55 protein-coding genes and 2 pseudogenes (1 of these 57 only partly in view) are annotated in these 54075 nt (G+C 71.4%); 26 read left to right on the plus strand and 31 right to left on the minus strand.

The window, feature by feature from the left end:
- Positions 1-221: 221 nt before the first annotated feature.
- Positions 222-806 carry a GNAT family N-acetyltransferase gene (locus ABZ567_RS26345; protein WP_360794120.1) on the plus strand — a complete coding sequence of 195 codons (585 nt, stop codon included), beginning with the start codon at positions 222-224 and terminating at the stop codon, positions 804-806.
- Here the strand turns inward: ABZ567_RS26345 and ABZ567_RS26350 are convergent.
- The 6 genes from ABZ567_RS26350 to ABZ567_RS26375 form a co-directional block, all read right to left on the minus strand.
- Positions 796-2322, minus strand: a complete 1527-nt coding sequence (locus ABZ567_RS26350) for a type VI secretion protein (protein WP_360794122.1) — start codon at positions 2320-2322, stop codon at positions 796-798. The genes ABZ567_RS26345 and ABZ567_RS26350 overlap by 11 nt on opposite strands.
- Entirely contained in the window at positions 2323-3717 is a 1395-nt protein-coding gene (locus ABZ567_RS26355; RefSeq protein WP_360794124.1) for an ATP-binding protein, read from the minus strand. It lies immediately after the preceding gene.
- 20 nt (positions 3718-3737) lie between these two features.
- On the minus strand, positions 3738-5291 hold the full coding sequence (locus ABZ567_RS26360) for an SCO6880 family protein (protein ID WP_360794126.1): 1554 nt from the start codon (positions 5289-5291) through the stop codon (positions 3738-3740).
- Positions 5288-6595 (minus strand): hypothetical protein, encoded by a 1308-nt coding sequence (locus ABZ567_RS26365; protein WP_360794127.1) that lies wholly within the window; start codon positions 6593-6595, stop codon positions 5288-5290. Before ABZ567_RS26365 ends, ABZ567_RS26360 begins: the two co-directional genes overlap by 4 nt.
- A complete protein-coding gene (locus ABZ567_RS26370; protein ID WP_360794129.1) occupies positions 6585-7424 on the minus strand; it encodes a hypothetical protein in 840 nt (279 codons plus the stop codon). Before ABZ567_RS26370 ends, ABZ567_RS26365 begins: the two co-directional genes overlap by 11 nt.
- A 98-nt stretch (positions 7425-7522) precedes the next feature.
- Positions 7523-7831, minus strand: a complete 309-nt coding sequence (locus ABZ567_RS26375) for a hypothetical protein (protein ID WP_017242359.1) — start codon at positions 7829-7831, stop codon at positions 7523-7525.
- Between the two features lie 368 nt (positions 7832-8199).
- On the opposite strand from ABZ567_RS26375, the gene ABZ567_RS26380 reads away from it, so the two are divergent.
- A complete protein-coding gene (locus ABZ567_RS26380) occupies positions 8200-9204 on the plus strand; it encodes a bifunctional lytic transglycosylase/C40 family peptidase (protein WP_360794358.1) in 1005 nt (334 codons plus the stop codon).
- 215 nt (positions 9205-9419) lie between these two features.
- Entirely contained in the window at positions 9420-10142 is a 723-nt protein-coding gene (locus tag ABZ567_RS26385) for a phosphatase PAP2 family protein (protein WP_360794131.1), read from the plus strand.
- Positions 10143-10233: 91 nt separating this feature from the next.
- Here the strand turns inward: ABZ567_RS26385 and ABZ567_RS26390 are convergent, their stop codons facing one another.
- Positions 10234-10398 carry a hypothetical protein gene (locus tag ABZ567_RS26390; protein ID WP_360794133.1) on the minus strand — a complete coding sequence of 55 codons (165 nt, stop codon included), beginning with the start codon at positions 10396-10398 and terminating at the stop codon, positions 10234-10236.
- 130 nt (positions 10399-10528) lie between these two features.
- Here ABZ567_RS26390 and ABZ567_RS26395 point away from each other — a divergent pair, with 130 nt between their 5' ends.
- Both ABZ567_RS26395 and ABZ567_RS26400 read left to right on the plus strand, forming a co-directional pair.
- Positions 10529-11371 (plus strand): hypothetical protein, encoded by an 843-nt coding sequence (locus tag ABZ567_RS26395; protein ID WP_360794135.1) that lies wholly within the window; start codon positions 10529-10531, stop codon positions 11369-11371.
- Between the two features lie 117 nt (positions 11372-11488).
- Positions 11489-11674, plus strand: a complete 186-nt coding sequence (locus ABZ567_RS26400) for a hypothetical protein (protein WP_360794137.1) — start codon at positions 11489-11491, stop codon at positions 11672-11674.
- A 41-nt stretch (positions 11675-11715) separates the two neighbouring features.
- Here ABZ567_RS26400 and ABZ567_RS26405 read toward each other — a convergent pair whose 3' ends face one another.
- Positions 11716-12069 (minus strand): metal-sensitive transcriptional regulator, encoded by a 354-nt coding sequence (locus tag ABZ567_RS26405; protein WP_360794139.1) that lies wholly within the window; start codon positions 12067-12069, stop codon positions 11716-11718.
- A gap of 193 nt (positions 12070-12262) precedes the next feature.
- On the opposite strand from ABZ567_RS26405, the gene ABZ567_RS26410 reads away from it, so the two are divergent.
- Entirely contained in the window at positions 12263-12883 is a 621-nt protein-coding gene (locus ABZ567_RS26410) for a DUF47 family protein (protein WP_360794141.1), read from the plus strand.
- Positions 12884-12888: 5 nt separating this feature from the next.
- Positions 12889-13887 (plus strand): inorganic phosphate transporter, encoded by a 999-nt coding sequence (locus ABZ567_RS26415; RefSeq protein ID WP_360794143.1) that lies wholly within the window; start codon positions 12889-12891, stop codon positions 13885-13887.
- A gap of 291 nt (positions 13888-14178) precedes the next feature.
- On the opposite strand, the gene pstB is transcribed toward ABZ567_RS26415, so the two are convergent.
- The 11 genes from pstB to mshD all read right to left on the minus strand — a co-directional run bounded on the left by pstB (position 14179) and on the right by mshD (position 25594).
- The gene (pstB, locus tag ABZ567_RS26420; RefSeq protein WP_360794145.1) at positions 14179-14955 is read right to left on the minus strand and encodes a phosphate ABC transporter ATP-binding protein PstB; all 777 of its coding nucleotides are present in this window, start codon (positions 14953-14955) and stop codon (positions 14179-14181) included.
- A gap of 24 nt (positions 14956-14979) precedes the next feature.
- Positions 14980-16053, minus strand: a complete 1074-nt coding sequence (gene pstA / locus ABZ567_RS26425; RefSeq protein WP_360794147.1) for a phosphate ABC transporter permease PstA — start codon at positions 16051-16053, stop codon at positions 14980-14982.
- Positions 16050-17024 (minus strand): phosphate ABC transporter permease subunit PstC, encoded by a 975-nt coding sequence (gene pstC / locus ABZ567_RS26430; protein WP_360794149.1) that lies wholly within the window; start codon positions 17022-17024, stop codon positions 16050-16052. The genes pstA and pstC overlap by 4 nt, the downstream gene beginning before the upstream one ends.
- A gap of 104 nt (positions 17025-17128) precedes the next feature.
- Positions 17129-18271: a phosphate ABC transporter substrate-binding protein PstS gene (gene pstS / locus ABZ567_RS26435; RefSeq protein WP_360794151.1), complete on the minus strand. Its 1143-nt coding sequence runs from the start codon at positions 18269-18271 to the stop codon at positions 17129-17131.
- 235 nt (positions 18272-18506) lie between these two features.
- Positions 18507-18920: an NUDIX hydrolase gene (locus ABZ567_RS26440; RefSeq protein ID WP_360794153.1), complete on the minus strand. Its 414-nt coding sequence runs from the start codon at positions 18918-18920 to the stop codon at positions 18507-18509.
- Positions 18917-19921 (minus strand): CHAD domain-containing protein, encoded by a 1005-nt coding sequence (locus ABZ567_RS26445; RefSeq protein WP_360794155.1) that lies wholly within the window; start codon positions 19919-19921, stop codon positions 18917-18919. Before ABZ567_RS26445 ends, ABZ567_RS26440 begins: the two co-directional genes overlap by 4 nt.
- Positions 19908-22175, minus strand: coding sequence for an RNA degradosome polyphosphate kinase (locus ABZ567_RS26450; protein ID WP_360794157.1), 2268 nt, complete (start codon positions 22173-22175; stop codon positions 19908-19910). The genes ABZ567_RS26445 and ABZ567_RS26450 overlap by 14 nt, the downstream gene beginning before the upstream one ends.
- A gap of 226 nt (positions 22176-22401) precedes the next feature.
- On the minus strand, positions 22402-23349 hold the full coding sequence (locus ABZ567_RS26455) for an ABC transporter permease (protein WP_360794159.1): 948 nt from the start codon (positions 23347-23349) through the stop codon (positions 22402-22404).
- The gene (locus ABZ567_RS26460; protein ID WP_360794161.1) at positions 23346-24194 is read right to left on the minus strand and encodes an ABC transporter ATP-binding protein; all 849 of its coding nucleotides are present in this window, start codon (positions 24192-24194) and stop codon (positions 23346-23348) included. The genes ABZ567_RS26455 and ABZ567_RS26460 overlap by 4 nt, the downstream gene beginning before the upstream one ends.
- Entirely contained in the window at positions 24191-24577 is a 387-nt protein-coding gene (locus ABZ567_RS26465; RefSeq protein ID WP_360794360.1) for a GntR family transcriptional regulator, read from the minus strand. Before ABZ567_RS26465 ends, ABZ567_RS26460 begins: the two co-directional genes overlap by 4 nt.
- Before the next feature lie 90 nt (positions 24578-24667).
- Positions 24668-25594 (minus strand): mycothiol synthase, encoded by a 927-nt coding sequence (mshD, locus tag ABZ567_RS26470; RefSeq protein WP_360794163.1) that lies wholly within the window; start codon positions 25592-25594, stop codon positions 24668-24670.
- A 152-nt stretch (positions 25595-25746) separates the two neighbouring features.
- On the opposite strand from mshD, the gene ABZ567_RS26475 reads away from it, so the two are divergent.
- Positions 25747-27579: a bifunctional metallophosphatase/5'-nucleotidase gene (locus ABZ567_RS26475; RefSeq protein WP_360794165.1), complete on the plus strand. Its 1833-nt coding sequence runs from the start codon at positions 25747-25749 to the stop codon at positions 27577-27579.
- Between the two features lie 117 nt (positions 27580-27696).
- Positions 27697-28551 carry a phosphatidylinositol-specific phospholipase C domain-containing protein gene (locus tag ABZ567_RS26480; RefSeq protein WP_360794167.1) on the plus strand — a complete coding sequence of 285 codons (855 nt, stop codon included), beginning with the start codon at positions 27697-27699 and terminating at the stop codon, positions 28549-28551.
- On the opposite strand, the gene ABZ567_RS26485 is transcribed toward ABZ567_RS26480, so the two are convergent.
- From ABZ567_RS26485 to ABZ567_RS26505, 5 genes are all read right to left on the minus strand, one after another.
- Entirely contained in the window at positions 28516-29940 is a 1425-nt protein-coding gene (locus ABZ567_RS26485) for a HAMP domain-containing sensor histidine kinase (protein WP_360794169.1), read from the minus strand. The genes ABZ567_RS26480 and ABZ567_RS26485 overlap by 36 nt on opposite strands.
- A gap of 44 nt (positions 29941-29984) precedes the next feature.
- Complete coding sequence (locus ABZ567_RS26490) at positions 29985-30713, minus strand: response regulator transcription factor (protein WP_360794171.1); 729 nt, start codon at positions 30711-30713, stop codon at positions 29985-29987.
- A 32-nt stretch (positions 30714-30745) separates the two neighbouring features.
- Entirely contained in the window at positions 30746-31861 is a 1116-nt protein-coding gene (locus tag ABZ567_RS26495; protein ID WP_360794173.1) for a trypsin-like peptidase domain-containing protein, read from the minus strand.
- Positions 31862-32002: 141 nt separating this feature from the next.
- Positions 32003-33028 carry a LacI family DNA-binding transcriptional regulator gene (locus ABZ567_RS26500; RefSeq protein ID WP_360794175.1) on the minus strand — a complete coding sequence of 342 codons (1026 nt, stop codon included), beginning with the start codon at positions 33026-33028 and terminating at the stop codon, positions 32003-32005.
- A 24-nt stretch (positions 33029-33052) separates the two neighbouring features.
- A complete protein-coding gene (locus tag ABZ567_RS26505) occupies positions 33053-33877 on the minus strand; it encodes a response regulator transcription factor (RefSeq protein ID WP_360794177.1) in 825 nt (274 codons plus the stop codon).
- Between the two features lie 452 nt (positions 33878-34329).
- On the opposite strand from ABZ567_RS26505, the gene ABZ567_RS26510 reads away from it, so the two are divergent.
- From ABZ567_RS26510 to ABZ567_RS26540, 7 genes and pseudogenes are all read left to right on the plus strand, one after another.
- Positions 34330-34584, plus strand: a complete 255-nt coding sequence (locus tag ABZ567_RS26510; protein WP_189834445.1) for a MoaD/ThiS family protein — start codon at positions 34330-34332, stop codon at positions 34582-34584.
- Between the two features lie 11 nt (positions 34585-34595).
- Positions 34596-35888, plus strand: coding sequence for a hypothetical protein (locus ABZ567_RS26515; RefSeq protein ID WP_360794180.1), 1293 nt, complete (start codon positions 34596-34598; stop codon positions 35886-35888).
- A 148-nt stretch (positions 35889-36036) separates the two neighbouring features.
- Positions 36037-36723 carry a DUF2993 domain-containing protein gene (locus tag ABZ567_RS26520; protein ID WP_360794181.1) on the plus strand — a complete coding sequence of 229 codons (687 nt, stop codon included), beginning with the start codon at positions 36037-36039 and terminating at the stop codon, positions 36721-36723.
- Between the two features lie 228 nt (positions 36724-36951).
- On the plus strand, positions 36952-37032 hold the full coding sequence (locus ABZ567_RS26525) for a putative leader peptide (RefSeq protein ID WP_350497993.1): 81 nt from the start codon (positions 36952-36954) through the stop codon (positions 37030-37032).
- A gap of 156 nt (positions 37033-37188) precedes the next feature.
- On the plus strand, positions 37189-38028 hold the full coding sequence (locus ABZ567_RS26530; protein WP_360794183.1) for a sulfurtransferase: 840 nt from the start codon (positions 37189-37191) through the stop codon (positions 38026-38028).
- Positions 38029-38081: 53 nt separating this feature from the next.
- The gene (locus ABZ567_RS26535) at positions 38082-38369 is read left to right on the plus strand and encodes a DUF1416 domain-containing protein (RefSeq protein WP_046908577.1); all 288 of its coding nucleotides are present in this window, start codon (positions 38082-38084) and stop codon (positions 38367-38369) included.
- A gap of 129 nt (positions 38370-38498) precedes the next feature.
- Positions 38499-38786, plus strand: a pseudogene (locus tag ABZ567_RS26540) (DUF3099 domain-containing protein); the annotation flags it as partial.
- 29 nt (positions 38787-38815) lie between these two features.
- On the opposite strand, the gene ABZ567_RS26545 reads toward ABZ567_RS26540, so the two are convergent.
- Positions 38816-39178 (minus strand): DsrE family protein, encoded by a 363-nt coding sequence (locus tag ABZ567_RS26545; RefSeq protein WP_360794186.1) that lies wholly within the window; start codon positions 39176-39178, stop codon positions 38816-38818.
- 274 nt (positions 39179-39452) lie between these two features.
- On the opposite strand from ABZ567_RS26545, the gene ABZ567_RS26550 reads away from it, so the two are divergent.
- The 6 genes from ABZ567_RS26550 to ABZ567_RS26575 all read left to right on the plus strand — a co-directional run bounded on the left by ABZ567_RS26550 (position 39453) and on the right by ABZ567_RS26575 (position 44320).
- Positions 39453-40142: a hypothetical protein gene (locus ABZ567_RS26550; RefSeq protein ID WP_360794188.1), complete on the plus strand. Its 690-nt coding sequence runs from the start codon at positions 39453-39455 to the stop codon at positions 40140-40142.
- Positions 40143-40159: 17 nt separating this feature from the next.
- Positions 40160-40987, plus strand: a complete 828-nt coding sequence (locus ABZ567_RS26555; RefSeq protein ID WP_360794189.1) for a hypothetical protein — start codon at positions 40160-40162, stop codon at positions 40985-40987.
- On the plus strand, positions 40984-42006 hold the full coding sequence (locus ABZ567_RS26560) for a hypothetical protein (RefSeq protein WP_360794191.1): 1023 nt from the start codon (positions 40984-40986) through the stop codon (positions 42004-42006). Before ABZ567_RS26555 ends, ABZ567_RS26560 begins: the two co-directional genes overlap by 4 nt.
- Before the next feature lie 228 nt (positions 42007-42234).
- Entirely contained in the window at positions 42235-42807 is a 573-nt protein-coding gene (locus ABZ567_RS26565; protein WP_360794193.1) for an FABP family protein, read from the plus strand.
- Between the two features lie 85 nt (positions 42808-42892).
- On the plus strand, positions 42893-43330 hold the full coding sequence (locus tag ABZ567_RS26570; RefSeq protein WP_360794195.1) for a transcriptional repressor: 438 nt from the start codon (positions 42893-42895) through the stop codon (positions 43328-43330).
- Between the two features lie 9 nt (positions 43331-43339).
- Positions 43340-44320, plus strand: coding sequence for a glycine cleavage T C-terminal barrel domain-containing protein (locus tag ABZ567_RS26575; protein ID WP_360794197.1), 981 nt, complete (start codon positions 43340-43342; stop codon positions 44318-44320).
- Between the two features lie 12 nt (positions 44321-44332).
- Here the strand turns inward: ABZ567_RS26575 and dtd are convergent, their stop codons facing one another.
- Positions 44333-44758 carry a D-aminoacyl-tRNA deacylase gene (gene dtd, locus ABZ567_RS26580; protein ID WP_360794199.1) on the minus strand — a complete coding sequence of 142 codons (426 nt, stop codon included), beginning with the start codon at positions 44756-44758 and terminating at the stop codon, positions 44333-44335.
- A gap of 139 nt (positions 44759-44897) precedes the next feature.
- Here dtd and ABZ567_RS26585 point away from each other — a divergent pair, with 139 nt between their 5' ends.
- Entirely contained in the window at positions 44898-45518 is a 621-nt protein-coding gene (locus ABZ567_RS26585) for an ABC transporter substrate-binding protein (RefSeq protein ID WP_360794201.1), read from the plus strand.
- A gap of 155 nt (positions 45519-45673) precedes the next feature.
- Entirely contained in the window at positions 45674-46918 is a 1245-nt protein-coding gene (locus ABZ567_RS26590; protein WP_360794203.1) for a GNAT family N-acetyltransferase, read from the plus strand.
- A 19-nt stretch (positions 46919-46937) separates the two neighbouring features.
- Here ABZ567_RS26590 and ABZ567_RS26595 read toward each other — a convergent pair whose 3' ends face one another.
- Positions 46938-47741, minus strand: coding sequence for an ABC transporter permease (locus tag ABZ567_RS26595; protein WP_360794362.1), 804 nt, complete (start codon positions 47739-47741; stop codon positions 46938-46940).
- A gap of 7 nt (positions 47742-47748) precedes the next feature.
- On the minus strand, positions 47749-48705 hold the full coding sequence (locus tag ABZ567_RS26600) for an ATP-binding cassette domain-containing protein (protein WP_360794204.1): 957 nt from the start codon (positions 48703-48705) through the stop codon (positions 47749-47751).
- A 260-nt stretch (positions 48706-48965) separates the two neighbouring features.
- On the opposite strand from ABZ567_RS26600, the gene ABZ567_RS26605 reads away from it, so the two are divergent.
- Positions 48966-49700, plus strand: coding sequence for a TetR/AcrR family transcriptional regulator C-terminal domain-containing protein (locus ABZ567_RS26605; RefSeq protein WP_360794206.1), 735 nt, complete (start codon positions 48966-48968; stop codon positions 49698-49700).
- A 177-nt stretch (positions 49701-49877) separates the two neighbouring features.
- Here the strand turns inward: ABZ567_RS26605 and ABZ567_RS26610 are convergent, their stop codons facing one another.
- On the minus strand, positions 49878-51356 hold the full coding sequence (locus ABZ567_RS26610) for an MFS transporter (protein WP_360794208.1): 1479 nt from the start codon (positions 51354-51356) through the stop codon (positions 49878-49880).
- Between the two features lie 275 nt (positions 51357-51631).
- Between ABZ567_RS26610 and ABZ567_RS26615 the strand changes: the two are divergent.
- A pseudogene (locus ABZ567_RS26615) lies at positions 51632-52348 on the plus strand (serine/threonine-protein kinase); the annotation flags it as partial.
- Positions 52349-53199: 851 nt separating this feature from the next.
- Here the strand turns inward: ABZ567_RS26615 and ABZ567_RS26620 are convergent.
- Together ABZ567_RS26620 and ABZ567_RS26625 are read right to left on the minus strand one after the other, a co-directional pair.
- Positions 53200-53685: a MarR family winged helix-turn-helix transcriptional regulator gene (locus ABZ567_RS26620; RefSeq protein WP_360794210.1), complete on the minus strand. Its 486-nt coding sequence runs from the start codon at positions 53683-53685 to the stop codon at positions 53200-53202.
- Between the two features lie 153 nt (positions 53686-53838).
- Positions 53839-54075: the 3' portion of a DinB family protein gene (locus tag ABZ567_RS26625; protein WP_360794212.1), read on the minus strand. It continues 129 nt past the right edge of the window; the window shows 237 of its 366 coding nt (coding positions 130-366); its start codon lies beyond the right edge, outside the window; the stop codon is at positions 53839-53841.

A 54075-nucleotide genomic window follows, 5' to 3' on the forward strand; every position in this document is an offset into this window, starting at 1 on the left:
GAAGCTAAGCCTTTCAGCGCCGATGGTACTGCAGGGGGGACCCTGTGGGAGAGTAGGACGCCGCCGAACAATCATTGTGGGAAAGCCCCGCACCTCATGGTGCGGGGCTTTTCTGCGTTCACAGCGCTTTTGGGGAGCGGGTTGGGGTCGGTTGTCCGACCGGGGTGCGACGGAGGAAAACGCCTTGTCAGGGGCGCGGGGACGTCGTCAGGATCGGCGGTATGGACTATGCGATTCGGACCATCCGTGCCCACGAGTGGGAGAAGGCCCGGGAGATCCGGTTGACGGCGCTGCGGGACCCCATCGCGCACCTCGCGTTCCTCGACACCTACGAGGCGGCGGTCGAACGGCCGGAGTCCTTCTGGCGGGAGCGGGCGGAGGGTGCGTCCGACGACGGGCCCGGCGGGATGCGCCAGTTCGTCGCCGAGGCGCCGGACGGGCGGTGGGCCGGCACGCTGACGGTGCTGGTGGAGCGGGCAGCCGTCGAGACGCTGCTGGGGGATGTGCCCGTGGCCGAGCAGACGCATGTCGTCGGGGTGTTCGTACGGGAGGAGGCGCGCGGCTCAGGGGTCATCGACGCGTTGTTCGAGGCGGCGGCGGAGTGGTCCTGGTCGCTGGTGGAGCCCCGGATCGAGCGGGCGCGGCTCTACGTGCACGCGGAGAACGTGCGGGCGCAGGCGGTGTACCGGCGGCTCGGGTACGCGGCGACCGGCGTGCGGGTCGCGCCGCATGAGGGTGAGGACGCGGTCGAGTGGGAGCACGAGCTGCTGCGGCCGGCCTCGGCCGCGGGTTCCGTCAGCGGCTGAGCGAAGTCTCCGGCCAGCGGGATCTGGCCTGTTCGGCCGAGCGCATCAGGGCCAGGGTCGGCATGCCCTGGTCGTGGCCGGTGGCGAGGAGCTGCGGGAGCTGGGGCAGCGGGGCCACGGCGGCGACGTCGTCGAGAACGAGCGTCAGTGGTGGGTCGAGCCGACCGTCGGATGACCGTGCGGCCATGCGGCGGCCGTGCTCGACCACGCTTGCGGCGAGCGCCGTCAGGAGCGGCATCGCGCCGGGGTGGGTGCGGGGATCCTCGATCGGTTCCCCCACCAGGTAGAGGCTGCCCCCTTCGGGGAGGAAAGATGCCAGCGCCAGCGAATCCGTTCGATTCGGTGTACAGGCCTCGCGGATGTGGATCGAGGACAGCGAGGCGAGGGTACGGGCCGTCAGTTCCTGTGCCAGGCGACGGCTTTCCGGGTGCGCCGTGAGTGCCGCTTCGAGGAGTCCCGCGTGGCCTGAGGCGGCCTTGGGGTGGCTGCGGAGGATCCGTACCGGTTCGTGGGCGCCACCGCCCTGGGCCCAGCGGTGGACCTGGCGGAAGGGGCGGCCGTCGACGGCGGCGGCGTGCAGCCAGCAGCGCAGGAGGGTTTCCGCGGTGTCGGCGGTGGCCGCGTCGAGGCGGGAGTGCGGGCGTACGGGGGCGAGCAGGGCGACGGCCCGTTCCGCGGCCACTGACGGGTCCTCGCAGTGCTCGGACGGTGACCAGTGGAGCCGGGCCGGGGTGTCGCAGAGGTGGCCGGGGTCGTGGACGAGGACCGGGCCGAGCTTGCCGCGCGCGTCCTTGGTGGCCGACCAGACGGCGGGGTCGGAGGTGACGACCAGGACGGGGCCCTCGGCGTCCTGGATCGCCTGGACGGCGGCGGGGTGGCGCGCGTCGGGGGGGCCGTAGAAGGTGCGGGTCGGCGCCGGGGCGGGGACCGGGATGGGGGCGGCGGTGGGGGCGGGGATGGTGGGGGGTGCGGCTGGGGTTGGTGTGGCGGGGGTGGTTGGTGTGGCCGGGGTCGGTGGGGTGGCCGGGGCGGGTACGACCGGGGCGGCCGGTGCGGGTGCTGCTGCCGGCGTGGGTTCGGTCGGTGCGGCGGGTGCCGGAGCTGTGGTCGCGGCCGGTTCCTGGCGGGCCGGAGCGGTGGGGAGGTGACCGTACGCTCCCGTCTTCCGGTTCGCCCTGACCGCTCGCCAGCGGGCCAGTGTGCCGAGTGCGAAGACAGCGAGGACGAGCAGGATCATCGCCTCGCCGATCAGCAGCCCCCAGAAGAGGCCGTACCCCGAGAGCTGGGCGGCCGGGGTGGTGGGCCAGGCCGCCGGGAGGTCGGTGGGGGCGGTCACCAGGGAGCGCAGGGCGGACGGCGTGCCCGTGAGGGTGATGCCGTCCGGCCAGGCGCCGTGGGAGAGGAGGGCGGCCAGGCCGGTCGCCGTCCACACCAGGACCGTGAGACAGAGGAGGAGGCCGAACAGGCTGAGCAGCAGCCCGTCGGAGACTCCCCCTCCCTTGTGTGCCGGCTGCATCTACGCCACCGTCGACTGGGACGTGCCGTTCAGCTGCTGCTCCACGAGGATCGCCCGCTGTTCCGTCTCCCACTCCAGTTCCGGGTCGACGGCCGAGGACTCGGTCATGGCGCGGTCCGTGTAGACCAGCGGGCGTTCCTTCTCGGTGATGAGGTGCTTGACCACCTGCACGTTGCCGTTGACGTCCCAGACCGCGATGCCGGGGGTGAGGGTCGGGATGATCTCGACCGCCCAGCGGGGCAGGCCGAGGACCCGGCCCGTATTGCGTGCCTCGTCGGCCTTCTGGGCGTAGATGGTCCGGGTGGAGGCCATCTTGAGGATCGCCGCGGCCTCCTTGGCGGCGGCTCCGTCGACGACGTCGGAGAGGTGGTGGACGACGGCGACGAAGGACAGGCCGAGGCGTCGGCCGAACTTGAGCAGCCGCTGGAACAGCTGCGCCACGAACGGGCTGTTGATGATGTGCCAGGCCTCCTCGACGAGGAAGATGCGCTTCTTCCGGTCGGGCCGGATCCAGGTGTGTTCCAGCCAGACGCCGACGATCGCCATGAGGATCGGCATGGCGATGGAGTTGCGGTCGATGTGGGAGAGGTCGAAGACGATCAGGGGCGCGTCGAGGTCGATGCCGACGGTCGTCGGGCCGTCGAACATGCCCCGCAGGTCGCCGTCGACGAGCCGGTCGAGGACGAGGGCGACGTCCAGGCCCCAGGCCCGTACATCGTCTATGTCGACGTTCATCGCCTCGGCCGAGCCGGCCTCCGGGTGGCGCAGGCGCTCGACGATGTCGGTGAGGATCGGCTGGCGGTCGGTGGTGTGCTCGATGACGTGGGCGTGGGCGACCTTGAGCGCGAAGCCGGCGCGCTCGTCGAGGCCGTGGCCCATCGCCACCTCGATGATCGTACGGAGCAGGGCGAGCTGCCCGGTCGTGGTGATCGACGGGTCGAGCGGGTTGAGGCGGATCCCCGAGTCGTTGGCGACCATCGGGTCCAGGCGGATGGGGGTTATCCCCAGCTCCTGGGCGATGAGGTTCCATTCGCCGACGCCGTCCTCGCCCTGGGCGTCGAGGACGACGACCTGCCGGTCGCGGAAGCGGAGCTGGCGGAGCACGTACGTCTTCTCCAGGGCCGACTTGCCGTTGCCGGACTCGCCGAGGACCAGCCAGTGCGGGGCGGGGAGCTGCTGCCCGTACAGCTGGAAGGGGTCGTAGATGTACCCCTTGCCGCTGTAGACCTCGCGGCCGATGATGACGCCGGAGTCGCCGAGGCCGGGGGCGGCGGTCGGCAGGTAGACGGCCTGGGCCTGTCCGGTGGAGGTGCGGACGGGCAGACGGGTCGTCTCCACCTTCCCGAAGAGGAAGGAGGTGAAGGCTTCGGTGAGGACGGACAGCGGATCTCGCATGGCTCTGTGCCCCTTCGGCCCTAGCGGCGGATGCCGGTCGCGAACGGCAGGGTGTTCACGAAGGCCCGGTGGTGCTCGCGGTCGCACCACTCCAACTTGAGGTAGGACTTGCCGGCGGAGGCCCGGATCGTGCGCTTGTCCCTGGCCAGGGCCTCGGGCGAGCGCGACGACACCGTGATGTACCCGACGAGGTTCACTCCGGCCGCTCCGCTGGCGAGGTCTTCACCCCGCTGGTCGAGCCGGCCGTGGGCGGCGATGTCGCGCGGGTCGACCGTGCGGTTCATCTTCGCGGCGCGGCTGGCGTCCGCCTCGTCATTGGTCTTCTCGGTGAGCATCCGCTCGATGGCGACCTCGGTCGGCTCCAGGTCCATGGTCACGGCGACCGTACGGATGACGTCGGGGGTGTGGACGAGGAGAGGGGCGAGGAAGTTGACGCCGACGGGGGTCATCGGCCACTCCTTCACCCAGGCCGTCGCGTGGCACCAGGGGGCGCGGGTGGAGGACTCCCGGGTCTTGGCCTGGAGGTACGTCGGTTCCATCGCGTCGAGTTCGGCGGGCCAAGCGTTTCGTTTCGTCATGGCCTGGATGTGGTCGATGGGGTGGTCCGGGTCGTACATGGAGTGCACGAGGGAGGCGAGCCGGGACTGGCCGAGGGGCTGGCGGACGCGGATGTCGGCCTCGGCGAGACGGGCGCAGATGTCGGTGAGCTCGCGGGCCATGACGACGGCGAGGCCGGCGTCCCGGTCGAGCTTGCGGGCGCCGGAGGTGTGCTTGGCGGCGTGGGCCATGGCGTTGGCCTCGGCGGCGAGTTCGCGCGTGTAGTGCATGCAGGCGACGAGGTAGGCGCGGTGCTGCTCGCTGGAGGTGGAGACCATCGACTGGAGCTGGTCGTACGACTCCATGAGCCACGTGGGCGCGTGCGGGTCGCCGCGCTGGCCGACGTCCTTGGCGTGGGCGTCGGGGTCGGCGGGGAGGGTACGGGCCAGCATCTGGAGGCGGGTGACGAAGCCGTCGCCGTTGGCCACGTGCTTCAGGAGGGTGCCGAAGCGGTCGACCAGGGCCTCCTGGTCCTCGCTGTCGCGCAGGCCGACGCCGGGGCCCTCGATCTCGATGGCGGCGGTGACCGTACGGCGGTCGGCGTGGAGGAGGACGGCGATCTCGTCGGGGCCGAAGGGGGCGGCGAGCCAGCCGACGCGGCCGATGCCGGGCGGTGGGCCGACCTCGACCTCGCGGCCGTCGAGGCGGGTGCCGGCCTCGGTGACGACGGAACGGTAGGCCGTGCCGCGCTTGAGCATCCGCTTGTAGCTGCGGTTGATCTCGTACCACTTGTAGAAGGTGCGGTGCCTGTACGGGAGGTAGACGGCGGCGATCGCGAGCATCGGCAGGCCGGCGAGGAGCGCGATCCGCAGGGGGAGGAGGGGGACGAGGAGTCCGCTCATCATGCCGAGGAAGGCGCCGACGATGATCAGGGCGATCTCGCCGGTCTCGCGGTTCTTGCCGACGATCGCGTTCGGCCGGGCACGGCCGACGAGATACGTACGGCGGGGCGCGACCGGCTGGGACTGGGTCGTCAACGCCCTGCACCTCCAGAGTTCTTGCGGTTGCTGTGCGGGGTGCCCGCGGTGGGGCTGCTGCTACGGGGCGGGGGCGGGGGAGTCGCGCCGCCTCCGCTGCCGCCGCGGCTGCTGTGGGCGGCCATGCCGCCGGACACCGGGTTGGCGGGGCGGGGGCCGGAGCCTTGGGAGGACTGGCCGCCGTCGCCGCGGGAGCTGTGTGTCTTGATGCCCTGGGAGACGAGGGAGGCGGGGGAGGAGATGACGGCGGCGGCCGCGTTCTCGCCGGCTCGGTGGAGGCGGTTGTTGCGTGAGGCGGCGATCTCGTCGCCGAAGCCGGGGACGAAGCGGTAGATCATCGCGGAGGCGAAGATCGCGAGCAGGATGATCGCGAGGCCGGAGACGACGGCGGAGAACGAGTCGGGGCCGGTGCCGGAGGAGAGGGCGCCCGCCAGGCCCAGGACGATCACGATGACCGGCTTGACCAGGATGATCGCGATCATGATGCCGGCCCAGCGGCGGACGTGGCCCCACATGTTCTTGTCGACGAGCCCGGAGTAGACGACGACACCGAGGAGGGCGCCGACGTACAGCATGACGGCGCGGAGGAACAGCTCCAGGTACAGGACGCCCGCGGCGAGGACCGTCACCAGGGACACGATGATCAGCATGATGGGGCCGCCACCGATGCTGTCGCCCTTCTGCAGGGCCTCCTTGAAGCTGCCGAAGAAGATGTCGGTCTGCTGGCCGGTGCCGGAGGCGATGACCTCGGTGACGGCGTCGGTGGCGTTGACGACGGTGTAGAGGATCAGGGGCGTGAAGGCGGAGGCGAGGACCGTCAGCCAGAGGAAACCGATGGCTTCGGAGAGCGCGGTGGTGAGGGGGACGCCGCGGATGGCGCGCTTGGCGACGGCGAGGAGCCAGAGGAGGAGGGTGAGGAAGGTGGAGGCGGCGAAGACGATCGCGTACCGGCCGAGGAACTCCATGTTCGTGAAGTCGACGTCGGCGGTCTCCTTGACGGCCTTGGAGAGGTAGTCGATGGTGGCGACGGCGGCGTCGGCGCATCCGCGGGAGAGGGCGGCGAGGGGGTCCAGGGCGGTGGTGGGGTCGTCGAGCCCGGGGCTCCCACCGGTGCGGCCGGGTTCGCCCTCGGAGCAGTACTCCTTGGCAGGGCCGATGAGCAGATCGCACGGATCGTTGCTCGCGCTCGGCGACGGAGTAGGGGTGGGTGCGGCGACGGCCCGGGATGCGAAAAGGAAGCCGGCTGTCTGCAGGACTGCGAGCGCCGCGACGAGTGATCGGGCGGGGCGAGGGCTACCGGGCATAGGTGAAGCCTCCGAACTCCTCTACGGCCTTGCTGATCTCGTCCGCGCTGGACGCGGCGATGTCGCCCGGGACGGGCGCCGGGCCGTCCTTCTGGCTGTCGTCGATGACCTTCCAGTCGTTGTCCGTCCACCGCAGGTCGAACGTCCACGTCTTCCACGTGGTGCTGACCGGGTCGGTGGAACCGGGCCCGGACATGCCGATCAGGCCCGTGTACCAGACGGAGACCTTGGCGGTATCGCCGCTGAAGCTCTCGACCTTGGTGCCGACAGGAATCGTGCGGGAGATGAAGGTGTTGCCCACAGGTGCTTCGCCGTTGGCGTCGAGGCCCATCTTCTTCAGGAACTCTGCCGAGTAGGCGGCGTCCTGGGGACCTCTCAGCTTTGCTGCGGCGTCCGGTGTGTAGACGGTGTCCACGATGCGGTGACGGCTTTCGAGCTTGAACATGCCGTCGGAGCCCAGTGCCACCGCGTAGTTCGACGCCGCGCTCTGTGCGCCCTGTTCGTCGTGGGCGTAGCCCGTGGGGATCGCGCCGAGCTTTCCCGTCACCGGTCTGACGCCCGTCGCCGCCGTGGGGTCGGCCGCCGTCGCGCCCTTGCGGGGTGAGTCGCCCGTCGTGTCCGTCGGGGCGCCGCCGCCCCTGTTGGCGAAGGCGATGGCCGCGAGGAGGAGGACCACCACGCCGACGACCGTGATGAGGGAGCGGGAGCTGCGGACGGGGCGCCGGGCGCCGCCGTAGACGTCGCCGCTGTTGCCTTCGGGCAGGCGGGTCCGGGTCTGGCCCGAGCCGCCCACGCCGCCGAAGCTGTCGTGCTCGTCACCGGGACTCATGCCGGTTACGCCCCCTCACTGGTTCGCGGTACGGGCAGTGCTGCAACGTGACTGGACATCAGGGAAAGCAATCTCGGGGTACGGAGTCCGACGGGAGGTCAGACGGCCATCCCGTACACGATCGTGAACAGCGTTCCCAGTGATCCGATGATGAAGACGCCGGTCAGACCGGCCACGATCAGACCCTTGCCCTGTTCCGCGCTGAACGTGTCGCGAAGGGCGGTCGCTCCGATGCGCTGCTTGGCCGCGCCCCAGATGGCGATGCCGAGGCAGAGCAGGATGGCCACGGCCATCACGACCTCGATCATGATCTTGGCTTCGGCGCCCAGGCTGCCGAAAGGCCCCCAGTTCGGGGCGATTCCACCGATGATGGTGGTGATGTCGCCCTTCTCTGCCGCCAGGTACATGTAACTCACCGCCCCTGTTGGGTAGTTAGTTGCCCCTGCCGGACGGCATGGGTCATCACCCTATCTTCGCTGATGAAACCGCCCGCGTGTGACGGCTTGACGGCTCTCTTTACCCGATCCCCGCACACTTGACCGATCTGACCGTCTTGACCTGCGGTGGTGTGGCCGGTTTCCCTGCAAAGAAGCGTATGGTCACTCTGTGTATCACGGAGAGTGACTCCGGGCAATGATTGTCGTTGTTGCACTCTTGGGGCCGCGTCGAGCCGGTGACGCCCCCACGGGGGTCCCCGCCGCCTAGACTGGTCGGCGGGGACGTACTGCCATGGGCCGAGGGGTGGTTGACGGTGCGTAGGGCTGGCAAGGCGTGGCTGGTGGCCGGGGGGGCTCTCGGGGTCTGCCTCGGCTTCGTCGCACTGCTCGTCGTCGGCACGTTCTCCGCCGCGGCCGGTCTGGTCGGCGGCGCCGGGGGCTCCAAGAACGGCACCGTGGCGTTGGCCAAGGGTTCGGTTCCCGCGCTCTACCAGGGACTTGTGCAGCGGTGGGGGAACCTCTGCCCGGCGATCAACCCGGCGCTGCTCGCCGCCCAGCTGTACCAGGAGAGCGGTTGGAACCCGCGGGCCGTGTCCCCGGCCGACGCCCGGGGCATCGCCCAGTTCATCCCCGGTACCTGGGCCGGTCACGGCGTCGACGGCGACGGGGACGGGGACCGGGACATCTGGGACCCCGCGGACGCGATCCCCTCGGCCGCCTCGTACGACTGCGAACTCGCCGGCTACGTGAGGAACGTGCCCGGCGACCCGACGAACAACATGCTGGCCGCGTACAACGCGGGCGCGTACCGGGTGATCAAGCACAGTGGCGTCCCGCCGTTCACCGAGACCCGGAACTACGTGCGCATCATCCGGTCCCTGGAGAAGAGCTTCGCGCGGCCGCAGGGCCGCGTCGAGCCGTCCCGGCAGGCGGCGGGTGCGATCCACTACGCGCAGCAGAAGCTCGGCACCCCGTACCTCTGGGGCGGTACGGGCACGGCGGCGCAGAATGGCCGGTTCGACTGCTCCGGGCTGACGCAGGCCGCGTACGAGAGCGTCGGCATCGACCTGCCGCGCGTGGCCAACGACCAGTACAACGCGGGGCCGCACCCGAGCAGGGACGAGCTGCTCCCGGGCGACCTCGTCTTCTTCTCCGACGACCTGACCAACTCCCGGGCCATCCGGCACGTCGGCATCTACGTCGGCGGGGGGTACATGATCGACGCGCCGCGCACCGGGGCGGTGATCCGCTTCGACCGGATCGACACCCCGGACTACTTCGGCGCGACCCGGGTCACCGCGGAGGGGGCGGCGGCGCTGCCGACCCATCTCCCGGGGGCCTGAGCGGACCAGACGGACCGTCGGGTCGTACCGGACATGGCTGGAACTCTCCGTCATGCGAGGGCCCTGAGCTGCGGTGCGTCGTCACTCTTCGATAACGTCATCATGATCCACCGGAGAGAGCGGAACGTGCGCCTCAGGCGGTTCGTTCCCCGATCCGACCGCTCATGACCACGGGGGTTGGAAACACCAGACACGAGAGCAAGGGGCCGCAGCAGATGGCTGTACTCGCATCGGACGGCTCGAACCCCGATGTCAGCCTGCTCTACGACATCAACGGGCTGGCCAAGGCCGCCCCGCCGTGGTTCGACCGCGTCATGGAGTTCGTCGGCGAGTACGGGATCATGCTCGCGATGGCCCTCGTCTGCCTGTGGTGCTGGTGGAGCGTCCGCCGCCGCGGCACCCTCGCCGACTCCGTCTCGGCCGTCGCCGGTCTCGTCTGGGCCCCGCTGGCCGCCGGCGTCGCCCTCCTGGTGAACATCCCCATCCGGGGCTTCGTCGAGCGCCCCCGCCCGTTCAAGGACCACCGGGGGCTCGACGTCCTCGTCGAGGGGAAGACCGACTTCTCCTTCGTCAGCGACCACGCGACGCTGGCGATGGCCCTCGCCGTCGGGGTCTTCGTCGCCCACCGCAGGTTCGGGTTCGCCGCCCTCGGCCTCGCGCTCGCCGAAGGCTTCGCACGGGTCTACATGGGCGTCCACTACCCGACCGACGTCATCGGCGGCTTCGCCCTCGGTACGGCGGCGGCACTGCTCCTCGCCCCGCTCGCCCTGGCCCTGCTCACCCCGCTGGTCTCGGCGGTCGCCCGCTCGGGCGTCGGCGCCCGGCTCGTCCGCTCCCGCCGGGCCGAGGGGCCGCGGCGCCCGGAGGCGGTCGGTGTCCCCGAGTCCCGGGTCGGCGGCCCGGCCCCCGAATCCGGCCGGAACGACCTCGCGGCCTGAGCCCGCGCAGCGAACCCCCGGACCGTCCCCGGGCCTGTCCGGAAAGACCCGCATGGCCGGCGGGCAGACGGCGCCGGTTCCCCGACCGTCCCTACGCCTCCGTGGCGGCTGTCGTACGGACGTGGTCCGCCGCGTCCGTACGGGCGCGGTCCCGGGACCGGCGAGCCGGGCCCGTCCAGCCGCAGCTGCACCGTGCCAGCGCGAACGAGCCGCGCTCCGTCGTCGTGGCGGTGTGGGGAGTGGCCTGCGCGTGCACACCACCACGGTACTGCGCGTGACGGCACGCGCTGACCGTCGTTATGCGGATCGGGTGCCCCGGGCCCGCGGGTGCCGGGAAGGGGCGGGACCCGGGCGGACAGCGGTGAGGCGTTGGGGGTTGGCAGGCGATGGTGGCGCAGCGGTACGGACGTCCGCACGGTCGCGCGAGCGGGGCGCTCGCCGTCACCGCCCTCCTGGTCGGCTCCCTCCTCACGACCGCGGGGGCCACGGGGTGCGCGGCCCCCGGGGACCCGAAGCCCGGGGTCGATCCGGCGCTCGCCGTACGGAACGCCGCCGACGTGCTGACGAAGGCCGGCACCGCGAAGGCGAGCACCTCCCTGGAGATGGCCACGGGCGGCACCCGGGTCACCATCAGGGGCGAGGGCGGCTACGACTTCCGGCGCCGCACCGGGCGGCTCCAGGTGGTGCTGCCGAAGGACCCGGCGGGAACGGGAGGGCACCAGCCGATCACCGAACTCCTCACCCCCGGCACCCTCCACATGAAGAACCGGGGCGCGGGGGTGCCCGCCGACAAGTGGGTCCGTGTCGACACCACCACCCTCGACGACGGCAACCTCGTCACGGGCGGGGCCACCGACCCCGGTGCCGCGGCGGAGCTGCTCCGGGGCGCCCTGAAGGTCACCTACCTCGGCGAGATCGAACTTGCAGGGGTGAAAGTCAGCCACTACCGGGGCGTCGCCGACCTGGCGCGGGCCGCCCGGGCCGCTTCGCCGCAGCTGCGCGGGGCGCTCACCGCGGCGGCGAAGGGCTTCGCCACGGACACGGTGCCCTTCGACGCGTACCTCGACGGGGAGGGGCGGCTGCGGAAGGTCCGCCACCAGTTCAGCTTCAGCAACCAGGGGCGGACGGTCGCGGTCGCGTCGACGACCCTGCTGTACGGCTTCGGTGTCCGCGTGGAGGTGACGCTGCCGGACCGGCGGGACATCTACGCCGGGAAGATCAAGGTCTGACCCGGCCAGGTGCCGGGCGGACCATCGGCAAATGGTCCGGACGTGTCATGCGCGGTCCGTCGCGCCGTCCCTACGCTGGGAGACCGCTGGGAGACCGACGCCGGCAGGAAGAGGTGGATGCGCGTGGCCCCGCCCGGTACAGCAATCGTGCCCGCAGACCCGGACTGCGTCGCCCTCGCCGAGATCGAACTGTGCGGCGAACTGATCATCGCCGCCTCGACCGCCGACGGGGAGCGGCTCAGCGCCGACCGGATCGACGAGGTGCTGCGGGTGGCGGCGGAGCGGGCCGTGAAGGCCCACTGACGGGACGGCCCGGCTCCCCCCTCCGTACGGCGGGCGTGGCGTCAGGTGCGGAGCATGCGGGCGATGGCCTTCGTGGCCTCCTCGACCTTGGCGTCGATGCCCTCGCCGGTCGCCGCCGCGTCGGCGACGCAGTGCCGCAGGTGCTCCTCCAGGAGCTGGAGCGCGAAGGACTGGAGCGCCTTCGTGGAGGCGGAGACCTGCGTGAGTATGTCGATGCAGTAGACGTCCTCGTCGACCATCCGCTGGAGGCCGCGGATCTGGCCCTCGATCCGGCGGAGCCGCTTGAGGTGCTCGTCCTTCTGCTTGTGGTAGCCGTGCACGCCGTGCTCGTGGTCGGCCGGCCCGACGGCCCCGACGGCCTCGGGGGTGACCTGGTCCGTCTCGGTGGTCGTCATCGCGTCCTCCCGTTGTCCATTAAAGGGGTGTATACCCCTCGTGGGTATATGGTACCGATCCTCGCCGGTCCGGGCGGGGGTCCGTGCAGTTCACTGTGCCCGATGGGCGACACTGAGAGGACGCCGGTTAGCCGTGGCCGGATGATGCGCCTAGCATCAGCCTGACCGAAACCCAGCACCCCGAGGACCTCACGTGCGATTTCGTCTGACCCCCAGGGAGACGAGCTTCTACGACATGTTCGCCGCCTCCGCGGACAACATCGTCACGGGCTCCAAGCTCCTGATGGAACTGCTCGGAGCGGAGCCTTCCGCCCGGGCCGAGATCGCGGAGCGGATGCGAGCAGCGGAGCACGCCGGCGACGACGCGACGCACGCGATCTTCCACCAGCTGAACTCCTCCTTCATCACACCCTTCGACCGCGAGGACATCTACAACCTCGCGTCGTCCCTCGACGACATCATGGACTTCATGGAGGAGGCCGTCGACCTGGTCGTCCTCTACAACGTCGAGGAACTCCCCCAGGGTGTCGAGCAGCAGATCGAGGTGCTGGCGCGGGCAGCGGAGCTGACCGCCGAGGCGATGCCGAACCTGCGGACGATGTCCAACCTCACCGAGTACTGGATCGAGGTCAACCGGCTGGAGAACCAGGCGGACCAGATCCACCGGAAGCTGCTCGCCCAGCTCTTCAACGGCAAGTACGACGCCATGGAGGTGCTCAAGCTCAAGCAGATCGTCGACGTGCTGGAAGAGGCGGCCGACGCGTTCGAGCACGTGGCCAACACGGTGGAGACCATCGCGGTCAAGGAGTCCTGAACTTCGTGGACACCTTCGCTCTGATCGTGACCATCGGTGTCGCGCTCGGCTTCACGTATACGAACGGCTTCCACGACTCCGCCAACGCCATCGCCACCTCGGTGTCGACGCGGGCGCTGACCCCCCGCGCCGCGCTGGCGATGGCGGCGGTCATGAACCTGGCCGGCGCCTTCATGGGCAGCGGGGTCGCCAAGACGGTCAGTGAGGGTCTGATCGAGACGCCGCACGGCGACAAGGGGATGGGCATCCTCTTCGCCGCGCTGGTCGGCGCGATCATCTGGAACCTGGTCACCTGGTACTTCGGTCTGCCGTCCTCCTCCTCCCACGCGCTGTTCGGCGGCATGGTGGGTGCGGCGCTCGCCGGTGGTACGGAGGTCATCTGGGGTGGAGTCCTCGACAAGGTCATCATCCCGATGTTCATCTCGCCGGTCGTCGGTCTCGTGGCCGGGTACCTGGTGATGTGCGCGATCATGTGGATGTTCCGCAAGGCCAACCCGCACAAGGCCAAGCGCGGCTTCCGGATCGCGCAGACGGTGTCGGCGGCCGGCATGGCGCTCGGTCACGGTCTGCAGGACGCGCAGAAGACGATGGGCATCGTGGTGATGGCCCTGGTCATCGCCGATGTCCAGCAGGCCGGCGACGACATCCCGGTGTGGGTGAAGGTCGCGTGCGCCGTGATGCTGTCGCTCGGTACGTACGCGGGTGGCTGGCGGATCATGCGGACGCTCGGCCGGAAGATCATCGAACTGGACCCGCCGCAGGGTTTCGCGGCGGAGACGACGGGGGCGTCGATCATGTTCGGCTCCGCCTTCCTCTTCCACGCGCCGATCTCGACGACCCATGTCATCACCTCCGCGATCATGGGCGTCGGCGCGACCAAGCGCGTCAACGCGGTGCGGTGGGGTGTCGCCAAGAACATCATCCTCGGCTGGTTCATCACGATGCCGGCGGCGGCGTTGGTCGCGGCGACGAGCTTCTACGTGGTGCAGCTGTTCTTCGGGTGACGGGTGGCGCCACCCGGTGATGCTGGGGGTCCGGGGGTTATCCCCCGGGGGCTGCAGTATCACGATGCCGACGGCGGCGTTGGTCGCGGCGACGAGCTTCTACGTGGTGCAGCTGTTCTTCGGGTGACCGCTGTCGTACGGAAACGGGCCCGGCTCCCTGGGGGGAGCCGGGCCCTTCGTCGTACGGTGGCACCGCCATGCAGCACCGTAGACGCTCTTGCCCCGCACGCGGTGAGCCTGGGCCGGGGGCGATTCGCTGCCCCGGTGGTGGGTTCACACGGGCTGGGCGTCTTATCCGAAGCGGCCCGAGATGTAGTCCTCGGTCGCCTGGACGCTCGGGTTGGAGAAGATGCGCTCGGTGTCGTCCAGCTCGATCAGCTTGCCGGGCTGGCCGACGGCCGCCAGGTTGAAGAAGGCCGTACGGTCCGAGACGCGGGCGGCCTGCTGCATGTTGTGCGTCACGATGACGATCGTGAAGCGTTCCTTCAGCTCGCCGATGAGGTCCTCGATCGCCAGCGTCGAGATCGGGTCGAGGGCCGAGCAGGGCTCGTCCATCAGCAGGACGTCGGGCTCGACCGCGATGGCGCGGGCGATGCACAGTCGCTGCTGCTGACCCCCGGAGAGGCCGGAGCCCGGCTTGTTGAGGCGGTCCTTGACCTCGTTCCAGAGGTTGGCGCCCTTGAGGGACTTCTCGACGATCTCGTTGAGCTGGGCCTTCCTGTAGCTGCCGTTGAGGCGCAGGCCCGCCGCCACGTTGTCGAAGATCGACATGGTGGGGAAGGGGTTGGGGCGCTGGAACACCATGCCGACCGTGCGGCGCACGGCGACCGGGTCGACGTGCGAGCCGTACAGGTTCTCGTCGTCCAGCATCACCTTGCCCTCGACGCGGCCGCCGGGGGTGACCTCGTGCATGCGGTTCAGGGTGCGCAGGAAGGTGGACTTGCCGCAGCCGGAGGGGCCGATGAAGGCCGTCACGGAGCGGGGCTCCACGGTCATGGAGATGTCGTCGATCGCCTTGTGGGCGCCGTAGTACGCGGAGAGGCCGCTGACGTCGATGCGCTTGGCCATGTGAATCACTTCCAATTGCCGCGGTCAGCGGCCGGTCTTGGGGGCCTTCCAGCGGGCGATGCCGCGGGCCACCAGGTTGAGGATCATGACGAAGGCGATCAGGACGAGCGCGGCGCCCCAGGCACGGGCCATGGCGGCGTCGGTGCCGACGGCGAACTGCTCGTACACGTAGAGCGGCAGGGAGGACTGCGCGCCTTCGAAGGGGTTCGGGTTGATGAGCTTCGTACCGAACACGAGGAGCAGGACCGGGGCCGTCTCACCGGTGATGCGGGCGACCGCGAGCATGACGCCCGTGGTGATGCCGCCGATCGCGGTGGGCAGGACCACCTTCAGGATGGTGCGCCACTTCGGGATGCCGAGGGCGAGGGAGGCCTCGCGGAGCTCGTTCGGGACGAGCTTGAGCATCTCCTCGGTGGAGCGGACCACGACCGGCATCATCAGGATGGACAGGGCCATCGCGCCGGCGAAACCGGAGGGGCCGAAGCCCAGCATCAGGTTCCAGGTGGCGAGGATGAAGAGGCCGGCGACGATCGACGGGATGCCCGTCATGACGTCGACGAAGAAGGTGACGGCCTGGGCGAGCTTCCCGCCGCCGTACTCGACGAGGTAGACGGCGGTGAGCAGACCGATGGGCGCGGCGATCACGGTCGCGATGCCGACCTGCTCGATGGTGCCGAGCAGCGCGTGGTAGACGCCGCCGCCGGCCTCGGCGTCGAGGACGCCGTTCATCGAGTGGCTCAGGAAGTAGCCGTCGAGGACGTCCATTCCCTTGCTGATCGTGACCCAGGCGAGGGAGAGCAGCGGGACGACGGCGAGGACGAAGCAGACCCAGACGACGCTGGTGGCGACGCGGTCCTTGGCCTGGCGGCTGCCCTCGACCTTGGTGGTCAGGGCGTAGGTGACGACGACGAAGAGCAGCGCGGCGATCATGCCCCACTGGACCTTGCTGTGCCAGCCGGCGCCGAGCCCGATGCCGATTCCTCCGGCGATCGAGCCGGCGGCGACGGCGGCCGGCGTCCAGCGCGGGAGCCGGGCGTGCGAGAGGGACCCGGGGCGGGAGGCCACGGCAACCGGACGATCCTGAACGGTGTGGCTCATGCCGCTGCCCCCGAGTACTCCTTGCGGCGGCCGATGATCCAGCGGGCGGCGCCGTTGACCAGCAGGGTGATGGCGAAGAGGACGAGACCGGAGGCGATCAGCGCGTCCCGCCCGAACTCGTTGGCCTCGTTGAACTTGGCGGCGATGTTCTGCGCGAAGGTGCCGCCGCCCGGGTCGAGCAGGTGTCCCGAGATGAGGAAGCTGGGGGAGAGGACCACGGCGACGGCCATGGTCTCGCCGAGCGCGCGGCCGAGGCCCAGCATGGAGGCGGAGATGATGCCGGAGCGGCCGAAGGGCAGCACCGAGATGCGGATGACCTCCCAGCGCGTGGCGCCGAGGGCAAGGGCGGCTTCCTCGTGCATCTTCGGGGACTGGAGGAAGACCTCACGGGTGACGTTGGTGATGATCGGCAGGATCATGATCGCCAGCAGGATGCCCACGGTGAACAGGTTGCGGGCGACGCCGTCGCTGGACTTGTCGAAGATGTACGTCCAGCCGAGGTACTGGTCGAGCCACTGGTTCAGGCCGTCCAGGTACGGGACGAGGAAGATCGCGCCCCAGAGGCCGTAGATGATGCTGGGCACGGCGGCGAGCAGGTCGACGACGTACGCGAGCGGCTTGGCCAGCCTGCGCGGCGCGTAGTGCGAGATGAAGAGGGCGATCCCGATCGCGACGGGCACGGCGATGAGCATCGCGATGATCGACGAGACGACCGTGCCGAAGGCGAGGACGGCGATGCCGAAGACCGGCGGGCTGCCCGCGGGGTTCCACTCGAAGGTGGTGAAGAAGTTGGTGCTGTCCTTGGAGATGGCGAGGACGGCGCGGTAGGTGAGGAAGCCGGCGATCGCGGCCATGATGACGAGGAGGGTGATGCCGGAGCCTCGGGACAGGCCGCTGAAGATGCGGTCCCCGGGCCGGGACGCGCCCTTGGCGCGCCGGCTCCTCTGTATGTCTGGTGTGGTGGTAGCCATCTGCTTCTCCGGTCTGCGGTGCCCCTACGGGTGCGGGGCTCCTGGCGGCGGTGCACCGGATGCCGGGCCGGCCCCCCAGGGGAGGGGCCGGGCCCGGCCGGGGGTCAGGACAGGGTGGGGACGATCGCGCGGACCTTCGCGGCGATCTCGGCCGGGAGCGGGGCGTAGCCGGCGTCGGTGAGGACCTTCTGGCCCTCCTCGCTCACGGTGTAGTTGAGGAATGCCTTGAGGGTCGGCAGGGTCTCCGCCTTGTTGCCCTTGTCGCAGGCGATCTCGTAGGTGACGAGGACGATCGGGTAGGCACCCTCGGCCTTCGTCGCGTAGTCGAGGGAGAGGGCGACGTCGTTGCCGGTGCCCTTGACCTTGGCGGCGGCGATGGCCTTGGAGGCGTTCTCCGAGGTGGCGGCGACCGGGGCGGCCGCGCCGGTGTTGATGCTGACGGTGGAGATCTTGTTCGAGGTGGCGTACGAGAGCTCGAAGTAGCCGATGGAGCCCTCGGCGTCCTTGACGGCGGTGGCGACGCCGGAGGACCCGTTGGCGGCCTGGCCGCCCTGGGCGGGCCACGACTTGGCCTTCGGGTCGTGCTTCCAGTCTGCCGCGGCGGCGGTGGAGAGGTACTTGCCGAGGTTCTGGGTGGTGCCCGACTCGTCCGAGCGGTGGAAGGCCTGGATGTTGCTGTCGGGAAGCTTGGCGCCCGGGTTCAGCTTGGCGATCGCCGGGTCGTTCCACTTGGTGATCTTGTTGTCGAAGATCTTGGCGATGGTGGAGGCGTCCAGGACGAGGTTGTCCACGCCCTCCAGCTTGTAGCCGATGGCGATGGGGCCGCCGACCATCGGGAGGTTGACACCCTTGCCGCCCTTGCAGATCTTCTGCGACTCGGCGACCTCTTCGTCCTTCAGGGCGGAGTCGGAGCCCGCGAAGGCGACCTGGCCCTGGTTGAACTTGGTGATGCCGCCACCGGAGCCGATGCCCTGGTAGTTGATCTCGACGCCCTCACAGGCGGCCTGGAAGTTCCTGACCCACAGGTCCATCGCGTTCTTCTGCGCGCTGGATCCGGCGGCGAGGAGCTGGCCCTTGGCGCCCTCGCACGCGATGCTCGACGCGGCGGCGGAGGACGTGGTGCCGTCCTGCTTGGCCGGGGTCTGCGCGTTGTTGTCCGAGCCACACGCCGAGAGGACGAGCGCACCGGAGACGACGAGGGCACCGATCGCGGAGGCGCGAAGCCCGTTCTTGCGCGAAAGCTTCACTTTCGGGTGTTCCTTCCAGAAGCCGCCTTGTCGCGGACCGAGTGTCCTGAACGTTCTACGGCGGCGTGTGTCGGTTGGCGGTGCGTCGCTGTGCTCCGAGCACCGTGTACGTCCGAAATTAGGCAGAACAGGTGAAGCCGTCGACCGAACAGGGTGAACGGGAAGTGAACCGTGCCGTAAGCCCGGGTGCGGAGTCCCTGGGCGGGAGTCGCCGCGCTGCCTCCCATGCCGTGCGTCAGTGGCGGGAAATCGCCACGGCCAGGCCCAGGAGCTCCCGGTCCCGGGGCATGGTGAGGCGGGCCCCGGCCGCGGCGGGAGGCAGCCAGAGCAGGGCGTCGACCTCCTTCGACGGGGCGAAGGTGCCGCCCAGGGCGCGGGCCGCCCAGTAGGTGACCTCCTTGGGTCGCCCGTCCACCGTGTAGTGGACCGTCGGCAGACGGGCGCCGAGCTCGCAGCGCTGCCCCGTCTCCTCGCGGACCTCCCGCAACGCGCACGCCTCCGCCGTCTCGCCGCGCTTCCGCTTGCCCTTCGGATGCGACCAGTCGTCGTACTTCGGCCGGTGGACGAGCGCGATCTCGATGCCATGGCCGGAAACCGCCGGGCGCCAGAGCACGCAGCCGGCGGCGAGGACCGGAGACCGGGTGCTCATGGGACCGGCGCCGTCGTTCTCCGCCAGGCGCGCTGGAACGCGAAGCGGGCCGCCTCGACCTCGTGGCGCTGGTCGGCGTGCAGGACACCCAGGGCGTACGCGGTGGCCGGGGCGATGCGCGGGGTGCGGGCGGCGGTGGCGGCGGCCGTCGCGGCCTCGGCGGCGTCGCGGTGCCGGTCCAGGGCGCGGGCCGCCTCGTACAGGACGGGGTCCGGTTCACCGCCGGTGTGCAGGGCCTCCGTGGCGTACCGGTGCAGGCGCAGCAGGAGCCGGGTCTGGTGCCAGGGCAGGTCCTGGCCCTCCCCGGCGGCGAGCCCGAGGGCGTCCGCGTTGTACGGGTGGGCCGCCCGCGTCAGGGGCAGGGCCGCCACCGCGTCCAGGAGGCGCCGCTCGGCGACCTCGGCGGGTCCGTCCAGGACCTCGACGGCGGGGGCCGTACCGACGGGGCCGAGCGGGACCTCGGACGCCAGGAGGGCGACGGCGTCGGCGACGGCGTGGAAGCGGGCCGAGCCGAGGGCCTGGAGGGACGCCGAGTGGGCGCGCGTACGGGCCAGGGTCAGCTGGCGTTCGAGGAGGGCGCCGGCCCGGGCGGCTCCCACGCTGAGCCCGGCCGCCTCCCCGCCCCGGGCGGCGGGCACGGGCCCGCCGCCGCCGTTCGTACCGATCGATCCGCTCGACAGGCGGGACAGGGCGTCCACCAGGCGGACGAGCCGGGAGGTGCAGGCGTGCTCGAGGGCCAGGGTGCCGGAAAGCCAGGCGAGCTCGGTGCGCAGCTGGTCCGCCCATGCCTGGTCGAGCAGCGGCCGGAACGTGTGGAGCGTGCCGCTGATCCGGCGGGCGGCGCCCCGCAGCGTACGGGCCGCCTCCTCCGCCCCCGCGGTGTCCGAGCCGCTCTCGGCGTGGAGCCGGAGGCCGCGGAGGAAGTCCGAGGCACGGGCGTGCAGGTAGGGGGCCAGCACCTCGCCCGCCGTCAGGTCCTGCGAGTGGTCAGGTTTGTGCACGCCGGCGCCTCCGCGCGTCGATGAGCATCTCCTGGACGTGCCGCAGCGGCCGTCCCTCGGCGTCGGTCGCGTGCCGCGTCCAGTTCCCGTCGGGGCCGAGGTGCCAGGAGGAGGTGGTGTCGGACATCCCGGTCTCCAGGAGCCGGTTGAGCGCCGCCCGGTGGGCCGGGTCCGAGACCCGTACGAGGGCCTCTATCCGCCGGTCCAGGTTGCGGTGCATCATGTCGGCGCTGCCGAACCACACCTCGGGTTCGCCGCCGTTGCCGAAGGCGAAGACCCGGGAGTGCTCCAGGAAGCGGCCGAGGATCGAGCGGACCCGGATGTTCTCCGAGAGGCCGGTGACCCCGGGGCGTACGGCGCAGATCCCGCGGACCCAGATGTCGACGCGGACGCCGGCCCGCGAGGCCTGGTAGCAGGCGTCGATGATCGCCTCGTCGACCAGGGAGTTGACCTTGATCCGTACGTACGCGGGACGGCCCGCGCGGTGGTGGACGATCTCCTTCATGATCCGGGAGACCAGACCGTCCCGCAGCGACTTCGGGGCCGTGAGCAGACGCCGGTACGTCTCGCGGCGGGAGTAGCCGGAGAGCCGGTTGAACAGGTCGGAGAGGTCCGCGCCGACCTGCGGATCGGCCGTGAGCAGCCCGAGGTCTTCGTACAGCCGGGCCGTCTTCGGGTGGTAGTTGCCGGTGCCGACGTGCGAGTAGCGGCGCAGCAGCTCGCCCTCCTGCCGGACGACCAGCGACAGCTTGCAGTGGGTCTTCAGGCCGACGAGGCCGTACACGACGTGGCAGCCGGCCTCCTCCAGCTTCCGCGCCCACTTGATGTTGGCCTGCTCGTCGAAGCGGGCCTTGATCTCGACGAGGACGAGGACCTGCTTGCCTGACTCGGCGGCGTCGATCAGGGCGTCCACTATCGGCGAGTCGCCCGAGGTCCGGTACAGCGTCTGCTTGATCGCCAGGACGTCCGGATCGGCGGCCGCCTGCTCAAGGAAGGCCTGCACGGACGTCGAGAACGAGTCGTACGGGTGGTGGAGCAGCACGTCCCGCTCGCGCAGCGCCGCGAACACGTCCGGTGCCGACGCCGACTCGACCTCGGCGAGGTCCCGGTGGGTGCCGGCGATGAACTTCGGGTACTTCAGCTCCAGCCGGTCCTGCCCGGCGATCCCGAAGAGCCCGGTCAGGTCCAGCGGACCGGGCAGCGGATAGACCTCGGCGTCGGAGACCTTCAGCTCGCGCACCAGCAGGTCCAGGACGTACGGGTCGATGGACTCCTCGACCTCCAGGCGCACCGGCGGGCCGAAGCGGCGCCGCATGAGCTCCTTCTCCAGGGCCTGGAGCAGGTTCTCGGTGTCGTCCTCCTCGACCTCCAGGTCCTCGTTCCTGGTCACCCGGAACATGTGGTGCGCCAGCACCTCCATGCCGGGGAACAGCTCCTCCAGGTGCGCCGCGATCACGTCCTCCAGGGGGACGTACCGCTGCGGGGACGCCTCCAGGAAACGCGTCAGGAGCGGCGGCACCTTCACGCGCGCGAAGTGGCGGTGGCCGCTGACCGGATTGCGTACGACCACGGCGAGGTTGAGGCTCAGGCCCGAGATGTACGGGAAGGGGTGCGCCGGGTCCACGGCCAGCGGGGTGAGGACCGGGAAGATCTGCTGCCGGAACAGCGTGAACAGCCGCGCCTGCTCCTTCTCCGTGAGCTCGGGCCAGCGGATCAGGTGGATGCCCTCGTCGGCCAGGGCCGGGGCCACGTCCTGCTGGAAGCACGCGGCGTGCCGGGCCATGAGCTCGCGCGACCGCGTCCAGATCAGGTCCAGCACCTCGCGGGGCTGCAGCCCGGAGGCGGAGCGGGTCGCGACGCCGGTGGCGATACGGCGCTTGAGGCCGGCGACCCGGACCATGAAGAACTCGTCCAGGTTCGAGGCGAAGATCGCGAGGAAGTTCGCTCGTTCGAGGAGGGGGGTCGTCGGGTCCTCGGCGAGTTCGAGGACGCGCTCGTTGAACGCGAGCCAGCTGCGCTCCCGGTCGAGGAAACGCCCCTGCGGCAGCTCGTCGCCGAGTGCGCCGTCGTCCTCGTACGTGTCGGGATCGGCGTCCAGGTCGGGGTCGAGATCGGTCACGACGGTGCCGTTGACCACCTGCGCGCGGTGGGCGGCTATGGAACCGACGGACGGCTGGGCGGACGACGGGCCGCCGGACGGGGCGGACTGCGTGGCGGAGGACTGGACCGGGACCTCGGCGGGCTGCTTGCTCATGACCCCATTCTTCCGCGCGAGGGGCTGCTCAGGCGCGTCGGAACGGACCGCGGGGGAGGGAAGTCTCCCCTTGGGGAGACCGGACACGGAGCGCTTCATTGCGTGAGCGTCGCAAGCGCGTCTGAATAACCGGTAACGGGGACGTGTCGTAGGGGAATCGGGGGCGGGGCCCTTGGTCAGGATCCCGCCCCCGATTCCCCCTTACGGGTGACGGACGCCGGGCTTCCTACGGGTGCCGGACGCGCAGCACGCGGAAGGCGGCGTAGACCGCGAGGGCGGCGAGGGCGAGGACGATGCCGGTCTCGATGAGCTGGGTGGGCCAGAAATGGGACGGGGGGTGGTAGTCGAGGTACTCGGCGGTGGCCTTCACGTCGGTGCGGCAGCCGGACGGGGGCGCGTCCGGCGGGCAGAACCAGCCGGACATGCGCTGCCCCGTGTCGGAGAGCAGCCCCTTCCCCATGATCAGGCCGTTGTCGGGCATGTGCAGGGTGGAGGCGTTCGGTACGGCAGGGCCGGTGATCGTCCGCACCGAGAGGAAGTCCCAGCGGTAGGCGCCGAGGACCAGCAGGACCAGGCCGACGATCCCCCCGGTCACGGCCATGGCCACGAGAGTACGCCGGACGAGCAGGCCGATGAGGGCGCCGACGGCCACAGCGAGCAGGGCGTAGGCGGTGAGGACGGTCCCGGTGATCTCGTACGCGCCGCGGTCCGCCCAGTGCAACTGGCTGCTGCCGCCGACGCGAACCCAGCCCATCCAGTAGACCCCCGTGAGCAGCCCGACGGTCGCGAGTGCCACGGCCACGGCCGTGAGCAGCTTCGAGCCGAGCCAGCGGACAGGGCTCACCGACTGGGTGAGCGACAGCTTGTACGTGCCCGACTCCAGCTCGCGGGCGATCAGCGGCCCCGCGACGAACGCGCCGACCAGCAGCGGGAGCAGGACCATGCCGAGGGAGAGGTACTCCATGGCCCAGCGGAGCATGCCGTAGCCGTCGTTGTCGGGCGCCACGTCTCGGTACCCGTCCTGCACGTACACGTCCGGGGTTCGCGCGTCCCAGATCCGCAGCCCTCCGATCAGCGCCAGGGCCGCGATCACCAGCGCGCCCGTCAGCCAGAGCGTCCTGCGGTACTGGCGGACCGTCACCCAGTAGGGGCCCTTCAGGGTGAGGGTGCTCATGCCGGGGCTCCTTCGGTGGTGCGGAGGTGGGCGAGGAGGAGGTCCTCCAGGGAGGGCTCCCGGGTTTGCCAGGGGCCGTCGACCGGGCCCTCGTGGCGTACCAGCGCGGTGAGTTGCCGGCCGGTCGTGCGGGACTCGACGACCGTGTGCGGGGCGAGGTCCGCGATCGGGCCGGTGAGCAGGGTGTGGGCGGCGAGGAGTTCGTCGACGGGTCCGTCGAGGCGGACCCGGCCGCCGTGGAGCAGGAGGAGGTGGTCGCAGGCGCCCTCCAGCTCGGTGAGGATGTGCGAGGACATGACGACGGTGGTGCCGTGTTCGGCGGCGTCGGCCATGAGCAGGCCCATCAGCTGGTGCCGGGCGAGCGGGTCGAGATCGGCCATCGGTTCGTCGAGGAGCAGCAGTTCGGGCCGCTTGCCGAGGGCGAGCGCGAGGGCGACGCGGGTGCGCTGGCCGCCGGAGAGGTCGCGTACGAGGGCGTCCGAGGAGAAGCCGCCGCCGTCGACGATCCGCTCGGCGAGGGCGGGGTCCCACCGGCCCGGGTTGAGCTCGCGGCCCATGCGCAGGGTGTCGGCGACGCTGAGCCGGGGGTGTAGTGGCTTGTCCTGGGCGACGTACGCGAGGTCTTCGCGCGCCGGGGCCGTGAGGGTGCCCTCGGTGGGGCGGAGGAGTCCGGCGGCGAGGGCGAGGAGGGTGGACTTGCCGGCGCCGTTGGGTCCGACGAGGGCGCAGATCCGGCCGGCGGGGAGGGTGAAGTCGCATTCCCGGAGGGCCCAGCCGCGGCCTTTTCGTCCCCCGTACCGTTTGCCGAGCAGGTCGGCCTCCAGCGCGATGCCGTCCTTGGTCATGCGTCGTCCCCCTCGAAGTGTTCCTTCAGTACGGAAGTGAAGAGCGCGGCCACGTCCTCGCGGTCCAGGCCCGACGCACGGGCCCGGCGGGTCCAGTCGGCGAGTTCGCCGCGCAGGGGCGAGTCGGCGGGGCCGGTGCCGAGGGTGGCGCGGACGAAGGTGCCGAGGCCGCGGCGGGCCTCGACGAGGCCTTCGCGTTCGAGCTCGCGGTAGGCCTTGAGGACCGTGTTGGGGTTGATGGCCGTCGCTTCGACGACCTCGCGTGCGGTGGGCAGTCGGTCGCCGGGCTCCAGGAGGCCCATGCGGAGGGCCTGTTTCGTCTGCTGGACGATCTGGAGGTAGGTGGCGACGCCACTGCGCCGGTCGATGCGGTACTCGACCACGATCTCTTCCACCACCCTTTCACTAATCAAGTAGTGAAAGGGTGGTGCAAAGAAGGGGGCGGTGTCAACCGCCCCCTTTCGTCCGCTCGTTCAGGACTCCGTGCGGTACATCAGGTCCACCTCGTGCGTGGTGAAGCCCAGCCCCTCGTACACCCGCACCGCCGCGGTGTTGTCCGCGTCCACGTACAGCATCGCCGTCGGCAGCCCCTGCGCCGCCAGGTGGCGCAGGCCGATCGCCGTGAGCGCCTTGCCGAGGCCGCCGCCCTGGGCGTCGGGCAGGATGCCGACGACGTACACCTCGCCGAGCTGCTCCTCGGCGTGGGTCTTCGTCCAGTGGTAGCCGATCAGCCGGCCGTCCTTCTCCGCGAGGAAGAAGCCCTTCGGGTCGAACCAGGGCTCGGCCGTCCGGTCGTCCAGGTCCCGCTGGGTGAGCGAGCCCTGTTCCGGGTGGTGGGCGAAGGCGGCGGCGTTGGCGGCGAGCCAGGCCGCGTCGTCCTGGCCGGGGGCGAACGTCCGGACGGTGACGCCCGCGGGCAGCACCGGTTCCGGGATGTCGAGCGGGACCAGCGAGCGGCGCAGCTGGCGCAGTTCGCGGAAGAGCGTCAGGCCGAGGACCTGGGCGAGGTGCCGGGCGGCGGACTTGCCGCCGTGCGCCCAGACGCGCAGCCGTTTGCCGGAGGCGGTGAGCAGGGCGGTGCCGAGGGCCCGGCCGTGGCCGCGGCCGCGGTGCGAGGGGTGGACGACCAGTTCGGCCGCGGGGGCCTCGATGGGGTCGGTCTCCTCCAGCTGGGCGTAGCCGTAGAGGCGCGGGCCGACGGTGAGCAGGAAGTGCCGCACGCCCTCGCGCCTGCCGTTCCGCAGGTAGAGCCGCCCCTGCTCGGACACGGCGTGCAGGCCGTCGGCGTCGTCGGCGGCCTCGAGCAGGTCCAGTACGTCCTGGATCTGCTCGGGCGTGAGCTCGTCATACGTGTGGATCTGCCGTCCGGGTTCGAGGGCCGGTGCCGCGTCGGAAGTCATGGGCACGAGCCTACGGCGACACTTCGTCAGCCAGAGGCAACTGTCTTGTAACCGGCCGACCCCTGTTGCGCTACGCGCGTTGACTCTAGGCTGCACGCGCAACAGGGAGTAGATCAAGGCCGCGAAACGGGGCAAGGGGACGAGTGGGAGAGATGGCAGCGACACCGAGGAAGAACAAGACGGGGCGGCGCGTTCTGGCCGTCGGGGCGGGGCTGGCGACCGTCGGGGCGCTCGTCGCGGCGATACCTTCGTCGGCCGGTGCCGCCGGGGACCGGTTCGACGCGGGGTACGGGAACGGCAAGGGCTGGGGCCGGATGGTCGACGTCCAGCTGCTGTCCTTCAACGACCTCCACGGCAACCTGGAGCCGCCGACCGGTTCGTCGGGCCGGGTCACGCACCGCAACGAGGACGGTACGACCCGGACCATCGAGGGCGTCGGCGGCGTCGAGTACCTCGCCACGCACCTTCGGCAGGCCCGGCAGGGCAACCCGTACTCCGTCACCGCGGCCGCGGGCGACATGATCGGCGCCTCGCCGCTGGTCTCCGGGCTGTTCCACGACGAGCCGACCATCGAGGCGCTGAACGGGCTGAAGCTCGACGTGAGCTCGGTCGGCAACCACGAGTTCGACGAGGGCGCGCGCGAGCTGGCCCGCATGCAGAACGGCGGCTGTCACCCGACGGAGGGCTGCTTCGAGGAGGGCAGGACCTTCAAGGGCGCGAACTTCCCCTACCTCGCGGCCAACGTGACGGACGAGAAGAGCGGCAGGCCGCTGCTCGACCCGTACTTCGTCTGGGAGCGCAACGGCGTCAAGATCGGCTTCATCGGCGTCACCCTCGAAGGCACGGCGAACATCGTGTCCGCCGAGGGCATCAAGGGCCTGAAGTTCGGCGACGAGGTCGAGACGATCAACAAGTACGCCAAGGTCCTTGAGCGCAAGGGCGTGAAGTCGATCGTCGCCCTGCTCCACGAGGGCGGTGCGCCGGCCTCGGGCGCGTACAACTACGACTGCGACAGCCCGGGTCCCGGCGACGGCATCTCCGGCCCGATCGTCGACATCGCCAAGAACGTCAGCCCGCAGGTCGACGCGCTGGTCACCGGCCACACCCACCAGGCGTACGCGTGCACCATCGCGGACCCCGCGGGCAAGCCGCGCACGGTCACGTCGGCGGCCTCCTTCGGCAGGCTCTACACCGACACGACGCTCACCTACGACCGTCGTACGAGGGACATCGTCCGCACCGCCGTCGCCTCGGCGAACCACGTCGTCACCCGTGACGTGGCCGCGGCCGACGACATGAGCAGGCTGATCAAGCGCTGGAAGGACCTGGCCGCGCCGATCGCCGGCCGTCCCGTCGGTCACATCGCCGCCGACATCGACAACCCCCTCGACGCGGGGGTGTACGAGAAGCCGCTGGGCAACCTGATCGCGGACGCGCAGCTGGAGGGCATGGCCCCGGCCGACAAGGGCGGCGCCCAGCTCGCCCTGATGAACCCGGGCGGTGTGCGCGCGCCGCTGGTCCACAAGGCGTCCGGCGCCGAGGGCGACGGGGTCGTGACCTACGGCGAGGCGTACACCGTCCAGCCGTTCACCAACATGATGACGGCGGTCGATCTGACCGGCGCCCAGCTCATCACCACGCTCCAGCAGCAGGTCAGCGGCGCCAACCTGGCGTCCCCGAAGATCCTCCAGGTGTCGAAGGGCTTCACGTACACCCTGGACATGACGAAGACCGGCGCCGACCGGATCGTGGTCGGCTCGGTGCGGCTGAACGGTGAGGCGATCGACCCGGCGAAGACCTACCGGGTCGCGATGAACGAGTTCCTGTCCGGTGGCGGTGACGGCTTCGCGGTCCTGAAGGAGCACAGGAACAAGCTGGTCGGGGCGTCGGACCTGGACCTGTTCACCGCCTACCTGGCGGCCCACTCCTCGGCGTCCGCGCCGCTGGCCCCGCCGACGACGGACCGCATCACGGTCGTCAAGTAGCCCTTCCGGGCCCCTGGGCGAGGGGGCGGCGGACCGTTTCGACGGGCCGCCGCCCCCTTTCGCGTACGTACGTGACGGCCTCTGGTGCGATTGTCGTGACCCTGTCATTATCCGCCCATGGAGCGACGACGCTTTCTCGTGGGGGCCCTCGCGGCCGGGGCCGGGGTCATGCTCGGGGCGCCCGCCGCCGCGGCCGTGGACGTACGCGCGTGGATGGGCGCCCACGGCGACGGGACCGCGCTCACGCGGCTCACCATCCCCGGCACGCACGACTCCGGAGCCCGGTTCGGCGGGCCCTGGTCCGAGTGCCAGAACACCACCGTCCGGCAGCAACTGGACAGCGGAATCCGGTTCCTGGACATCCGGTGCCGGGTCACCGGCGGGTCGTTCGCCATCCACCACGGCGCCTCCTACCAGAACATGATGTTCGGCGACGTCCTCGTCGCCTGCCGGGACTTCCTCACCGCCCACCCCACCGAGACCGTCCTCATGCGGCTGAAGCAGGAACACTCGGGGGAGTCCGACGCCACCTTCCGCGCGGTCTTCGACGACTACCTCGACGCACGCGGCTGGCGCTCCCTCTTCCGCATCGGGGACCGGCTGCCCCTCCTCGGCGAGGCCCGCGGCAGGGTCGTCCTGCTCGCCGACAACGGCGGCCTGCCGGGCCTGCGATGGGGCGACGGCTCCGTCTTCGCGATCCAGGACGACTGGAACGCCCTGCCCGACGTCAAGTACCCGAAGATCGAGAGCCACTTCCGCGCGGCCCACGAACAGCCCGGCAAGCTGTACGTGAACTTCGTCAGCACCTCCGCCTACCTGCCGCCCCGCTGGAACTCCGACCGGCTGAACCCCCGCGTCCACGGCTTCCTCGACGGGGCCTGGGCGGCCGGGAAGACCGGTCTCGGGATCGTCCCCCTGGACTACCCCAACACCCGGTCAGGCCTGGTCGACGCCCTGCTCCGGCACAACTGACCCCTCCGGCGGCGGCGTCGGCGCCCCCGGCAGCCGCACCGTCGCCACCGTGCCGCCGCCCTCCGCCGGGGTCAGCGTGACCGTGCCGCCCGCGTGGTGGACCGTACGCGCCACGATCGACAGGCCCAGGCCCGAGCCCGGCAGGCTGCGGGCCGAAGGGGAGCGCCAGAAGCGGTCGAAGACGTGCGGCAGCTCGTCCGGCGCGATGCCGGGGCCCTGGTCGCGGACGGTCAGCTCGCCCCGCATCAGGGTCACCCCGACCGTCCCGCGCGGCGGCGAGAACTTCACCGCGTTGTCCAGGACGTTCATCAGCGCCCGCTCCAGGGTGGCCGGCTCCGCCCGTACGTACCAGGGCGCCAGATCCGTGACGAAGGTCAGCTCGGGACCGCGCAGCCGTGCCCGGTCCAGCGCCGCCCGCAGGATCGTGTGCAGCGGAACCACCTCGAGACGCCCCTGCTGCGCCGCGTCCGGACGGGCCAGCTCCTGGAGGTCGCCGATCAGCGAGGCCAGCTCCGTCATCTGCGCCTTCACCGAGGCCATCAACGCCCGCCGGTCCTCCGGCGGGATCGCCCGGCCCGTCTCCTCGCTGCGCGCGAGCAGCTCGACGTTCGTACGCAGCGAGGTGAGCGGGGTGCGCAGCTCGTGGCCCGCGTCCGCGATCAGCTGCGCCTGCCGGTCCCGCGAGGTCGCGAGCGCCGCCGTCATCGCGTTGAACGAGCGGGACAGTCGGGCGATCTCGTCCTCGCCGTCCACCGGGATGCGCACGGTCAGGTCCTCGGTCGCGGCCACGTGCTCGACCGCGCCGGTCAGCCGGTTCACCGGTTCGAGCCCGGTCCTGGCCACCCACAGACCGGCCGCGCCCGCGCCGACGACCCCGATCCCGGAGACGAGCAGCAGCACCCAGCGCAGGGTCGACATCGAGTTGTCGATCTCGGCGAGCGGCCGGGCGACCGAGACGGCGAGCCCGATCGGACCCTCCTGCGGGTAGGTGTAGACCCGCATCTCCCGCCCGCCGTCGTCCTTCACCGTGTGCAGGACGTACTCCAACCGCCCCCGCGCCACCGCGAGATCGCCCTCCCCGGCCGGGATCGCGGACTTCCCCGAGGTGCACACCCCGCCGTCGGCGAGGATCACCTGGACCGTGTACGAGCCCGCCACCGGCGGCGGCGTACCGCCCTGGCGGCAGAGGGAAAGCAGGCTCTGCACCCCGGACGGGTCGAGCCGGGTGCTGCGCAGCGAGGAGTCCATCTCGGTCTCCAACTGCTCCCGCGTCACGAACCAGCAGGCCAGCGACACGGCCGCCACGGCGAGCGCCACCGCGACCGCCGTGAGCAGCGCGAGCCGGGAGCGCAGCGGGCGCGAACGGAACCAGGTCAGGGGACCCCTCACCCGCCGCTTCTCCGACCGCACGCCCGGCTCTGCCCCGGAACCGTTCACTCCCCGCCTCCTCCGCGCAGCGCGTACCCCACGCCCCGCACCGTGTGCACGAGACGCGGCTCGCCGCCCGCCTCCGTCTTGCGCCGCAGATACATCACGTACACGTCCAGCGAGTTCGAACTCGGCTCGAAGTCGAAGCCCCACACCGCCTTCAGGATCTGCTCCCGGGTCAGCACCTGTCGCGGGTGCGCCAGGAACATCTCGAGCAGCGTGAACTCGGTCCGCGTCAGCTCGACCGTCCGTCCGCCCCGGGTCACCTCGCGCGTGGCCAGGTCCATCCGCAGGTCCTCGAAGGCCAGCACGTCGGTGTCGGTGGCGGAGGCGGCCGTCGCCGAGGCGTACGAGCTGCGCCGGAGCAGCGCCCTGATCCGGGCGAACAGCTCGTCCAGCTCGAAGGGCTTCACCAGGTAGTCGTCCGCGCCCGCGTCGAGCCCGGTGACCCGGTCGCCGACGGTGTCGCGGGCGGTGAGCATCAGGATCGGGACGGTCGAGCCGGAGGCCCTGATCCGGCGGGCCGCCGTCAGCCCGTCCATGCGGGGCATCTGGACGTCGAGGACGACGAGATCGGGGGCGTACGCCTCCATCCGGGCGAGCGCGTCGAGGCCGTCGACGGCGTCCTGCGTGCCGTACCCCTCGAAGGCGAGGCTGCGGCGCAGGGCCTCCCGCACGGCGGGCTCGTCGTCGACGATGAGGATGCGCTCGGCTTCGTTCTGCTGTCCCGTCATGGCCTCAGCGTCGCACGACGTCCCTTCGCCGGTCAGTTGTCTCCGCCCGCGCGCAGGCTCTCCAGATCGGCCTTCACGGTCGAGATCGGGATCGCGAATCCGAGGCCCACGCTTCCCGCGGTGGAACCGTTCGCAGCACTGGGCGCGTACATGGCGGAATTGATTCCGATGATCTCGCCGTCCATATCGATCAGCGCACCACCGGAATTCCCCGGATTGAGCGAGGCGTCCGTCTGGATCGCCTTGTACGTCGTCTTCGACGAGCCGGTGTCGCCGTTGAACTGCTGCCCGCCGAACTCGAACGGCCAGCCCTGCCGGGGGTCGTACCGCTGCTCCTGCCGCTCGCCGCCGTCCTCGTCCTTGGCGACGGTCACGTCCCGGTCGAGGGCGGAGACGATGCCGCTGGTGACGGTCCCGGTCAGGCCCTCGGGGGAGCCGATCGCCACGACCTGGTCGCCGACCCGCACCGTGGAGGAGTCGCCGAGGGTGGCGGCCTTGAGGCCGGACGCGCCCTTCAGCTTGATGAGCGCCAGGTCCTTGTCGGGGTCCGTGCCGACGGTCTCGGCCGGGTAGCTCCTGCCGTCGCTGAGCCGCACGGTGATCTCGGACGCGCCGGAGATCACGTGGTTGTTGGTGACGATCTCGCCGCCGGAGGTGATGATCACACCCGAGCCGGTCGACTTCCCGGAGTTCGAGGCCGCGGAGATCTCGACGATGGAGGGGGAGACCGCGTCCGCGACGCCGGCGACCGTACCCGTGCTGCTCGCGGAGACGTTGGTGCCGCTCACCTTCGAGGAGGCGACGGCCGGGGCGTCGGAGGTCATCTGCTGGACGAGGGTCGCGGTACCGCCGCCGACCGCCGCGGCCGCGATGGCCACGGCCGCCATGAGACCGACACCCCGCCGGGCGCGACGGTGGGGTGTGGGAGCCGGGGCGGCCGGCGGGACCGGCGGGGGCGGCGGCAGGTGCCCGCCGGACGGCCAGACCGTGGGGCCGGGCTCGGTGACGATCGGCCGGGCCGGGTCGTACGCCCGCGCCGGGTCGTACTCCTGCCCCGGGTCGTACGGCGGCCTCGGGTCGTACGGCGGCCTCGGCGGCTGCGGCGGGTGGTACGGCTGCGGCGGCTGCTGCTCCTGGAAGTCCGTCATGGCTATGACTCTCGGAGCCGTACATGAGAGCCGTCTGAGGACCGCCTGAGAAGCCCGACAGAACCCCGTATGCCCCGAATAAGGAGCCCGCCCTGAGGGGCTGCGTCAGGGGCCCGCCGCTAGGGCTGCCGGTGGGGGGCTTCAGCCGTCGCAGCCGCAGGAGCGGCGGACCACCAGGGCCGAGGGGAAGAGCTTCACGCGCTCGCGGCGCGAGCCCGCCACCCGGAGCGCGTCGTCCAGGACCAGGTCCACCGCCGCACGTGCCATCGCCGGCCGGTCCGAGGAGACCGTGGTCAGCGGCGGGTCGGTGAGCGCCGCCTCCTTCACGTCGTCGAAGCCCGCGACCGCCAGCTCCGTGGGCACCTCGATGCGCAGCTCGCGCGCCGCCCTCAGCACACCGAAGGCCTGGTCGTCGGTGGAGCAGAAGATGGCCGGCGGCCTGTCCGGGCCCGCGAGCAGCTTGAGGGCCACCTGGTAGGCGTCGTAGCGGTTGTACGGGGCCTCGAAGAGCCGGCCCTCCGTCGAGCGGCCCGCCTCCAGCATGGCGCGCCGCCAGCCCTCGACGTGGTCGGCGACCGGGTCGCCGACGGCCGGGGTGTTCGGGATGCCGCCGAGGCACGCCACGTACGGGTGGCCGTGCTCCAGGAGGTGCCGGGTGGCGAGCTGGGCGCCGCCGATGTCGTCGGTCACGACGGCCACGTCGTCGATCGCCTCGGGCCGCTCGTGGAGGAGGACCACGCGCGCGTCCCAGGCCTCGATCTCGCTCGCGGCCTGCTCGCTCATGCCCTGGCTGACCAGGATCAGACCGGAGACCCGCATGCCGAGGAAGGCGCGCAGATAGTGGACCTCGCGCTCGGTCCGGTAGTCGGAGTTGCCGACCAGGACCATCTTCCCGCGCTCGGCGGCGGCCTGCTCGACCGCGTGCGCCATCTCCGCGAAGAACGGCTGGCGGGCGTCGGGGACGATCATGCCTATGAGGTCGGTGCGGCGGGACGCCATCGCCTGGGCGACCCGGTCGGGCCGGTAGCCCAGTTCCTTGATCGCGGCGAGGACACGCTCGCGCGTGGCCGGGGCGACCGGCCTGGGTCCGTTGTTGATGACGTAGCTCACGACCGCGGTCGAGGTACCTGCCAGTCGAGCTACGTCATCCCGCGTCACCTTGGCCACGCGCGGCAGTCTACGCGGGGTGACCTACCTACCGGCAGGTCGCACTGTGGCGTCCGCCACGTTCCTGTCCTCCGAGGGGGTGACGTCCGCCGTGGCGCCCTTGACGCGGGCGCTCGCGCGGGCCCCCTCCTCGGCGCGGGCGTCCTTGGCGCGCGCCTCCTCGGCCGCCCGCTCGACCTTCTCGGGGGTGACGAAGCGGTAGCCGACGTTACGGACGGTGCCGATCAGCGACTCGTGCTCGGGGCCCAGCTTGGCCCGCAGCCGCCGTACGTGGACGTCGACCGTCCGGGTGCCGCCGAAGTAGTCGTACCCCCACACCTCCTGGAGGAGCTGCGCGCGGGTGAAGACGCGGCCCGGATGCTGGGCCAGGTACTTGAGGAGCTCGAACTCCTTGAAGGTCAGGTCGAGGACCCGGCCCTTGAGCTTCGCGCTGTACGTCGCCTCGTCGACCGACAGGTCGCCGTTGCGGATCTCCATGGGGGAGTCGTCGGCGACGATCTGCTGGCGGCCCATCGCGAGCCGCAGGCGGGCCTCGACCTCGGCCGGGCCCGCGGTGTCGAGGAGGACGTCGTCGATGCCCCAGTCGGCGGTGACGGCCGCGAGGCCGCCCTCGGTGACGACGAGGATCAGCGGACAGCCGGGTCCGGTGGACCGCAGGAGCTGGCAGAGCGAACGCACCTGCGGGAGGTCCCGCCGGCCGTCGACGAGGATCACGTCCGCGCCGGGGGTGTCCACGAGGGCGGGGCCCTCGGCCGGGGCGACCCGGACGTTGTGCAGCAGCAGGCCGAGTGCGGGAAGCACCTCGGTCGACGGCTGGAGTGCGTTGGTGAGGAGCAGCAGTGAACTCATCGGACTCCTCCCACGAGCTTTCGGGTCCGCCCGTACGGTGCGGACCCCCATGCCATCGGTCGGTCGTGCTGCGTGCGCTCGCTCATAACGTAGGTTCCTCCTCGGTCCCTGCGAGGACGTGCACTGCTTCGTACATATCACTGCCTGCTCTCGCGCCATGAGAGCTTTTGTTCATCCGTCCGTAACAACGGTCGGAAAACGCAAAAGGACCCGGGGGCTGCGTCGCCCGGATCCTCTGCCCAGCAGAATAGCCCACATGCCTTCCGGAGGAGGGGACCGATTTCACATCGTGGATGTCTCCCTGATCACTTCCGGCTCCCGACCGGTCATGTTGCGTACGGATGACGCTGTCGGTGCGGGACGACGGCCGGCGCGTCCGGCTCGGGGGCCGGGCCACGCGCGCATAGCCCATCATGGGGAGCGGCGCGCACACGAACGAAGGGAGCGCCGCTATGGCAGCGGGAACCATCCGCTACTGGGCCGCGGCCAAGGCCGCCGCCGGAGTCGCGGAGGAGCCGTACACCGCGGAGCACCTCGCGGAGGCCCTCGACGCGGCCCGCGCGAAGCACCCGGGCGAGCTCGTCCAGGTCCTCCGGAGGTGCTCGTTCCTGGTCGACGGCGACCCCGTCGGGACCCGGAGCCATGAGACGGTACGGCTTGCCGAGGGCGGCACGGTCGAGGTGCTCCCCCCGTTCGCAGGAGGGTGATCCCCAGAGCAATGAGCAACGACCAGTATTACGGCGGTCAGCAGTACGACCCGTACGCGGACGGAGACCGGGGTCGCGGCGAGCAGCCGCCGCAGGACCCCGACGTCACGCAGACGTGGGAGGGCCAGACCTGGGACACCCAGTACCAGCCGGCCGTCTCCTACGACCAGGTCCGGGCCGCGAGGGCCGCCCAGGCGCAGGGACAGCCGCAGGCCCCGGTGACGTACGGGACGCAGGAGCCCTACGGGCAGCCGCCCGCGCAGTCGTACGAGCAGGAGCCCCACGCGCAGGCGCCCGCGCAGTCGCACCCGCAGGCGCCCGCGCAGTCGCAGCAGCCGTACGCGCAGGCGTACGAGCCGCCGCAGCAGCAGCCCTACGAGCCGTACCCGGCGTACGGGGGCCAGGTCGGGCACTACGCCGAACCGCAGGCCCCGCCGCAGGAGCACCAGGCCCAGGCCCAGGCACCGGCGCCCGCTCCGGCGCCCGGCCCGGCGGCGGGTGAGGCGGGTCCCGGCTGGTCCTCGCCCACGATCTCCGGCAGCACCCGGCTCACCGACGCGCAGCGCGCCCGCGCGGAGGGCCGTTCGCCCGTGATCGAGCCCGGGATGCGGCCCGCCGCGCTGACCGCCGTCCTCGGACTGCTGCTCGCCGGGGGCGCCTCCCTCGGCACGTACGGACTGCTCGTCCCGCTCGTCCTGCTCCAGGGCCTCACCGCCGCAGGCTGGTTCCGGCTCAACGGCATGTGGCCCGCCCGGCAGGGCATCGCCCTCGCCTTCGCGGGCGGCCTCGCCGCCGACGCGGTCCTGCTCGCCACCGGCCGGGAGCACGCGGCCGCCGCGATCCTCGGCACGCTCGGCGCCTGGGTGCTGCTCTGCCTCGTCCTCCAGCTGCGCAGCCACGCCGACCCGGACGAGCGCATGTACGGCCTGATGGCCACGGTCGCCTCGGCGGCGCTGACGGTCATCGCCACCGGGCACCTCGGCGCCGCGTCCGACGCGGTGGTCGTCGGCGGGATCGCGGTCGCCGCCGCCGTCCTGGCGCGCGCCCTCCCGCTGCCGGGCCCGGTGTCCCTGGTCGCCGCGCTGCTCGCCTCGGCGGGTGCCGGGATCGCGGCCGGCGGGTTCACGGACCTGGGCACCTCAGGGGCGCTCCTGGGCCTCGGGGCCGGAGTGTGCGCGCTCGTCGGCCTGCGGGTGGCCAGCTACGACTACCCGTCCCGCTTCGTCCACATGACGGCCGGGGTCGCGCTGCCGCTGACGGCGGCGGCGCCCGCCGTGTACCTGCTCGGCCGGGCCCTCACCTGACCCCTACGGCGCCCTGACCCGTCCCCGACCCCGCCCTGACCGGACCCTGATCCGAAAGCCGCGCGGGAACCAACCGGCCCCCCGACTCGTCGATCTTCGTGTCGGGGGGCCGGCACATATCCATTTCCAACGGGGGGACACTCAGCCCATGCGAGCACTGCGGATTCTGTTGGTCGTGGCCGTCGTGCTGGGCGGGGTCCTCGTCGGGATCGACCGGCTGGCCGTGGCGTACGCCGAGTCGGAGGCGTCGAGCCGGGTGAAGCTCTCGGCCGCCGAGAGCGAGTCGATCGATGTCGACATCAAGGGCTTCCCGTTCCTCACCCAGGTCGCGGACAAGCGGTTCGACGAGGTCGACGTGAAGGCGACGGGCGTGACGGCGACGGCGGGCAGCCGGCGGATCCGGGTCGGTGAGCTGACCGTGGCCCTGCGGGACGTCACCGTGACCGGCGACTGGGCGGGCGCGAGGGCGGGTTCCGCGAGCGGCACCGCCCTCATCTCGTACGCGGACCTCACCGCCGCCTCCGACCGGGAGGCCACGGTCGCCTACGGCGGCAACGGCAAGGTGAAGGTGACGGGCGGGGTGAAGGTCATGGGCCGCACCCTGACCCGCACGGTCCTGTCGACGGTGTCCGTGGTGAACGGCGACACCATCAAGGTCCGCGCCGACGAGGTGCCCGGCGAGGGCATCCCGGGCGTCGAGGACCTGGTGCGCGAGCGGACCGACTTCGAGCGGCCGATCGGGTTGATCGCCGGGATGAAGGTGGAGAAGGTCGAGCCGCGCCCGGACGGACTGGCCATCTCGGTGACCGGCAGGGACATAGTCCTGGCGGGCTGACGCCGCCCCTCCGTGAGCCCCGGCAGGCACGGGATGTGCGTCTGGACCGCTCACGGATCACATCCTGAGACGCGTCTGTCCGAACCGTAGAAACAAGGCCCTGGGCCAGGGCTCCCGGACGCCCGGAGCCTCACCGCGCTGTCATCACGTCTCGCATCTCGGACGATCGCGTCTCAAAATGCGACACGCCGGTGACACGGCCGCCTGTCCGTCCCTACGATCGAGGGCATGAAGCGACAGGCGGATCTCACGAAGCGGCGGGCAGTAGACCTGTGCCGCGTCGCCGCCATGCTCTGTCGCTCCGTCTGAGCGGGACTCACGACTCCCGTATTCCTCAGGCCCTCCCACCGAGGTCAGGGCCTCCCTGTGTAGCCGTACGCACGTCCGCTGTCCGTACGCACGCGACGACGCGTACCGCACCACACCCGCACCACACCGCCGCACACTGCCCCGGAGGAGAACAGCATGGCTCGCAGCGACGTCCTGGTCGACGCGGACTGGGTCGAGGCCAACCTCGACAACCCGCAGGTCGCCATCGTCGAGGTCGACGAGGACACTTCGGCCTACGAGAAGAACCACATCCGCAACGCCATCCGGATCGACTGGACCCAGGACCTTCAGGACCCGGTCCGCCGCGACTTCATCGACCAGGAGGGCTTCGAGAAGCTCCTCTCGGCCAAGGGCATCGGGAACGACACGACGGTCGTCCTCTACGGCGGCAACAACAACTGGTTCGCCTCCTACGCCTACTGGTACTTCAAGCTCTACGGCCACCAGGACGTGAAGCTCCTCGACGGCGGCCGCAAGAAGTGGGAGCTCGACTCCCGCGACCTCGTCGCCGAGGTGCCGGCCCGCCCGGCCACCGAGTACAAGGCCAAGCCGCAGGACAGCTCGATCCGTGCCTTCCGCGACGACGTCGTGGCCGCGATCGGCGCGCAGAACCTGGTCGACGTCCGCTCGCCCGACGAGTTCTCCGGCAAGCTGCTCGCCCCGGCCCACCTCCCGCAGGAGCAGTCGCAGCGCCCCGGCCACGTGCCGAGCGCCCGCAACATCCCGTGGTCGAAGAACGCCAACGACGACGGCACCTTCAAGTCGGACGACGAGCTCAAGGCCCTCTACGAGGACGAGCAGGTCGACCTGGCGAAGGACACCATCGCCTACTGCCGCATCGGTGAGCGCTCCGCGCTGACCTGGTTCGTGCTGCACGAGCTGCTCGGCGTCGAGAACGTCAAGAACTACGACGGCTCGTGGACCGAGTACGGCTCCCTCGTCGGCGTGCCGATCGAGCTCGGCGCCAACAAGTAATCCCCCGGACCCTCCCCTCCTCCGGCCCCCTCGACCCGTAAGGACAGAACGACATGTGTGGAGCGCAGCCCGGCGGCCCCGACGCCTCGACGATCAAGCCCGGTGAGACCACGATCCAGGGCTTCGTGACCAAGGACGGCCAGCCCGTCACCGGTTACGTCCGCCTCCTGGACTCGACCGGCGAGTTCACGGCCGAGGTCCCGACCTCCGCCACCGGCCAGTTCCGTTTCTACGCGGCCGAGGGCACGTGGACCGTCCGCGCCCTGGTGCCGGGCGGCACCGCCGACCGCCAGGTCGTGGCCCAGAAGGGTGGCCTCGCGGAGGTCGCCATCGCGGTGTGATCCCGCGACGCTGAACCGGCCGAAGGGCCGTGCCTCCTGGGGGGTTGGACGCCATTTCCAGGACCAGAGGCACGGCCCTTCGGTCTTTTTCCTTACGCGCGCCGGGCCTCCGGCCACCGAGACCGCCGGGCCGTCCGGTCGTACCCTGAAGGGGTGTACGCACGCCGCCGGCACGTCTACTTCTGGATGATGGGCGCCTGCCTGACCCTCTTCGTGGGCGCCTGGGCCGTCGTGCGGCTCTTCTCGATGCCGGTGGCCGTCGGCATGTGCGTGGTCGCCATGCTCATCCCCCCGGCAGCCGCGATGATCGCGAACCGTCGGGGCCCCGAGGACCGCTGGTGGGACGACCCCTCGGGGGACCCGAAGTCGGACGAGTGGTGGGACGAACTCGACGGGAAGCGGCGCCGGGAGCGCTGAGCGGGGCGCAGGGCTGGGGCGCGGGGGTGTCAGTACACGAGTGCCTGCGTCCCGTCCGTCATGGCCTCCTGGACGAAAACCTGGGCGCCGGCGATGCGGACGCCGTCCAGGACGTCCTTCTCCGTGATCTCGCGACGGGCCGCGCACTGTGTGCAGAGGGTGATCCGCCCGGCCGTCAGGATCGAGTCGATCAGATCCGGCAGCGGCGCCGCGTGCGGGAGGTCGAACTCGGCGGCCCGGCCCGGGAGGGCGAACCAGGCGGACTCGCCGGTCAGCCAGAGCGAGACCTCGACCCCGCTGGCGACGGCGACGGCGGCCACCGTGAAGGCCTGCGAGCAGCGTTCGGGGGCGTCGGCCCCTGCGGTCACCTTGATCACGAGCTTCTTCGCCATATACCGAACTGTAATGCGCGCCCCTGCAACCCCCTGCGCACCTCACGTGTCTGGTGGGTGCGCGGATGACGGAATCCGCGCTTCAGGTCTCGTGGGGGGACTCTTGAGCAACGAAGAAATCATGCGAAATCCGGAAACGGCACCGCCGCCGGAGCCGGATGCCGGGGCGGAAACCGCCCCTCCGGTCGCCTCGCAGCCGACCGCACCCGATGTGTCTCCGGACACACCATCGATCGCACGGCCGCGCCGCCGTGCCCTCCGCACGGTCGGCCTGATGGCCGTCGCGGCCGTCCTCGGCCTCGTCGGCGGCACCGCCGTCGGCTACGGCATCCAGGCCCAGCGCGAACCGACCGCCCTCCCGCCGCTGAACCAGCCGGACCTCGTCAATCCGAAGCCGCTCCCGAAGGGGCAGAAGGCGAAGCCGCTCCCGGCCTCGGAGGACCGGCAGGCGAAGGCGCAGGGCGACCTCCGGAAACTGCTGCTGCCGAAGCCCACCGGGGCGAAGAAGGACGAGTTCGTCGACGACGACGGCTGGATGCCGGTGTACGAGTTCGCCTCGCACTTCAACAAGCCGGGCGGCGCGCTCGACCACCAGCTTGATCTGGACATCCGCCGGGTCGCGGTCACGGCCTGGGCGACGGGCGAACACAAGCGGACCGAGATCCGACTGGTCCAGTACCGCGCGGGTGACGTCCTCGGAGCGCAGGAGTTCATCGAGGACCAGCAGGGTTACATGCCCGACGAGGACTTCGCCGACAACGAGGGCAAGGAGCTCAAGGGCTCGGCCAACGGCCGCTACTACGTCTTCCCCGTGCACCGGAAGGCGGGCTACCTGGACATGTACGAGGCCAGGGCCTACTTCCACCGCGGTGACATCGCCGTCGAGATCTTCGTCGTGGACACGAAGAAGATCGCCGAGACGTACATCCGTTCGCTGGCCGAGCGACAGCTGGGGCGCCTGTGAGTGAGGACCGGAACGACATGACCGACCCCGTGGCGGACAGGCCCCCAGTGCCGACGGAACCCGCGCAACCGACGGTGAGGAAGCGGGGAGCCCGCCGGGTCCTGCTCGGAGTCGTCCTGCCCTCCGTGATCGTCCTCGGCCTGATCGGCGGCGGCGTCGCGTACACCGCCGTCACCGTCTCCTCCGCCGATCGCACCGCGCCGACGGAGCTGTGGGCGCCGACGAAGAAGACCGCGCAGGACGAGGACCCGGCCGCCGCCCTGGCGCGCGGCAAGGCCGGTACCCCGCTGAGCAAGCTCCTGCTGCCGCTGCCGGAGGGGTACGAGTTCGGCCCTGACGAGGAGCTGTACGGGAACGACGGCGAGCTCGGCGCCGCGGAGGCCGCCGCGCTGATGAAGCAGGTGGGTGAGGGACTGTCCGGGAAGAAGCGCCGCGCCTTCGAGAAGGAGGTCGACAAGCTCGGCATCGCGGGCATCGGAGTCCGCTCCTTCGCCGACCGGGACAACGACGTCGTCGTCTCCGTCGAGATCGCGCGGATGAAGGACAAGAAGCAGATCAAGAACATCTACCGGCTGCGCAAGGAGGTCATGGACAGCCTGGAGTTCCCGAAGGGACCGAAGGTGAAGGACCACCGGAACACCGTCTGCTACACGGCGCCCGAGGACGATTCACTGGACAAGAAGGAGCGGACCAAGGCGCTGGAGGAGATGATCTGCCTCGCGTACGACTCCGAGGTACTCGTCACCGTCACGGCGGCGGGTGCCAGGCCGTTCGACACGACGCGGGTGGCGGACCTGCTGAAGAAGCAGCTCGACCACATCGAGTCCCCGGGGGAGTACGTATGACCGAGCAGACCCAGACCCAGACCCAGGCCGGGACCCAGGCCGAGGCCGGGACCCAGGCCGAGACCCAGGCTGAGACCCGGTCCGATCCTCAGGCGGAGGGTTCGGCGCCCGGCACCGACGCCCCGGTCGAGCCGAAGTCCGAAACCCCGGTCGAGCCGAAGTCCGACGCCCCGGTCGAGCTGAAGTCCGAAACCCCGGTCCGGCCGCAGCCCCAAACCCCGGTCGAGCCGAAGTCCGAGGCTCCGGCCCGGACCGCGCCCAGGAAGTCACGGCGCCCCCTGCTCCTGGGCATCGCCCGCTGGACCGCCGCCGTGCTCGTCTGCGGCGGTGTCGGTGCCGGTGCGGCGATGGGGATCACCGCCATGGAGCGCACCGAGGTGCCGGGGCTCGCGACCGAGGCCGACGGCCGCTGGGAGTACCCGAAGCTCGCCCTTCCGGCGCTGCCCCACGGCACCCCGCGCCCGTGGACCGACGGCAACACCGGCGAGGTCCACCACGCGGACCTGCGCGAGCTCCTGCTGCCCGCCCCGGCGGGTGCGACGGTCGACCCGAAGCTGAAGGGCGGCTGGGCAGGCCTCGACTCGTACCTGGCGCTGCTGCCCGAGAAGGACCGGGGCGACGTGAAGGAGTACATGACCGAGTCGGCGCTCCGGCACATCGCCGCCCGTGGCTGGACCACGCCGGACGGCACGACCACGCGGATCCACCTGCTGCGGTTCACGTCGGTGGCGTTCTCCGAGGCCTACAAGGACGTGGTGACCCGGGGGGTCTCGCAGAGCAGTGCGCTGCCTCTCGGGGTCGAGTCGGCGAAGATCGACATGTCCACGAACGGTGTCGAGGTGCCGTACCTCTCCGTCTACTCCTACGCGGAGGAGGAGCCGTACGGCCCCCAGCAGACCCGCTGGTCCTACATCCAGGCCGGTGACACCTTCGCCGTGGTCACCCAGACCCGCAAGGGCGGGACGCTGACCGTCCCCTTCCAGCAGACCGTCGCCCTCCAAGCGCAGCTGCTCGGCTAGCGGCGCCGCGCGAGACCCACCTCATCGAGTGGGCCGGACCCCCGACCATTAAGCTGGGGTCCGGCCCGTTCCGCCTTCACCGCTCAGTCGAGGAGCACCCTGTGATCATTTTCTTCGAAACTCTGCTGGTCCTGGTCGCCGTCGGCGTGATCGCCTTCACCGGACTCGCTGTGAAGAAGCTGTACCAGGGCCAGCGCTGACCACCTCTAGAGAACGCCAGAGTTGCTGATGATCGAGATCCCGTCCGACCTCAACCCGGACCTCGTCCCCCTCGCGTTCCTGCTGGGCACGTGGGAGGGCGCGGGTGTCTCCGACTTCCCCGGCGCCGAGAAGTGCAACTTCGGCCAGTCCGTGACGTTCAGCCACGACGGCCGGGACTTCCTCGAGTACTCGTCCCACTCCTGGGTCCTGGACAACGAGGGCAACAAGGTCCGCCCGCTGGAGAGCGAGAGCGGTTACTGGCGCATCGACAAGGACCGCAAGGTCGAGATCGTCATGGTCCGTGACCAGGGCATCGTCGAGATCTGGTACGGCGAGCTCGCCGACCAGAAGCCGCAGATCGACCTGGCGACGGACGCCGTCGCCCGGACCGCGGCCTCTGGCCCGTACTCCGGCGGCAAGCGTCTGTACGGCTACGTCAAGAGCGACCTCATGTGGGTGGGCGAGAAGGCGACCCCCGAGGTCCCGCTGCGGCCGTACATGTCGGCGCACCTGAAGAAGGTCGTGACGCCGGAGGAGGTCGCGGACATGGCCCGCAACCTCGGCGACCTGCCGGACGACGGCATCGCCTTCTTCCGCTAGAAGCCCCTCCGCCGGAAAGCCCCTCGCCAGAACACCTCCGCCGGAGGCCTGGGTCGGCGCGCCGCGCCCTCCTACACTGGAGGGCGTGGTGAGCACCGACTGGAAGAGCGACCTGCGGCAGCGCGGCTATCGGCTGACGCCGCAGCGTCAGCTTGTCCTGGAGGCCGTCGACGCGCTGGAACACGCGACGCCCGACGACATCCTCGTCGAGGTCCGCAGGACCGCGTCGGGGGTGAACATCTCCACCGTCTACCGGACCCTGGAGCTCCTGGAGGAGCTCGGGCTCGTGAGCCACGCCCATCTGGGGCACGGGGCCCCGACGTACCACCTCGCGGACCGGCACCACCATCTGCACCTGGTGTGCCGGGACTGCTCCGAGGTGATCGAGGCGGACGTCGAGGTGGCCGCCGAGTTCACGGGGAAGCTCCGCGAGACCTTCGGGTTCGAGACGGACATGAAGCACTTCGCCATCTTCGGGCGGTGTGGGGACTGCGCCAGGAAGGCCGCCGACGCGGAGTCGTAGGCTTGCCGTATGCAGCGACCTTCCACGACCAGCCCTCTGCTGTCCCTGCCCGGTGCCGTCGCCGCCGAAGGCCGCGACGAAGGTGTCGCCGCGCACTACGGCGACCTGTTCCGTGAGCAGCGCGCCCTCGCCGACGGCAAGGGTTTCGTCGACCTCTCGCACCGCGGTGTCGTCACCGTCACCGGGGACGACCGCCTGAGCTGGCTGCACCTCCTCCTCACCCAGCACATGACGGACCTGCCGCCCGGCAAGGCCACCGAGGCGCTCGTCCTCTCCGCGAACGGGCACATCGAGCACGCCCTGTACCTCGTCGACGACGGCGAGACGGTGTGGGCGCACGTCGAGCCGGGGACGCGGGCGGAGCTCGTCGCGTACCTGGAGTCGATGAGGTTCTTCTACCGGGTGGAGGTCGCCGACCGTACGGACGACATCGCCGTCGTCCACCTGCCGGCCGGTTCCATCGCCGAGGTGCCCGAGGGCGTCGCCGTACGGGAGACCCCGCACGGCCGCGACCTGTTCCTGCCCCGGGCCGACCTGCAGTCGTTCGCCGGTACGCACGGTCCGGTCGCCGGGATGCTCGCGTACGAGGCGCTGCGGGTCGAGGCGCACCGGCCGCGGCTCGGCTTCGAGACCGACCACCGGACGATCCCGCACGAGATCGGTCTCATCGGCAGCGCCGTGCACCTCCAGAAGGGCTGCTACCGGGGCCAGGAGACCGTCGCCCGGGTGCAGAACCTGGGGAAGCCGCCGCGCCGCCTGGTCTTCCTGCACCTGGACGGCAGCGAGGTGCTGCTGCCGGGGCACGGCGCCCCGGTCCGGCTGGCGGCCGACGGCGAGGATGGCCGGCAGCTCGGCTTCGTGACCAGCTCCGTCCGCCACCACGAACTGGGCCCGATCGCCCTGGCCCTGGTGAAGCGGAACGTGCCCGTGGACGCCCCGCTGATCGTCGGGACGACGGCGGCCGCCCAGGAGACCGTGGTCGAGCCGTAGCCCGTCGGCGGGTCAGACCTCCAGCAGCACCGTGAACGGGCCGTCGTTGGTGAGGGAGACCCGCATGGACGCGCCGAACCTGCCGGTCTCCACGTGGGCGCCCAGTTCCCGCAGCCGGGCCACGACCTCGTCGACGAGGGGTTCGGCGACGGGGCCGGGGGCCGCGGCGTTCCACGTGGGGCGGCGGCCCTTGCGGGCGTCGCCGTAGAGCGTGAACTGGGAGATCACGAGCAGTGGCGCGTTCACGTCCGAGCATGACCTCTCGTCGGTCAGTACCCGGACGGACCAGAGCTTTCTGGCCAATTGAGCGGCCTTCTCCGGGGTGTCGTCATGGGTCACCCCGACCAGGACGCACAGCCCCTCTCCGCTGATCTCACCGACGGTCTCCCCTGCGACGACGACGCTCGCGCCGTCGACCCTCTGCACCACTGCACGCATGCGTCCCAACCTACCGAGCCGCCCGCAGTCCGGCGGACGAGGGGCCGAACGGGTGCAGAGCGCCTGCACGCGCGCGTGCAGGAGTGGCACCATGCCTGTCAGGCGGTGCGGCTCCGCACCGGTCGAGGGGACGATTCTCATGAGTGCACCTGGCACCGGACCGACACCGTCCGGTCCCGTACCGCTGATCCGCTCCGCAAGCAGGGGCGGTGGGCCGGGCGGAGGCCCGGCTTCGCGGCCGCCCGTGCAACGGTCCGCCGAGGCCGCACTGCCGGACCGGCCGCAGCCGGACCTCGGCGCACTCCGGCTGCCGGAGCTGCGGACGCTGCGGCGGGACGCGCAGAGCGACGAGGCCGACCTGAGCTACGTACGGCGGATGCTCCAGGGGCGGATCGACATCCTGCGGGCCGAGCTGGCGCGGCGGACCGATCCGGAGACCCCGGTCCTCGACCGGCTCTCCGAGATCCTCGCCGACGTGCCCTCCCGGCATCGCAGTTCGGCCCGGCACGTGACGCTGTCGACGCCGAGGAGCGAGGAGTACCGGCGGCTCGCGGCCGAGATGCTCTCGGAGGTCGAGCTGTCGGACCTGACGGCCCGGACGGACGACGAGCTGCATACGGCGATGGGGCGGCTCGCGGGGTACGAGCAGCAGGTCTCCCGGCGCAGGCAGCACCTCCAGCGGACCGCCGACGACTGCAGCGCGGAGATCGCCCGCCGCTACCGGGAGGGCGAGGCGCAGGTCGACGACCTGCTGGCGTGACGCGGTAGGGCCGGGGGCGGGTTTCGGGACGGGCTTGGGGACGGGCTTGGGGGCGGGCCCCCGGCCGGGCTGCGGGAAGGTCGCGAGGGGGCCCCGTTTGAAGGCCGCGGGAAACTCGCGTGCGGGTGCCTCGGGGGCGTGCGTAGGGTCGGAGGATGAGTGTCGACGTACGCGCGGTGACGGAGTCCGAGTTCCCCGACTGGCAGCGCGCCCTGCGCACCGGGTTCCTCCGCCCGCCCGTCGTGTCCGCCGAGGAGGTCGCCGACCGGCTGGCGCACGTCGACCTCGCGCGGACCCTCGGCGCCTTCGACCGCGGCCGGGTCGTCGCCACCTTCCGCTCCTTCCGGCAGGAGGTCAGCACGGTCGGCGGAGGCAGCCTCACCGCCGACGCGATCAGCCAGGTCACCGTCTCCCCGACGCATCGCAGGCGCGGGCTCCTCAGCCGGATGATGACCGCCGACCTGGCCGCCGCGAAGGACCGGGGCGACGCGATCGCCACCCTGATCGCCGCCGAGTACCCGATCTACGGGCGGTACGGCTTCGGCGTGGCGAGCTGGGCCACCGAGTGGAGCGTGGACGTGCGCAGGGCAGGGCTCGACCCGCGCCGCTCGGGCCGCCCGGAGGACGGCGGCCGGATCGACCTGACCGACGCCGACGAGATCCGCGAGGTCGGCCCCGAGGTGCACCGCCGTCTCGCCGGCGTCCGCGCCGGGGTCACCCACCGCAGCACACGCGACTGGGCGGTCGGCACCGGCCTCGGGGTGGACAGCGAGCCGTGGCGGGAGCCGTACTACGCGCTGTACCGCGCGGAGTCCGGCGAGGTCGAGGGGTTCGTGGCCTACACGGCCGACGACAAGTGGGGCGACGCCAAGCAGCCGCTGAACACCGCGACCGTACGGGACCTGATCGCCGTCACCCCGGCCGCCGAGCGCGCCCTCTGGCACTTCCTGTGCTCCGTCGACTGGGTCGGTACGGTCCGTTCCGGCTACCGTGCGCCCGACGACCCGCTGCCGCTGCTGCTGCCGGACCCGCGCGCCGCGAGGACGCTGACGTACGCGGACATGTTGTGGGTGCGGGTCCTGGACGTGGTCCGGGTCCTGGAGAGCCGGACGTACCCGGTGACCGACGGCCTCGTGCTCGATCTGCGGGACGGGGACGGGCTCGCCGGCGGGCGCTACCGGCTCGACGCCTCCCCGGACGGCGCCACCGCCGCCCGTACCACCCAGTCGCCAGATCTCGCGCTCGGCATCGCCGAGTTGAGCACGCTCGCCTTCGGTGACGAGTCGGCGGTACGGCTCTGCCGGCTCGGGCGCGTCGAGGAGCTGACGGCGGGCGCGGCCACCCGCGCCGAGCTGCTGTTCCGTACGCCGCTGCGGCCGTTCTCGCCCGACATCTTCTGACGTCCCTCGGGACCGGGCGTCAACGGGTCCGTACGCGGAAGAGGAACCCGGAGGCCGCGACCGCGACCGTAAGGAGGGCCGCGCACCAGCTCAGGGCGATCCAGGGGGAGTTCCCGACCGGCTGGTCGAGCAGCAGCCCGCGCATGGACTCGATCAGCGGGGTCACCGGCTGGTGCTCGGCGAAGCCGTGCAGCCAGCTCGGCATGGTGTCGATCGGTACGAACGCGCTGCTCGGGTACGGCAGGAACATCATGAAGAAGATGACCGCTCCGGCCGCCTCCGCCGTCCTGGTGAGCAGGCCGAGGGCCGCCGACAGCCAGGAGACGGCGGTGATGTAGGCGAGCAGCAGTCCGATCGCCGCGAGCCAGCCGCCCGCCGTGGCGGCGGGGCGGAAGCCGATGAGGAAGGCGACGCCGAGGACGAGGGCGGTCGAGAGCGCGTTGCGGGTGAGGGCGGCGGCCACATGCCCGGCGAGGAACGGCGTCCCGCCGATGTCGAGCGTACGGAAACGGTCGACGACCCCGAGCCGCATGTCCTCGGTGACGGAGACGGCGGTGCCCGCCGCGCCGAATCCGGCGCAGAGGACGAGGACGCCGGGGACGACGTAGGTGACGTAGCGGGTGCCGGTGTCGATGGCTCCGCCGAAGAAGTAGACGAAGACCAGCATCAGCATGATCGGCATCATCAACGAGGTGATGATGGCGTCGATGTTGCGGCGGTGGAGCCGGATGTCGCGCCCGGTGAGGGTGCTCGCGGCGGTGAGACCGCGGGTGAGGTGACGTGCGGTGCCGCCGGCGGGGCCGTACGAGCCGGAGGCCGGCATCGTGTGGTCAGGCATGGCTGAGTTCCTTGTCGGCGGTGAGGGTCATGAAGACGTCGTCGAGCGTGGCCGAGTGCAGCGTGAAGCGGGCGATGTCGCGGCGCTCGGGGTCGAGGTCGTCGAGCAGCGCTCGTACGTGGGCGGCGCTGCCGTCGGTGGGGACGCCGAGGGTGCGGGTCCCGGGGTCGCGGGTCGCCGCGGGGTCCGTGAGGGGGACTCGGGCGGTGAGGCGCAGGTAGCTCTCGTGGTCGTACGCGACGAGGTCGAGCCGGTGGGCGGCGTAACGGGCCTTCAGCTCGGCGGGCGTGCCCTCGGCGAGCGCGCGGCCCTTGCCCAGGACGGTGATCCGGTCGGCGAGGCGGTCGGCCTCCTCCAGGTACTGGGTGGTCAGGAAGACCGTCGTACCGCTGTCGGAGAGCTCTTTGACCGCCTGCCAGAGTTCCTGGCGGCTGCGCGGGTCGAGCCCGGTGGTCGGTTCGTCGAGGAACATCACCCGGGTCGCGCCGGGGTCGCGGACGAGACCGGCGGCGAGATCGAGGCGCCGGCGCATACCGCCCGAGTACGTTCTGGTCAGGCGGCCGCCGGCCTCGGTGAGGTCGAAGCGTTCGAGGAGTTCGGCGGCGCGGCGGGTGGCGGCCGGGCGGGAGAGGCCGGAGAGCCGGGCCACCGTCCACAGGTTCTCGGCGCCGGTCTGGGCTTCGTCGACGGCGGCGAACTGTCCGGTGAGGCTGATCGCGCGGCGGACCCGGGAGCGTGCGCCGACGACGTCGTGCCCGGCCACGCGCGCGTGGCCGGCGTCGGGCGGGGTCAGTGTGGCGAGGATGCGGACGGCGGTGGTCTTGCCCGCGCCGTTGGGCCCGAGGAGGGCGAAGACGGTGCCGGAGGTGACGTGGAGGTCGAGGGCGTCGAGGACGCGGACGTCCCGGTAGGACTTGGTCAGGCCGGTGGCTTCGATGGCCGGAGGCATGAGTGTGCTCCCTGGGCTCGTGGGGCGGGGTGCGAGGGGGCGGGCTCGCACGGGGTGCGGCACGCGTGCGGGGTGGGACGCGACGCATGAGACGTGCGGGTCTTTACTGCGTATGACATACGCGTCACTGTGTAAGGGTTACGCATTACTAGGATGGACGTCAAGCGTGTGAGGTGGCCGGGAGGCGGCGGGTTATGGCGGACGGCGAGGGCGGCAGGGGTCGCGGCGGCGGCGACGGCGGTCGGGGTGGCGCCGGCGGGATGTTTCTGCCGCCGAGCATCGAGGCCGCCTGGGGGCTGCGCGAACGCCCGTCGAAGGGGCCCAAGCCGGGCCTGACCCTGGACCGGATCGTCGAAGCGGCCGTCGCGCTCGCCGCCGCCGAAGGCCTCGGCGCCGTCTCCATGGGCCGCGTCGCCAAGGAGCTCGGCGTCTCGACGATGTCGCTCTACCGGTACGTCTCCGCCAAGAGCGAGCTGTACGTCCTCATGCAGGAGGCCGCCGTCGGCGCCCCGCCCGCGCTCTTCCCGCCCGGTACCGGCTGGCGCGAGGCCCTGGAGGCCTGGGCTTGGGCGCTGCGCGAGGTCTATCACCGCCACCTCTGGATGCTGCGGCTCCCCGTGTCGGGCCCGCCCGCGACCCCGAACCTGGTCGCCTGGTGGGAGCGGGCCCTCGTCGCTCTCGCGGGCACGGGTCTCGACGCGGGCGCCAAGATCTCGGTGACCATGCTGCTCGGCGGCTTCGTCCGGAACGACGCCCTGGTCATGGCCGACCTCGGCAGCGTCATCGCCGGGGGCGACGCGAGCCCGGAGGAGGTCCTCTCCCGGTACGCCCGCACCCTGCGGCGGCTGGCCGACCCGGAGCGGTATCCGGAGGTGGCGCGGTTGCTGGACTCGGGTGTGATGGACCTGCCCGACGAGCCGGAGGCGGAGTTCCGCTTCGGGCTCGCCCGGACCCTGGACGGGGTCGCGGTGCTCGTGGAGGGGCGCGCCTCCTGACGTCGCGCGGCCTGCCGCAGCCGGGCGCGCGGCCGGGTCCCCGTACGACGCGGTGAGTCCGGCGGCAGAGCGGGTCGGCGACGGGATCGATCGGCTCCCGGGGCGCGCGTTCTCGCCGCGAGAGCCGATCGGTCCCGCCGCCGCTTCAGGGGCCTACTCCTTCGCGGGTGGCGCTCCTCAGTGGGTGATCAGTGCCTTCGCGGGCTCCGGCAGTTCCGGTGCTCGTGTCGGGCCGGTCGGGCGGCGGAGGACGGTGAAGGCGACGGCGAAGGCGGCGACGAGGAGGCCGGCGCCGACGCCGAAGGCCAGGCGGTATCCGCCGGTCAGGGCCTCCGCGGCGGGCCGCCCGGCCGCGGTGAGGGACTCGGTCCGGGTGGCGGCGAGGGTGGAGAGGACGGCGACGCCCAGGCCCATGCCGATCTGCTGGGTGGTGTTGAAGAGGCCGGAGGCGAGGCCCGCGTCCGCCTCCTCGGCCCCCGACATGGCGAGCGAGGTGAGGGCGGGGAGCGCCAGGCCGAAGCCCGCGGCGAGCAGCATCACGGGGAGCAGGTCGGTGACGTACGAGGCGTGGACGGGGACGCGGGTCAGCAGGCCGAGGACGCCGACGAGCAGGACGAGGCCGGTGAGCAGGACGTTCCGCTCGCCGAAGCGGGCGATCAGGCGGGCCGAGACGCCGAGCGAGACGGCTCCGATGATGGCGGCGGCGGGCAGCATCGCGAGCCCGGTCTCGGCGGCTCCGTATCCGAGGACCTTCTGCAGGTAGAGGGCGACGAGGATCTGGAAGGAGAAGAGCGCGGCGACCATCAGCATCTGGACGGCGTTGGCGCCGGAGACGTTGCGGGAGCGGAGGATCCGCAGGGGCATGAGCGGGTGCGCGGTCTTGGCCTGACGGAGGAGGAACCCGGCCAGGAGGGCGAGCGCGAGGGCCCCGAGGCCGAGGGTGTGCGCCGAACCGGCCCCGTACTCCTCGATCTTGACGACCGCGTAGATCCCGGTCATGAGCCCGGTGGTGACGAGGGCCGCGCCGATGACGTCGGCGCCCGCCTTCAGCCCCAGACCCCGGTCGGAGGGGAGGGCACGGAGGGCGACGAGGAGGGTGGCGATGCCGATGGGCAGGTTGATGAAGAAGATCCAGTTCCAGGTGAGGGCGTCGGTGAGGACACCGCCGAGGACCTGCCCGAGGGAGGCGCCGGCGGCGCCGGTGAAGCTGAACACGGCGATGGCGCGGGCCCGTTCGCGGGGCACGGTGAAGAGGGTGATGAGGATGCCGAGGCCGACGGCCGAGGACATCGCGCTGCCGACGCCCTGGAGGAAGCGGGCGGCGATGAGGACGCCGGGGGAGGTGGCGACTCCGGCGAGCAGGGAGGCGGCGGTGAAGACCCCGGTGCCCGCGAGGAACATCCGCTTGCGGCCGATCAGGTCGCCGAGGCGGCCGGCGAGGAGGAGGAGCGAGCCGAAGGCGATGAGGTAGGCGTTGACGACCCAGCTGAGGCCGACGGGGGTGAACCCGAGGTCACTCTGGATGGCGGGCATCGCGACGGTGACGATGCTGCCGTCGAGGACCGTCATGAGCATGCCGGTGGCGAGGACGCCGAGAGCGAGCTGGGGGGCGAGGGGGCGGGAAGTGGCGCGAGAGGCGGGGCGGGGCGCGGACATGAGGGTCACTCCTGTTCGAGGGGGCAGCAGGAAAGACACTAGCAGATGGTTTTGTTGCAGACTATTTTTTACGGAACGAAGGGCGGGGACGGACCGAGGCGGCCCGGCTCGGCGGCGAGGCGCGAGGGGAGCGCCCCGGAGGGGGTCGGCCATACTGTGCGACGGCATTCCAACGGGGGCGTGCCGCAAGGGGCTTGGGGGTGGACGGCGTGGGCGTGGACCTGCCGGAGCGCATCGGTGACTACGTCGTGGAGCGTGAGCTGGGTGCGGGCGGCATGGGCACGGTGTACCTGGCGCGGTCCCGGGGCGGACGTACCGTGGCCGTGAAGGTGGCCCGCCCCGAGCTGGCCGTGGACCCGCATTTCCGCGCCCGGTTCCGTGCCGAGGTCGACGCGGCCCGCAGGGTCGGAGGGTTCCATACGGCACAGGTCGTCGACGCCGACCCGGACGCGGCGGCGCCCTGGCTTGCGACCGCGTACATCGCGGGGCCGACGCTGTCCGGGCTGGTCGCGCGCCGGGGGCCGATGGCCGAGGCCCCGCTGCGGCAGCTCGGTGCGGCGCTGGCGGAAGCGCTCCAGGCCATCCACGCCTGCGGCCTGATCCACCGGGACCTCAAGCCGGGCAACATCATCATGGCCGACGACGGTCCGCGAGTGCTGGACTTCGGCATCGCCCGGGCGCTGGAGTCGACCCGGCTGACCTCCACGGGAGCGGCCTTCGGTACGCCGGGCTTCCTGGCTCCCGAGCAGGCGCAGGGACTCGAGGTCGGCGGGCCCGCCGATGTGTTCGCGCTGGGTGCGGTGCTGGTCGCGGCGGCCGGTGGCCAGGCGTTCGGGGAGGGCTCCCCGATGGCGCTGATGTACCGGGCGGTGCACGAGCCGCCGGACCTGTCCGCCCTGCCCCGGGCGATGCGGCCGGTGGTCGCCGCCTGTCTGGCCAAGGACCCGGCGAGCAGGCCGACGCCCCGGGGGCTGCTGGACGTGTTCGCGCCGGACGCGGCGGCGGGCAGGGTTCCGGACGCGATTGTGGATCCGGCCGCACATCCGCCGACGCTGCCTGTCGCCCAGGCCGTGTCACCCGCCCCTGCCGGGCCGACGCCGACCGCCGGGTCGGCCGCCGCGCCGATCGACCGGGACACCGCCGGCGTCGAGACCGTCGCCGCCGTGCCGTCCGCCGGGTCTCGGCCCGTGGGCGCGCCGCCGGAGAGGAGCCGCGCGGGAACCCTCGCCGCGGGCGTGGCCGGAGCCCTGATCGTGCTCGGGGGTGCGGGCTACGGCATCTACGCGTCGGCGGGCTCGGGCTCGGGCTCGGGCTCGGACGAATCCTTCCCCAAGGCCACGCACGAGCTCGTCATTGCCGAGTCGATAGTGGGGGGCGCGTACGGATGGGACATCGAGTACCGCCTTCCTCCGGTCCCGCAACCGGACAGCGAGAGCCAGAGGGATTCCACGCACTTCACCGCCGACTACACCGTCACCAACACCGCCCACGACACGCCTCCCCTGTTCCGGACGGTGGAGGTGTACGGCTCTTCCGGTCGGTACAAGGACCCGGAGGGGGATCGGGACGCCCTGATCAGGGCCATGACGGTGACGGGCAACGAGACCGTCGTCGAACCGCCCAGAACGATCCGCGTCCCCGGCTCGGACGTCGAGTTCCGCTGTACGACGGTGGAGCAGGAGACCGTGTGCGGCTGGGGTGACGCCAACACCACCGTCGCGGTCGCGTTCACCCCGAGCAGCGCACTCGAACTGGCGGCGGCGACGACCGCCCGGATACGCGACGACCTGCGCAGGCCGATCGCGACCTCGGGGACGTCGACAGGGACGCCCTCGGGGACCCCCTAGCCGCGCTGCCGCGCCCGGCGGGTCGTCCTCGGGCCCTCGACGGGGGTCTCCAGATGCCCGGTGACCAGCTGGTTCAGGGCGCGCAGGAGGACGGTCCGCTCGGTGTCCGGGAGGGAGGAGAGGGCTCCCTGATGGACGCCGTCGACGATCTTCTGGCTCTCCCGGGCGACCTTCGCCCCCGCCTCGGTCACGGCGATGATCCGCGCCCGACGGTCGATGCTCGACGGCCTGCGCTCGGCGAGCCCGGCCTTCTCCAGGGCGTCGACGGTGACCACCATGGTCGTCTTGTCCATGTCGCCGATCTCCGCGAGCTGCGCCTGGGTGCGCTCCTCCTCCAGGGCGTGGACGAGGACACAGTGCATCCGGGGGGTGAGCCCGATCGCACCGAGCTCGGCGGCCATCCGGGTCCGCAGGACGTGACTGGTGTGGTCGAGGAGGTAGGAGAGGTCGGGCTCGGTGCGGGTGGGCGCCATGGCAGTCATACCGGCCAGGATAACGAAAATCGATCCGTCACGGATTATCGGGAAGCGGATGGTTGGGTGGGTGCGACGGATCCCGAGCGCGGGCTCACGGAGCCGGACTACGAGGCGCTCGCCGCCTGGGCGGGGTGAGAAGCGCCTCCCGTGGTGGGAGCGTCACAGGCCCCGGGTGCCGTCGATCCGTTCGCGGAGGAGGTCCGCGTGGCCGTTGTGGCGGGCGTACTCCTCGATCATGTGGATCAGGACCCAGCGGAGGGACACCGTGCCACGCCAGCCGTCGTGGCCCGAGACGTCGAGGTCCGGGGCCTCGGTCGTGAAGCGGTCGGCGAAGTCCACCGCCGTACGCCAGGCCTCCCAGGCGGCCCCGATGTTCGCGGGGTCCGGTGCGGCGCC

Source organism: Streptomyces sp. NPDC016459, from assembly GCF_040632845.1.
Lineage (GTDB): Bacteria > Actinomycetota > Actinomycetes > Streptomycetales > Streptomycetaceae > Streptomyces.

What these genes read in the sequence shown, in the direction of transcription:
- mshD (WP_360794163.1), bottom strand. Translation starts at nt 25,594, where the DNA reads ATGACTTCCGACGCGGCACCGGCCCTCGAACCCGGACGGCAGATCCAC.
- ABZ567_RS26480 (WP_360794167.1), top strand. Translation starts at nt 27,697, where the DNA reads ATGGAGCGACGACGCTTTCTCGTGGGGGCCCTCGCGGCCGGGGCCGGG.
- ABZ567_RS26600 (WP_360794204.1), bottom strand. Translation starts at nt 48,705, where the DNA reads ATGCCTCCGGCCATCGAAGCCACCGGCCTGACCAAGTCCTACCGGGAC.
- ABZ567_RS26375 (WP_017242359.1), bottom strand. Translation starts at nt 7,831, where the DNA reads ATGTACCTGGCGGCAGAGAAGGGCGACATCACCACCATCATCGGTGGA.
- ABZ567_RS26510 (WP_189834445.1), top strand. Translation starts at nt 34,330, where the DNA reads ATGGCAGCGGGAACCATCCGCTACTGGGCCGCGGCCAAGGCCGCCGCC.
- ABZ567_RS26590 (WP_360794203.1), top strand. Translation starts at nt 45,674, where the DNA reads ATGAGTGTCGACGTACGCGCGGTGACGGAGTCCGAGTTCCCCGACTGG.
- ABZ567_RS26495 (WP_360794173.1), bottom strand. Translation starts at nt 31,861, where the DNA reads ATGACGGACTTCCAGGAGCAGCAGCCGCCGCAGCCGTACCACCCGCCG.
- ABZ567_RS26530 (WP_360794183.1), top strand. Translation starts at nt 37,189, where the DNA reads ATGGCTCGCAGCGACGTCCTGGTCGACGCGGACTGGGTCGAGGCCAAC.
- ABZ567_RS26610 (WP_360794208.1), bottom strand. Translation starts at nt 51,356, where the DNA reads ATGTCCGCGCCCCGCCCCGCCTCTCGCGCCACTTCCCGCCCCCTCGCC.
- ABZ567_RS26620 (WP_360794210.1), bottom strand. Translation starts at nt 53,685, where the DNA reads ATGACTGCCATGGCGCCCACCCGCACCGAGCCCGACCTCTCCTACCTC.
- ABZ567_RS26585 (WP_360794201.1), top strand. Translation starts at nt 44,898, where the DNA reads ATGAGTGCACCTGGCACCGGACCGACACCGTCCGGTCCCGTACCGCTG.
- ABZ567_RS26545 (WP_360794186.1), bottom strand. Translation starts at nt 39,178, where the DNA reads ATGGCGAAGAAGCTCGTGATCAAGGTGACCGCAGGGGCCGACGCCCCC.
- ABZ567_RS26385 (WP_360794131.1), top strand. Translation starts at nt 9,420, where the DNA reads ATGGCTGTACTCGCATCGGACGGCTCGAACCCCGATGTCAGCCTGCTC.
- ABZ567_RS26550 (WP_360794188.1), top strand. Translation starts at nt 39,453, where the DNA reads ATGGCCGTCGCGGCCGTCCTCGGCCTCGTCGGCGGCACCGCCGTCGGC.
- ABZ567_RS26575 (WP_360794197.1), top strand. Translation starts at nt 43,340, where the DNA reads ATGCAGCGACCTTCCACGACCAGCCCTCTGCTGTCCCTGCCCGGTGCC.
- ABZ567_RS26350 (WP_360794122.1), bottom strand. Translation starts at nt 2,322, where the DNA reads ATGCAGCCGGCACACAAGGGAGGGGGAGTCTCCGACGGGCTGCTGCTC.
- ABZ567_RS26405 (WP_360794139.1), bottom strand. Translation starts at nt 12,069, where the DNA reads ATGACGACCACCGAGACGGACCAGGTCACCCCCGAGGCCGTCGGGGCC.
- pstC (WP_360794149.1), bottom strand. Translation starts at nt 17,024, where the DNA reads ATGGCTACCACCACACCAGACATACAGAGGAGCCGGCGCGCCAAGGGC.
- ABZ567_RS26450 (WP_360794157.1), bottom strand. Translation starts at nt 22,175, where the DNA reads ATGAGCAAGCAGCCCGCCGAGGTCCCGGTCCAGTCCTCCGCCACGCAG.
- ABZ567_RS26460 (WP_360794161.1), bottom strand. Translation starts at nt 24,194, where the DNA reads ATGACCAAGGACGGCATCGCGCTGGAGGCCGACCTGCTCGGCAAACGG.
- ABZ567_RS26515 (WP_360794180.1), top strand. Translation starts at nt 34,596, where the DNA reads ATGAGCAACGACCAGTATTACGGCGGTCAGCAGTACGACCCGTACGCG.
- ABZ567_RS26355 (WP_360794124.1), bottom strand. Translation starts at nt 3,717, where the DNA reads ATGCGAGATCCGCTGTCCGTCCTCACCGAAGCCTTCACCTCCTTCCTC.
- ABZ567_RS26535 (WP_046908577.1), top strand. Translation starts at nt 38,082, where the DNA reads ATGTGTGGAGCGCAGCCCGGCGGCCCCGACGCCTCGACGATCAAGCCC.
- ABZ567_RS26565 (WP_360794193.1), top strand. Translation starts at nt 42,235, where the DNA reads ATGATCGAGATCCCGTCCGACCTCAACCCGGACCTCGTCCCCCTCGCG.
- pstB (WP_360794145.1), bottom strand. Translation starts at nt 14,955, where the DNA reads ATGGCCAAGCGCATCGACGTCAGCGGCCTCTCCGCGTACTACGGCGCC.
- ABZ567_RS26560 (WP_360794191.1), top strand. Translation starts at nt 40,984, where the DNA reads ATGACCGAGCAGACCCAGACCCAGACCCAGGCCGGGACCCAGGCCGAG.
- ABZ567_RS26400 (WP_360794137.1), top strand. Translation starts at nt 11,489, where the DNA reads ATGCGCGTGGCCCCGCCCGGTACAGCAATCGTGCCCGCAGACCCGGAC.
- ABZ567_RS26555 (WP_360794189.1), top strand. Translation starts at nt 40,160, where the DNA reads ATGACCGACCCCGTGGCGGACAGGCCCCCAGTGCCGACGGAACCCGCG.
- ABZ567_RS26370 (WP_360794129.1), bottom strand. Translation starts at nt 7,424, where the DNA reads ATGAGTCCCGGTGACGAGCACGACAGCTTCGGCGGCGTGGGCGGCTCG.
- ABZ567_RS26345 (WP_360794120.1), top strand. Translation starts at nt 222, where the DNA reads ATGGACTATGCGATTCGGACCATCCGTGCCCACGAGTGGGAGAAGGCC.
- ABZ567_RS26475 (WP_360794165.1), top strand. Translation starts at nt 25,747, where the DNA reads ATGGCAGCGACACCGAGGAAGAACAAGACGGGGCGGCGCGTTCTGGCC.
- ABZ567_RS26605 (WP_360794206.1), top strand. Translation starts at nt 48,966, where the DNA reads ATGTTTCTGCCGCCGAGCATCGAGGCCGCCTGGGGGCTGCGCGAACGC.
- ABZ567_RS26440 (WP_360794153.1), bottom strand. Translation starts at nt 18,920, where the DNA reads ATGAGCACCCGGTCTCCGGTCCTCGCCGCCGGCTGCGTGCTCTGGCGC.
- ABZ567_RS26520 (WP_360794181.1), top strand. Translation starts at nt 36,037, where the DNA reads ATGCGAGCACTGCGGATTCTGTTGGTCGTGGCCGTCGTGCTGGGCGGG.
- ABZ567_RS26525 (WP_350497993.1), top strand. Translation starts at nt 36,952, where the DNA reads ATGAAGCGACAGGCGGATCTCACGAAGCGGCGGGCAGTAGACCTGTGC.
- ABZ567_RS26455 (WP_360794159.1), bottom strand. Translation starts at nt 23,349, where the DNA reads ATGAGCACCCTCACCCTGAAGGGCCCCTACTGGGTGACGGTCCGCCAG.
- ABZ567_RS26505 (WP_360794177.1), bottom strand. Translation starts at nt 33,877, where the DNA reads ATGAGTTCACTGCTGCTCCTCACCAACGCACTCCAGCCGTCGACCGAG.
- pstA (WP_360794147.1), bottom strand. Translation starts at nt 16,053, where the DNA reads ATGAGCCACACCGTTCAGGATCGTCCGGTTGCCGTGGCCTCCCGCCCC.
- ABZ567_RS26490 (WP_360794171.1), bottom strand. Translation starts at nt 30,713, where the DNA reads ATGACGGGACAGCAGAACGAAGCCGAGCGCATCCTCATCGTCGACGAC.
- ABZ567_RS26365 (WP_360794127.1), bottom strand. Translation starts at nt 6,595, where the DNA reads ATGCCCGGTAGCCCTCGCCCCGCCCGATCACTCGTCGCGGCGCTCGCA.
- ABZ567_RS26395 (WP_360794135.1), top strand. Translation starts at nt 10,529, where the DNA reads ATGGTGGCGCAGCGGTACGGACGTCCGCACGGTCGCGCGAGCGGGGCG.
- dtd (WP_360794199.1), bottom strand. Translation starts at nt 44,758, where the DNA reads ATGCGTGCAGTGGTGCAGAGGGTCGACGGCGCGAGCGTCGTCGTCGCA.
- ABZ567_RS26595 (WP_360794362.1), bottom strand. Translation starts at nt 47,741, where the DNA reads ATGCCGGCCTCCGGCTCGTACGGCCCCGCCGGCGGCACCGCACGTCAC.